We start from the raw sequence: 57,671 nt of genomic DNA on the forward strand, positions 1-57,671 counted from the left end.
TGTCGAGAATGCCCTCGTCCACCAGGGCGTCGACAGCCGACGTCACCACGCGCAGGGTGTCGCGGCGGCGCGACCACTCGTTCATGCCGCTGTTCTTGATAATCTCGTCGGCGCTGATCGACACCGGCTTCGCCTCGTCGTCGGCGGTGTCGTACTCGATGGACAGGCGGTTGTAGAGCCAGCGCGACACCGGCGACTTCAGCTTCATCAGCCAGGCATAGGAGACCGGCTTGAACTCCAGGTCGCGAATGGCGGCGGAGACCAGCGGGTTGAACTCCAGATAAGTCTCCTCGACCCCGCCGTCCTCATCGACCAGATCGGGGCGCGAGCGGATCGCCAGCACCGGGAAGGCGGTCGATTCCAGCAGGTTCTGTCCGCGGCTCTTCTTGCCCGGCTCTGCGCTGCCGCCGGTGGAGATGATGATACGCGAGCGGGCCAGGATGGTCAGGGATTCACGGATGTCCTGGATCGACAGGGTGTGGTTGACCGCCCGCAGTTCCCGCTGGATCTCGTAGAGGCTGAAGCGCATCTGCACCTTGTCGCGGTTCTCGCCGGTCAGCGACAGGCGCGAGCGGTCCATGGCGAGGCGGCGCACGACCTGTTCCACGACCTGTTCGCGTTCCGACGGGAAGATCTCGACTTCGACCAGATCCGGACCGGCGCCAGGGGCGCGGTCGTCCTTCTTTGCCGTGCTGAGCCGGTCGATACGGGCGGGCTGGACGGTCAGGCGGTAATTGCGGCCGCGGAAGGCAAACTCGCGCCGCACCGACTTGATGAAGTTGTCCTTGGTGACCAGCTCGCCCTTGTCCTTGGCAGTCTTTTCCTTGTCGTTGTCGCGGGAGACGAACACGAAGCGCGGCGCCAGATCGTAGAGCGCGATCAGATGCGATTGCGAACGGTCTTCCAGCTCGAACAGGATGAGCTGTGCGGCGCTGGTCGGGGCCATCTTGGTCATGAACGTCTCCGGATGTCGGGAGTAACCATGGCGCGGCGGACCCGCCGGTGCAACAGAACGCAGTGAGTTTACCGCATCCGGGATGGAGCGACAGCCCGCGGATATGGTGCCGCACCCCGCGATGATGGAGCAACGGCCCGCGGTCATGGAGCGATAGCCCGCGATTGCTGCCCGGACGCGGCATCGTCGGGGCCAAACTCCGCGAGCCCTTGAAGAATCGGGGAGAATCGGCCCGCCGGTCGGGAATCGCGGCGAGGCGAACCGCGGGCTGCCGCTCCATAGGGGGCGGAGGCGGATCGCTTCGGCGCCGGATTGCCCGCGATTCGCACCATCGTCACGGCATCGGCGGCCAATCGCGGGCTGTTGCTCTAGCATCGCGGGCCGCGGACCGCCGGCAATCGCGGGCAATGGCTCCACATCCGCGGCCAAAGGCGCCAGGATCCCGATTCGGCGCGCCATCGCCGGCCAATCGCGGGCCGATGCTCCATGGTCGCGGGCAGGGGCTTTACGGTCGCGGGCTGTCGCTGACCATCCGCGGGCTGCGGCTCCATGGAGTGCGAGCCCGCGATTCGACTCTTCCGCCGACCGCTTCGAATCCTCTGCGCCAATCGCGACGGCCGATCATGCGGCCAATCTTGCGCCCATGGCGCGGAGGAGTATCGCCACAGATGACAAACCGGACTGCAAGCCCGAACCGCTCCGGGCAAAACCGCTGGGGCCGGATCCCGGCCTGGTGGCTCGACCATCCCGATCTCGATGCCGACGGTCTCGCCGTGCTGGCGGCGCTGAGCACCTACGCCGACGAGGCAGGGGTGTGCTGGCCGTCGCAGGCAACGCTGGCGGACAAGCTGAAACGCAGCCGGCCGACCGTCAACCGGATCCTGGGCCGGCTGGAGGCGCTCGGGCTGGTCGGCATCGAACACCGCCGCTCGGCCAATGGCGGGCGTCTCAGCTGCCGCTACCGGCTGGCGCTGATCTCCTCGAACGGAACGCAGGACGGTGCAGGGGCGGACATCCCCGCTGACTCATCCGCGGACTCCCCCTGTTCAGCGGCGAGTCATAAACAGCCTGAACCAGAACAGATTCCTGACACGCTCCACCGGCGTGCGGACGAGGGGGCGTCGTTCAGCTCCGCCGGTGGCGCCGAACCGGTTGCTTCCGATTGGGCGCCACCCCCGGCCGACCGGCAATGGGCGGCAGAGCGCTTTCCCGACATCGACATCGACAGCCATGCCGAGCGTTTCGTCCAGCAATGCCGGGCCCATGGCTACCGCTACCGCGACCCGGCCGCGGCGTGGCGGTCCTGGCTGTTGCAGGATGTCGGCCGTATGGCGCAACAGCCCGCGGCAACCGTCCGCGGACCGAACAGCCGCGGACCAAAAGAACGAGCAGCGCGAACGACTTCCCGCACCGCCGCTTCCGGGTCGAATTCCGCAGCCGCCAACGCCGAACAGCGCCTGTCGGCCTGGGCCAGCGTTGCCGCCCGTCTGAACAACACGCCGTCCAACGCACCAGCCAACCCCTGGGGGATCGCATGAGCAACCTGCACCAGTTCCCCACCTCCTCCTCTGCCGCCGCCGCACCGCCCGGCCTGCCGCTGCCCTTCGACCCGGCCATGACGCCGGCCCTGCGCAGCCGCATGCTGCGCGAAGCCCTGCCGGAACCATTGCAGCGCCTCCTCGACCGTGGACAGGTCGGGCGCCACAGCCGCTTCACCGAAGACGGCTTTGCCGATGTCGTGGAGGACTGGACACCACCGGACGGGGTGACGCCGCGCCATGCCGCACTGGCCCGCCGCGCTCTGTCGGAGATCACCGACACCATCCTGGCGCCGGCATCGGCCAACCATCTGCTGGGACGGGTGCTGGCTTTGCTGAGCCATTTTCCGGCGAAGGCGACCAGCCCGGAGGTGGAGCAATTGCTCGCGATGGACTGGGCCGACGATCTGGGCGAGTTCCCGGCCTGGGCCATCGACCAAGCGGCTCGCCGGTGGCGGCGCACCCGCAAATGGCGGCCGAGCATCGCCGAGATCCGCGCCCTGTGCGAGGAGGCCTGCGCCGAGGAAAATGCCCTTGCCGACCGGTTGCGCGCCATCGCCATGGCAGGCGAGCGGGCCGGGGAAACCGGCAACCCGACCGCTGCGGTGCGCCCGGTGCTGGCGTCGGCGATGCGCCGTATGCGATGATGAGGGGATTTTCTGTCTTAGATCGCCAATCTGTGGCAGGGGCGACACCCTGTCCGGCCGCTGCGAAGCTAAGACATGTCTTAGATTTGCGCCACGGCCGGGCTTTGGTAAAAGGGGCCGACAGCCGATGGCGATAAGGGGCATGGGAATGAGCAACGACACGGGACACGTGCCGGTGAAACGCTTGCTGGTCAATGGCCCGAAGGGCGGGATCGGCAAGACGACCCTCAGCCGCAACATCGCGGTGGCGGCGGCGCTCGATGGCTGCGCGGTGGCGACGCTCGACCTCGATCCGCAGCGCAGCCTGACCAAGTGGTTCGCCAAGCGCCCGGACGGCATGGCGTCCATCACCCATTTCGAGGCGGGCATGACGCCGCTCGACATCCGGGCGGCCCTGGACGGCATCGCGGGCTTCGACCTGCTGGTGATCGACACGCCGCCGTCCATCGAGGACCATCCGGAAGAGTTCAAGCTGCTGGCGCTGTCGTCCGACCTGATCGTCGTGCCGACCGGCCAGAGCGACGACGACCTGGACTCCGTCCGACCCTGGATGCGCTTTGTCCGCCGCTACGGCAAGAACGCCGCCTTCGTGATGAATCGCGTCAAGCCGCGCACCCGCGGTTTCACCGAGGCGCAGCGCAAGCTGCTGGGCGACGGCCGGATCTGCCCGGTCGAGGTTCCCGACTACGAGGACATCCAGTTCACCGCCGGCCGCGGGCTCGGCCTGCTGGAACTGAAGGGGGGCAAGGGGGCAGAGCATGTCGCCGGCGTCTGGGCCTTCGTCCGCCACGAACTGGAGCTGGCGCAATGAGCGGGTTCAAGCAGGTTTCCAAGGCCCAGGCCCGCCGCCACATCGCGGTGGACGAGCGGATCGAGCGCATGGCGGAGGCGACGGTCGACCTCGTTCGGCGTGAGGAGTTCGTCCAGGAGATCTCCACCCTCTGGCGCAGCGCGCAGGAGAAGTTTTTGCTGATCGGCCGCTATCTGGTCCAAGCGCGGGCGCGCCTGCCGCATGGCGAGTTCCAGGCGATGGTCGAGAACGAGCTGCCCTTCGGCTATCAGGTCGCCTACCAGCTGCGCATGGTGGCGGAGGCGGTGGACAGCGGCCGCCTGCCGGGAGCGAAGCTGCCGCCGAGCTACGCCACCGTCTACCAGCTCGCCACCCTGACCGGTGAACAGCTGCGTTTGGCCGACCAGAGCAACCTGATCCGGCCCGACGTGACCCGGCCGGAGATCGTCCGGTTCAAGCGCGACCTGCGCAACCGCGCCCTCGACCATGTCAGCCGCCGCGAGGCGCTGGAGGCCGAGCGCGACCGGCTGCGGGAACGGCTGGCGGTGATCGAGGTTGAACTGGCGGCGCTGGACGACCGGGGCTGACAGGGCGGTGGCGACGGTCCGGCGTGCGATGATCCGAAACGGGGATGAGTGAGGCATGCTGGACCTGAAGTCGCTGGAGACCTTCATCTGGACGATGCGGCTCGGCGGGTTCCGCCGGGCGGCGGAGCGGCTGAACACCACCCAGCCCGCCATCTCCGCCCGCATCGCCCAGCTTCAGGACGAGCTGGGCGTCGTCCTGTTCGACCGCGTCGGCCGGCGGGTGGCGCCGACGCCGCAGGCGATGGTGCTGCTGACCTATGCCGAGAAGATGATGGCGCTGCGGTCGGAGCTGCTGACCGCGGTGGCGGACCGCAGCGCCATCCGCGGCGTCATCCGGCTGGGCGTGGCGGAGACGGTGGTCCACACCTGGCTCAGCCAGCTGATCGAACGGCTGAACGCCCTCTACCCCGCCGTGTCGCTGGAGATCGAGGTCGAAACCTCGCCCAGCCTGCGCGATGCGCTCGCCCGGCACGAGCTGGACGTGGCGGTGATGCTGGCCTCCTACACCGACGTGCGGTTCCGGGCGATCCCGGTCGGCAACTATCCGCTGGGCTGGGTGGCGAGCCCGACGCTGCCCCTGCCCGAGGAGCCGGTGTCGCTGCGCGATCTGGCGGCCTGGCCGATCATCACCTTCTCCCGCACCACCCAGCCCTATGGCGTGATCCGCGAGATGTTCTCCTCGGTCGGATTGCAGGTGCGGATGTTCGGCAACAGCTCGCTCGCCAGCGTCGTCCGCATGGCGGTGGACGCGGTCGGCGTCAGCGTGATCCCGACAGTGATCGTCCAGCGTGAATTGGCGGAAGGCCGGCTTCGCCTGATCCGCTCGCAGGCGCCCTTGCCGGGGATGACCTTCTGCGCGGCCCATTCCGCCACGGCGGAGAACCACATGGCGTCGGTCGTCGCCGATCTGGCCGCCGCGGTGGCCGCCGACTACGAAGCGACGACCGGCAACGAGGCGCCGCACGCCACAGGGGCGAGCCGGAGCGCATTAGAAAGCGATTGATTGCCGCAGCTTATCAATCCAGATCAAAACTTACGATTGGACGCACCCAAGACTGTTCGTGTCATCATCCTGTCAGAAGCGCAACCGAACAGCCGTAAAGGCCCGCGCTGCAAGCCACCAAGGCACTGAACAGAGGAGATTTCACGATGCGGTTCGCGGCAGCGATCACCGACCCCACCCGCATGCCCACCCGCCGCCAGACGATCAAGCGCATGCTTGCCGCGGCGGCCCTGCTGACCACGACCGCACTGACCGGCATCGGCTTCGGCGCCGCTCCGGCCCGGGCCCAGGATGAAATCCGCATCGGCGTGATCTATCCGCTGACCGGTGCCGCCGCCTCGACCGGCGTCGAACTGAAGGCCGCCGCCGAACTGGCCGCCGCCATCGTCAACAAGGAAATCCCCGCCCCGCCGGGGCTGGTCGCCGGCATCGGCCTGCCGAACCTGAAGGGGGCCAAAATCAAGCTGATCTTCGGCGACCACCAGGGCAACCCGCAGGTCGGCGCCACCGAGGCCGAGCGGCTGATCACCAGCGAGAAGGTCGTGGCGCTGACCGGAGCCTATTTCTCCAACGTCACCGCCACCGCCAGCCAGGTCGCCGAACGCTACGGCGTGCCGTTCCTGAACGGCGAGTCCTCCTCGGCCTCGCTGACCCAGCGCAAGTTCAAATGGTTCTTCCGCACCACGCCCCATGACGACCTGTTCGTCGGCAACTTCTTCACCTTCCTCGGCGACATGGAGAAGAAGACCGGCGACAAGCTGCGCAACATCGCGCTGTTCAACGAGAACACGCTGTGGGGCAACGAGACGACCAAGCTTCAGGTGAAGCTGTCGGAGGAGCAGAAGTTCACCATCGCCGAGAAGATCCTCTACCCGGCGAAGACGACGCAGATGACGTCGGAGGTGCAGCGCATCAAGGCCGCCGGCCCGGCGGTCATCATGCAGTCCAGCTACCTCGGCGACGCCATCCTGTCGATGAAGACCTACAAGGAGCTGGGCTTCCTGCCGAAGATGCTGCTGGCCAACGACGCCGGCTTCAACGACAGCGAGTTCCTGAAGACCATGGGCAAGGATGGCGAGTTCGTCATCAGCCGCGAGGTCTGGGCGCTCGATCAGGCCGAACGCAACCCGCTGATCAAACAGGTCAACGACCTGATGCAGAAGCGGTCGGGCGTGAACTTCAACGGCAATTCGGCCCGCGCCTTCACCGGCATCGCCGTGCTGGCCGACGCGCTGGACCGTGCCGGCTCGACCAAGCCCGACGCGATCCGCGAAGCGCTCCAGAAGACCGACATCCCGGCCAGCGGCCTGATCATGCCGTGGAAGGGCGTCAGGTTCGACGCCAGCGGCCAGAACGAGCTGGGCACCGGCATCATCGTCCAGGTCCAGGGCGGCCAGTATGTGACGGTGTGGCCGTTCGACGTGGCGACCAAGCCGGTCGTCTACCCGATGCCCGCCTGGGACGGCCGCTGACCACCGCTTCTTTCATCGGGCTGCTGCTTACCCTTTCCTTTCCCGGAAAAGGGGGAGCCCGTCGCGTCGCGACGGGTAGGGCTACGGAGATGTTCAGTCGGTTCCGCGCTTCGATCCACGATGCATCTCCCGCCCGGCGCCATCGGCGCCACCCTTTCCGGGATGGGAAAGGGGCTTTTCCCGCACAGTTCCTCCGGCCCACCCTGACCGCAAAAGGGGTGCTGCAATGACCGCAGACATTCTTTTCCAAGTGCTCGTCTCGGGCCTGCTGATCGGGCTGATCTACGCCCTGGTCGCGGTCGGTCTGACGCTGATCTTCGGCGTGATGGACATCGTCAATTTCGCCCATGGCGAATTCCTGATGCTGGGCATGTATGCCAGCTTCTGGGCCTTCGCCCTCTTCGCCATCGACCCCATCGTGGCGCTTCCCCTGACGGCGTTGCTGCTGTTCGCGGTCGGCGTCATCGTCTACCAGACGGTGATCCGCCGCATCCTGAAAGCGCCGATGCTGTCGCAGATCTTCGCGACCTTCGGCCTGATGATCCTGCTGCGCGGCCTGGCGCAGTTCTTCTGGAAGCCGGACCACCGGCTGATCCCGCACAGCCTCGTCAGCGGCAACGTTGCTTTCGGTCCCGTGCAGTTCGGCCTGCCGCAGTTCGTCGCCGCGCTCGGTGCCGTCGGCGTGACCGGTGCCCTGTGGATGTTCCTGCACCGCACCCGGCTCGGCACCGCGCTGGAAGCCACCGCCATCGACCGTGAGGCCGCCACCCTGATGGGCATCGACGGCCAGAAGATGTTCGCGCTCGCCTGGGGCATCGGCGCCGCCTGCGCCGGTCTGGCCGGCGGGCTGATCGCCACCTTCTTCCCGATCTTCCCGGAGGTGGGGTCGAACTTCATCCTGATCGCCTTCGTGGTGGTCGTGCTCGGCGGCTTCGGCAGTGTCACCGGCGCCTTCCTGGCCGGCATCATCGTCGGGCTGATCGAGGTGCTGGGCGGCTTCCTGGTCGGCCCGGAATACAAGACCGCCATCGTGCTGTCGCTGCTGCTGATCGTGCTGCTGGTGCGTCCGCGCGGCCTGCTGGGGAAAGCCTGATGACGACCGGAACCAACTCCTCACGTAAGATGGCCGGCACCGCCGCCCTGCTGGCGCTCGCCGCCGTCCTGCCGCTGGCGGTCACCGAACCGTCGCAGCAGAATTTCCTGATCCTGATCCTGATGGGCGCCCAGATGGGCGTCGCCTGGAACATCGTCGGCGGCTATGCCGGGCAGGTCTCGCTCGGCCATGCGGTGTTCTACGGCATCGGTGCCTACACCTCGACCATGCTGCTGCTGACCCTGGGTCTGACGCCCTGGATCGGTGCCTTGGCCGGCGGGCTGGTGGCGGCGGCCTTCGCGCTCGCCATGGGCTGGCCCTGCTTCCGGCTGAAGGGGCATTATTTCGCCATGGCGACCATCGCGGTGGCGGAGATCATGCAGATCCTGGTCACCAACAGCGACGCCCTCGAAGGGGCCGTCGGCCTCTACCTGCCGATGGACCAGAGCGGCTGGGGCGTGCTGATCTTCCTGTCGAAGCTGCCCTACTACTACGTCATCCTCGGCCTGCTGGTGCTGACGGTGCTGGTGTCCTGGGCAATCGAGCGCAGCCACATCGGCTATTATTTCCGCGCCATCAAGGACGAGCCGGAAGCGGCCCGCGCGCTGGGCGTCAGCCTGACCCGCTACAAGCTGATCGCCCTGACGGTGTCGGCCTTCCTGACGGCGATGGGCGGTAGCTTCTACGCCCAGAAGGAGATGTTCATCGATCCGGGTTCGGTGTTCGCCACGACGATCTCGATCAAGATCGCGCTGATCGCCATCCTGGGCGGCGTCGGCCGGCTGATGGGACCGGTGCTGGGCGCCGTCATCCTCATCACCATCGAGGAATACAGCCGCACCCTGTTCGGCAGCACCGGGTCCGGCACCGACATGATCATCTACGCCGCCATGATCATCCTGGTCGCCGTGTTCAGCCCGTCCGGCGTGCTGGGCCTGCTGGGTGACCTGCGGCGCCATCTGCCCGGCGCCAAGCCGGCCGAGGCCAAGACCAGCGCCAAGGAGATCCGCCCGTGAACACCGCCCCCCTGCTTGCCGTTGACGGCCTGGGCAAGGCCTTCGACGGGTTGGTCGCCAACCGCGACATCAGCTTCATCGTCCATCACGGCGAGATCATCGGGCTGATCGGCCCGAACGGCGCCGGCAAGACCACCCTTTTCAACTGCCTCGCCGGCTTCCACACCCCCACCACCGGCCGCATCGCCTTCGAAGGGCAGGACATCACCGGCTCGACGCCGGAGGCGGCGGCAGCACTCGGCATCGCCCGCACCTTCCAGATCGTCCGCGTCTTCCAGTCGATGACGGCACTGGAGAACGTCATGGTCGGCGCCATGCTGCGCAACAAGCGGGTGGCCGAGGCGCGCGAGCGGGCGGAGGACGAGCTGGCCTTCGTCGGCCTGTCGCACCGGGCGGACACCCCGGCGTCGGACCTGACGGTGTCGGAACAGAAGCGGCTGGAGGTCGCCCGCGCCCTCGCCACCGAACCCAAGCTGATCCTGCTGGACGAGGTGATGGCCGGCCTTAACCCGACCGAGGTACGCGAGGCCTCTGCCCTGGTCCACCGCATCCACCAGCGCGGGATCGCCAGCATCATCGTCGAACATGTGATGGAGGGCATCATGCCCATCGCCCACCGGATGCTCGTGCTGGATTACGGCGCCAAGATCGCCGACGGCACCCCGGCCGAGATCGCCGAGAACCCGGCGGTCATCGCCGCCTATCTGGGGGAGTGAGACGATGCTCCAACCGACGCTGTCCGAACCCGTCCGCCCCGTCGCCCCCGCTCCGGCTCCCGCGGGCGAGACGATGCTGCAGGTCCGCAACATCCAGTCCAGCTACCGCCGCGTCCCGGCGATCCGCGACATCAGCCTGACCCTGAAGCGGGGCGAGATCGTCGCGCTGGTCGGCGGCAACGGCAACGGCAAGTCGACCACGCTGCGTGCCGTCGCCGGACTGAATGCGCTCGACGGCGGGTCGATCCTGCTGAAGGGCCAGGACATCTCGTCCGTTCCCGCCCACGAGCGGGTGAAGCGCGGGCTGGTGCTGGTGCCGGAAGGCCGCCGCCTGTTCCCGCGCCTGACGGTGGAACAGAACCTGATGCTGGGCGGCTTCACCACCAGCGATGCGGCCAAACGCGAGCAAACGCTCCAATTCGCCTACGACACCTTCACCGTGCTCGGCGAACGCCGCCGCCAGCAGGCCGGCACCCTGTCGGGCGGCGAACAGCAGATGCTGGCGATGTGCCGCGGCCTGATGAGCCAGCCCGACCTCCTGATGCTGGACGAACCGTCCTGGGGCGTCGCGCCCAAGCTGGTCACCCGCATCTTCGAGACCATCCAGCTGATCCGCCAGCGCGGCATCACCGTGCTGCTGGTCGAACAGAACGTCCACCGCGCGCTGGAGATCGCCGACCGCGGCTATGTCATCCAGACCGGCCGCGTCGTGATGGAAGGCAGCGGCCAGGACCTGCTGGGCAACGACGAGGTGCGGCAGGCGTACTTGGGCATGTGAGATCTTTTCCGTCGACGAACGCCATCTTTCCGAATCCATTTCCGGACGATCCCCATGACGACCACTCCCCTCTCCGCCGCTGCCGAACGCCTGCGCATCCGCAGCGGCGCCAACAGCGGCCAGACCGCCGGCCTCGCCCCCGGCCATGTCCAGGCCAACCTCGCCATCCTGCCGGCGGACTGGGCCGGCGACTTCCTGCGCTTCTGCCAGGCCAACCCGCGGCCCTGTCCGCTGCTGGCGGTGTCGGAGGTCGGCGACCCGCGCCTGCCGACGCTGGGCCACGACATCGACATCCGCACCGACGTGCCGCGCTACCGCGTCTATCGCGACGGCGTGCTCTCCGCCGAGCCGACCGACATCGGCGACCTGTGGCAGGACGATTTCGTCGCCTTCCTGATCGGCTGCTCCTTCTCCTTCGAAGAGGCCCTGCTGGCCGACGGGCTGCCGGTGCGCCACATCGCGATGAACCGCAATGTCCCGATGTACGAGACCAGCATCCCCTGCACCCCGGCCGGCCGCTTCGGCGGCACCATGGTGGTGTCGATGCGGCCGATGGTGCCGAAGGACGCCATCCGCGCCATCCAGATCACCTCGCGCTTCCCGTCGGTGCACGGTGCGCCGGTGCATTTCGGCGATCCGGCCGCCATCGGCATCCGTAACATCGCCCAGCCGGAACATGGCGAGGCGGTTCCCATCGAGCCCGGCGAGGTGCCGGTCTTCTGGGCCTGCGGGGTGACGCCACAGGTCGCGATCCGCAACGCCCGTCCGCCCATCGCCATCAGCCACAGCCCCGGCGCGATGCTGATCACCGACCTGCTGAACACGCACCTGTCAGTGCTCTGACCGCCCCTCTCCCCCGCTTCATCCCCTGCGATACCGGCCGCCGCGCGGGCATTCCGCCTCGCGCGGACACGGTGGAGGCTTGCCCGATGCCAACCCCGTCTTCCATTCGCCTGCTCTCTTCCACCGTTCTCCTGCTGACGGCCGTCGCGGCGCCGGCTTCGGCCGACCAGCTGCGCATGGTGGCGCTCAGCTTCCCGCCGCTGATCTATGACGACGGCGGCAAGCCGGCCGGCATCGCCTACGACATCGTGACCGAGGCGATGAAGGCCGCCGGGCATGCCGTGACGGTGGAGATCATGCCGTGGGCCCGCGCGCTCGACACCGTGCGCGAGGGCGGGGCGGACGCCGTCTTCACCGCCTACAAGACGCCGGAGCGCGAGCAGTTCCTGAACTACTCCAATCAGGTGCTGGTGCCGCAGGTGGTCTCGCTGTTCGTGGCGAAGGACAGCCCGGTCAGCTTCGACGGCGATCTGTCCAAGCTGGCCGACCGCAAGTTCGGCGTGGTCAACCAGATCAGCTACGGCTCCATCGTCGACGACGCGATCAAGACCGGCGTGCTGCCGGCGGTGGAGAAGTCGAACGACAGCGATAGCAACGTCAAGAAGCTGGTCTCCGGCCGTTTCGAGGTCATGCCCAGCAACCGCTATGTCGCGCAGTATTTCCTGAAGCAGGCCGGCGCCCTGGACAAGGTCAAGGAACTGACCCCGGCGGTGCAGGACATCCCCAGCTACATCGCCTTCACCAAGGCGCGCGACACCGCAAAGCTGCGCGACGAGTTCGATGCCGGGGTCGCGGCGATGAAGGCCAGCGGCGCCTACCAGCAGATCCTGGACAAATACGCCCGCTGACCGGCGAGCCTTCCCCCTCCGACCAGCTTTCGAGAAGCCGCCATGAGCGTGACCACCCCGGTCCCGGCCCCCGTTCTGCGGGCGGCCGGGGACAGTGCCCTGATCGTCGAGTTGGGCGACGGCATCGCCCCGGATCTGAATGCCGCCGTCCACCGGCTCGACCGCCGCATCGCCGACGCCCAGCTGCCGGGCATCGTCGAGACGGTGCCGACATACCGCTCGATCCTCGTGCAGTTCGACCCGGCGGTGACGGCTGCCGAACCGCTGGGCCAAGCCCTGTTAGGGCTGGCAACCGAGCTGACGCAGGCGGTGGCGGAGCCGCAGCTGCGCTGGATCGTGCCGGTCTGTTTTGGCGGCGCCCATGGCGAGGATCTGGACGAGGTGGCCCGCCGCTCCGGCCTCGGCACGGAGGAGGTGGTGCGGCTGCACTGCACCGCCGACTACCGGGTCTACATGCTGGGCTTCTCTCCCGGCTTCGCCTATCTCGGCGGCCTGCCGGAGATGCTGCACCAGCCCCGGCGCGAGAACCCGCGCATGGTCACCCCAGCCGGCAGCGTCATGCAGGGCGGGGCGCAGGCGGCGATCTCTCCCATCGCCATGCCCAGCGGCTGGCACCTGCTGGGCCGCACCCCGGCCCGGACGTTCGATCTCAAGAGGGAGCCGCCCTTCCTGCTGGCCCCCGGCGACCGCATCCGCTTCACCGCGATCAGTGCTGCCGAATACGACCGCCTGGACGGTATCAGCGGCTATCTGCCGGACTGCGAAACAGTAACGTCCTCCGTCGCCCTGATGCAGGGAGCCGCCGCATGACCACCCATCTGCGCGTGGCGGCAGCCGGTCCCAGCTCCACCATTCAGGACCACGGCCGGGTCGGCTATCAGCGCTATGGCGTCTCGGTCGCCGGGGCGGCCGACCCGCTGCTGCATGCCGCCGCCAACGCCCTGGTCGGCAACCGGCCGGGGGAGGGGGCGGTGGAGTTCGCCCTGGCCGGCGACAGCGTGACGGTCGAGGGCGGGCCGGTGCGCATCGCCGTCGCCGCCGATGCCGACCTCACGGTGGATGGCGATCCGGTGCCGGGCTGGACCAGCCTGCGCCTGACCGACGGCCAGACCCTGCGCATCGGGACCTTGCGCAGCGGCATGCGCGGCTATTGGGCGGTGGAGGGCGGCTTCGCGCTTCAGCCGGTGCTGGGCAGCGTCGCCACCCACATACGCAGCCGTATGGGCGGGCTGGACGGCGGAGCGCTGAAGGCCGGCGACCGGCTGCCGCTCGCCCTCGACCAGGCGGCGGACCGGGGCGAGCGCTGTCTCGACCCCTCCCTGTTGCCGGCGCGCGGCGGGCGGCTGCGCGTGATGCTCGGACCGCAGCAGGACTATTTCACCGCCGCCGGGATCGAAGCCTTCCTGGAGGAGGACTACGCCCTCAGCCACGAGGCCGACCGCATGGGCTGCCGGCTGGACGGCCCGGTGATCGAACATTCCCGCGGTTTCAACATCACGTCGGACGGCATCCCGCTGGGGGCCGTGCAGGTGCCGGGCACCGGGCGGCCCATCGTGCTGCTGGCCGACCGCCAGACCACCGGCGGCTATCCCAAGATCGCCTGTGTCGTCGGGCCGGACGTAGCGGCGCTGGCGCAGATGCGGCCCGGCGAGCGGTTGCGCTTCGCTGCCGTCGACGCGGCGGAGGCCGGACGCATCCAGGCCCGCCATCGCGAGCTGGTGGACGGCCTGCCGGCGCTGCTGCAATCGGCCGGCGGCTTCGCCCTCTACGACAGCGGCCGGCTGCTCGGCTTCAACCTGATCGGCGGCGCCGTCACCGGCTGGGACTGACCTTTCGCTTTCCAACGCCCCAACACCCACAATGGAGTGGACCTGATGCTGCAGCGTGTGGGCCGTACCCTTGCCATGCGTGTCGTCGTTCCCATCGCCCTGATGGTCACGGTCATCAGCGCGACCGGCATAGCCGCCGTCGTCACCGTCAACCGCGAGGATGCCCGCACCGCGTTGGAGGACCGGGCCGCCGTCACCGTCCGCGTCATCGCCGGCGGGTTGGCCGAGCCGCTGTGGAACGTCGATGCCGACTCCGCCGCGGCACAGCTCGCCGCGCTGACCAACGATCCCGACTATCTCGGCAGCCGGGTGCTCGATCCCAAGGGACAGGTCTTCGCCAAGAGCGGCGATGTGTCGGACGGCGACCCGTCGGTGCTGGTCCGCCATGCTGACATCCTGCGCAAGGCCGGCACCCGGATGGAGAAGCTCGGCACCGTGGAAATCCACCTGTCGCCCCGCCGGGCCGAACGGCAGGCGGCGGAGCGGGGGTGGCTGCTGGCCGGCGGCGGGCTGGCGGCGCTGGTGGCGCTGTGCGGCGTGCTGTTCCTGATGGTGCGCGGCGCCACCCGGCCCATCGTCCGCCTGACCGGGGTGATGACCCGGCTGGCCGCCGGCGAGCGCGCGGTGGATGTGCCGTCGCTCGACCGCCGCGACGAGATCGGCCGCATGGCCGAAGCCGTGCAGGTCTTCAAGGAGCAGGGCGCCGCCAAGCAGCGGCTGGAGGCCGAACAGGTCGAACTGCGCCGGCAGTCCGAGGCGGAGCGCCATGCCGCCATCGCCGCGGTTGCCGACGATTTCGAACGGCGCGTCGGCAGCACGCTGGGAGAAGTGATGCGCACCACCGACGGCATGGGGCTCGCCACCCGCAGCCTTGCCGGGGTGGCCGAACACAACGGTCAGGTCAGCCGGCAGGCCGCCGGCAATGCCGCGACGGTCAACGCCTCGGTCGACGGCATGGCCGCCGCGGTGGACGAGCTCGTCGCCTCCATCCGCGAGATCTCGGCCCAGGCCCAGCATTCGCAATCCATCGCCGACGAGGCGTCGCGCCGCGCCGGCCGCGCCACCGATCAGGTGGCCGGGCTGGTCCAGGCGTCGGACCGGGTTTCGGCGGTGGTGACGCTGATCCACGCCATCGCCAAGCAGACCAATTTGCTGGCCCTGAATGCCACCATCGAGGCGGCCCGCGCCGGCGAGGCGGGAAAAGGCTTCGCCGTGGTGGCCGGCGAGGTGAAGGCGCTGGCGACCCAGACCGCCAAGGCGACCGAGGATATCGAGACGCAGATCCGCGCCATCCAGGGCTCCACCGGCTCCGCCGCCGAGGAGATCGTCGAGATCGCCCGCGTGGTGGAAAGTCTCAGCCAGATCAGCGCCTCCATCGCCGCGGCGGTCGAGGAGCAGAACGCTGCGACGGCGGAGATCGGCCGCGGCGTCAGCGAAGCCGCCCAGGGGGTGCGCGCCCTGCTGGGCGACGTCAACGCCACCTCCGAAGTGGCCGGACAGACCGGCGATGCCTCGGCGCAGCTCGACACCGCCGCCGGCATGTTGACCGACCAGATGGGGGCGATGCGCAGCGAGGTTGCCGGCTTCATCCATTCCCTGCGACAGTCGGATGCGGCGTGAAAACGCCGGGGCCTTCTGACGATTGAACGAGCGAGAAACGCCATGCCGAGCATCGATCTGAACTGCGACATGGGGGAAGGGTACGGCGCCTGGACCATGGGCGACGACCGGGCGATGCTGGACATCGTCACCTCCGCCAACATCGCCTGCGGTTTTCATGCCGGCGATCCCACCATCATGGCCGATACAGCCAAGCTGGCGGGAGAGAAGGGGGTCCGCATCGGCGCCCATCCCGGCTTCGAGGACCGCTCCGGCTTCGGGCGCCGCGTCATGCGCGGCATCGCGACGACGGAGGTCGAGCGGCTGGTCGCCTATCAGGTCGGCGCGCTCCAGGCCTGCGCCGCCCTGTCGGGCCGGCGGGTGACCCATGTAAAGCCGCACGGCGCCCTCTACAACATGGCGGCGGTGGAACCGGATCTGGCCGGTGCCATCGCCCGCGCCGTCAGGGCGGTCGACCCCGCCCTGCTGTTCGTCGTCCCGCCGCTGAGCGCCATGGAGCGCGCCGGCCAGGATCTGGGCCTGCGCGTGGCGCGCGAAGCCTTCGCCGACCGCACCTATGAGGATGACGGCACCCTGACGCCGCGCAACGTTGCCGGGTCGGTGATCCACGATCCGGATCTGGCCGCCGCCCGTGTGGTACGGATGGTGCTGGACGGGGCGGTGGAGAGCCGGCACGGCACCCGGCTGCCCATCGTGGCGGACACCATCTGCGTCCATGGCGACACGCCGACCGCTGTCGCCATGGCGGCAACCGTCCGCCGTGCATTGGAAGCGGCGGGCGTCGTGGTGGCGGCGGTGGTCTAGCAGTCGAGCGCGGTGTCGGGCTCTCATATGAGGCGGTTCGGTGCTGGTTCCGGGCGACGTCCAGCCCGATCCTGGCCGCTTCGATGGCGGTCTGCTGCGACAGGAAATCGGGCCGGAAGCTCAGCGGATGTCGGGCCGCTTCCGGCGTAGGACTGCATTCATGTCCGCTCGATCAGGCCCTGATGTCGAGCGGCCTGTCCGCACCGGCCGCGACCGGCGGCACGCCGTTGCGGAACAGCGGCATGTCCTTCAGATCCTTGACATAGCCGCCCGTGGCGACGGCGCCGGGCACCTTGTCCTTGAGGCCGTCCAGGGCGCCTTTGATCATGCGGACCAGCGGGCTGTCGCTGTCGAGGGCATCGGGTTCCTGGCCGCTGTCGCGCATCGACTGCTCATAGCCGAACTGGGCGGCGGCACGTTGGACGGCCCAGTTGTCGGACGTCTTCTCCTCGTCGCTGGCGCCGTCCAGCAAGGATGCTCCGGCGCGATAGCGGGCTGCGGGATTGTTGCCCGTCGGGTCGGCGGCCATCATGGCCTGCCCCTGTTGCTGGGACATGATCGACTGGGCGGTATCCTGTTCGTCCTTCGAAAAGCTGCCGTCGCTGTTGCTGGCGATGGCGTAGAGGGAGCGGCGGTCCAGTCCGCCGAAGACGGTGTCCCAACTCTCCTGCGTCGCGTGCATATAGTCCATCGGCTTGCCCTTGGCGGCCAGCTCGGCGTATTTGGCATCGATGGTCGTGCGGGCGTCCTTGGCGACGGTCGCGAAATCCTTTTTCCCGGCGGATTGGGCGGCAGCCTGACCGGACAGGGAGGTCTGGGCCGTCTTCGACAGCGTGACGACCGCGGCGGTGTCGCGCGCACCGCCGGTGGGGCCGCCGCTTTCACCCGCCGCCTCCGCCATGCCCTTGGAGGTGGGCGGCGTGCTGGCGAACTGAACGGGCGGCTGCCGACTTGTGCCCGTGGGAGTCAGTACGTTCATCGGTCACTCTCCCGCTGCCGGCGGCTTGCCGGCGGCTTGATGCGCCGGCAAGCCATGACACTTTTTAGTAACGATACAGCGTATTCACTGTACCGAAGGCTGTGTTGCGGGTCGATCAATAAATTCGGAAGTTGACGGTCCAGTCGCCATTGCTGTTGACGTTGCTCGCGATGCCGGAGCAGTTCACGCCCGTGGCGCTTGGGGGTGGCGTTGGTCGTCGGCCGGTTCCAGACGGCGTCGGACATGGTGCGCGACGGCACGAAGAAGCACCGCTTCAGAGTGTCCCGGCAGCGATAATGGAAGCCGCCGCCCGTGGAGGTCGGATAGGGGCTGGTCACGCTGATGCGGCGGCCGTCGGTGTTCATCGCCACCGCGGTGGATATCCGCCCGCACCGACCTCACGCATAACGCGAGTGACCCCAAATTTTTGCATCGCAGCATGCAAAGAGCGGGTCACAGTTTTGTCAGAATTTTAGACGAACATCTCTCAAACCGGAAAGGATACACAAGGCCGTATCGACCAAACGGACAGTCGACCATCGGCCGAACAGCACAGGGCTTGCCAAATGAAACGAAGCATTTCCATGCCTATTCTGGCGGCAATGACGATTTTATCGGCAACCGGTGCGTCTGCGGATATCCTATACCAAAAGGGTAGTTTTTCAGATCAGCGGCATTTCTTGGCCGTCGATGTCTCATGGGGGGAGCTTGAGATCGGGCAGGCCGACAGCGCCCGCAACCGGCTGGTCGGGGCGGCGGCCGTGCCGGCCTCCACCGGGGCCGGCAGCCGGACGGCGAAGCTCAGCTATTACACCCCGCCGCTGCGCGGTTTCGAACTGGGCGCCAGCTACACCCCGATGCCGCGCGGGGCCGGCGACATGCCCGACCCGCGCGAGGCCATGCATCTGGTGGAGGCGGCGGTGCGCAAGACCATCCTGATGGGCGGCATCAGCACCCGCTTTTCCGCCGGGACCAGCCGGGCGCGGGTGCGCAGCGACAGCCGCCGCCTGCCGCGCCAGTCCTGGATCGTCGGCACCCAGTTCGCCTGGCAGAGCGTGACGCTCGACGGCGACCTGCGCCAGCAGCAGGAGTCCGACGGCGTGTCGGTGCGCAGCCTGAACGCGGCGCTGGCCTATGGGAGCGGCGACATGACCCTGTCCTTCCGGGCGCGGCGGACACTGCCGGAGAATGGTGCCGCCAGCGGCCATTACCTCGCCGATCTGGCCTATCGCATCACGCCGCGCTGGCAGGTGATGGCCGACACCAACATCGACACCGGTGCCGAATCCATGGGCACGGTGGTCAAGGTCGGCGCGCGTCTGGTGTTCTGACCGCATCGGCTGCGGCGGGGCGATGGCATCACCATCCCCCCCGCCTCAGCCGGTGGCGAACCGCTCAGTTCGCCGCGAAGCAATAGAGCAGCCCGGCGCCGCCGGTGCTCTTCAGCGCGTCCTGGCTGCAGCCGCCGCGCGAGGCGTGCGACGAGTTCCAGGATTTCGCCGGCGGCTGCTCGTCCAGGCCCATGCGGTCATGGTGGCCGAGCATGGCCGCACCCTCGGTCCCGCTTCTGGTCCAGTTGCCGCAGGTCATGTCCTGGCCGGCGGGGAAGGCGGTGCCGTCGGGCTGCGACCCGGTCAGGATGTCGTGCGTGTTGGGCTGGTCGCCGCGGCCGTTGACCGCCTCGCCCTTCTCGTTCAGCGCGGTCTGCTTGGTCAGGGCGTTGGTGCCGTGCAGCTCTTCGACCGAGCGGGCGACCATTTCGCCCTTGGCGTTCTGCCAGGGCCCCTTGCCGATGCGGTCGCGCGCATTGACCGCCGGCTGGCCGTCGGCGGCCTGGGTGCTGAGATAGGCCCGCCATGTGCGGCTGCCGGCGCCGGCAGCCTGGGCCAGCTGCTGGCAATGCTGGTCGGCACCGGCCAGCCCGCCGAGATCGGCCCCCTTGCCGGTGCCGGCGCTGGTGACGAAGAAGGTCATGGCGGACGGGCCGGCCTGCTGCGCCGACGCAGCCGCCGGGATCGCCAACAGGAAGGCGGCCGCCGCCGCGGTCCGGATGCTCGCACCGATCATGGTTTCTCTCCCTTTGCCGTTGTTTTCCCCGCCAGATCAGCCCTTGCCGGCGGAGCCAGTTGAAGGAGGACGCTCCGGCGGGCCGATTCATTCCCCTGGATTTGCCGATCCCAGCGCGGCCGAACCCAACGCAGTGGTCAGCCGGTCAACCGCCTCGTCCACCTCCGCCGCCGTGGTGCCGCGGCCCAGCCCGAAGCGCAGGCTGGCATGGGCGTCCGCCGCGGACAGGCCGAGCGCCAGCAGGACATGCGACGGCTCGCCAGCCCCGCTGTGGCAGGCCGACCCGGTGGCGACGGCAAGCTCCGGCAGATCCAGCAGCAGGTCGGCGGCGTCGATGCCGGGAACGGTGACGTTCAGGCAGCCGGCCAGCCCGTCGACCGCTCCGTTGCGGCGGATGCCCGGCAGCCGCTGGTGCAGGCGCTGCCAAAGCCGGTCACGCAGCGCGCCGATGCGGCTGGCATCCTCCTCCCGTCTCTGCCGCGCCAGCCGGCAGGCGGCGCCCAGCCCGACGCAGAGCGGCGTCGGCAGCGTTCCCGCCCGCAAGCCGCGCTGCTGCCCGCCGCCGGCCGAGGCCGGCACCGGCCGGAAGGGCGGCCGGACGATCAGCGCGCCGATGCCCATCGGCCCATACAGCTTGTGCCCCGACAGGCTGAGGCCGTGCAGCCCGAGCGCCGCCATGTCGAGCGTGCGCGTGCCCAGCGCCTGCACCGCGTCGCTGTGCATCGTCGCGCCATGTCGTGCGGCGACCGCGGCCAGCTCTGCCAGGGGCTGGACCGTCCCGACCTCGTTGTTCGCGGCCATCACCGAGACCAGGGACGGTTTCGGCAGGCCGGCCAGGGCGCGGTCCAATCCGGCCGGATCGACCAAGCCGCTGCCGTCGACCGGCAGCACGGCCACCGGATGGCCGCGCCGCCGCAGCTCGGGCAGGCAGCCGAGGATGCTGGCATGCTCCACCGCCGAAACGACGCAGCCGCCGCCCGCCGGCACCCCGCCCAGCAACGCCAGCGCGTTGGCCTCGGTGGCGCCGGAGGTGAAGACGACCTCGCCCGGCTGCGCGCCGACCAGGGCGGCGACTTCGCCCCTTGCCTGTTCGATGGCATCGGCGGCGCGCCAGCCGGCCGGATGGGCGGCGTGCGGGTTGCCGGCCGCGTCAATCCGCATCCAGGGCAGCATCGCCTCCAGCACCTGCGGGTCGAGCGGCGTCGAGGCCAGATGGTCGAGATAGATCATGGCACAGTATCGCGCCATCGCACGGGGAAGGGGAGGGGAGATGCCCGCCTCCCCTCCCTGCCTTCACTTCGCCGGCTGGTCCGGCCGTTCCGCCGACTGTGCGGTGGCGGTGCCGCCGACGCGCCAGATCGCGTTGCCGACATCGTCGGCGACCAGCAGGGCGCCCTTGTTGTCCAGGATCACACCGACCGGGCGGCCCTGAGCCTTGCCGTCCTTGTCGAGGAAGCCGGTCAGCACGTCCACCGGCTCGCCGGACGGCTTGCCGTTGCGGAACGGCACGAAGATCACCTTGTAGCCGCTGGCCGGGTCGCGGTTCCACGAGCCGTGCTGGCCGATGAAGGCGCCCTCCTGCAGGTTCGGCGGCAGGTCGCCCTGGCGGGAGAAGGTCAGGCCGAGCGAGGCGGTGTGCGGACCCAGCGCATAGTCGGGCGGGATCGCCTTGGCGACGAGGTCAGGGCGCTGCGGCTCCACCCGCTGGTCGACATGCTGGCCGTAATAGCTGTAGGGCCAGCCATAGAAGCCGCCGTCCTTCACCGAGGTCATATAGTCGGGGACGAGGTCGCTGCCGATCTCGTCGCGCTCGTTGACGGCGGTCCACAGGACGCCGGAGGTCGGCTCCCAGTCCATGCCGTTCGGGTTGCGCAGGCCCGACGCGAAGATGCGGTGCGCCCCGGTCTTCAGGTCGATTTCCCAGATGGCGGCGCGGCCCTGCTCCGCCTCCATCCCGTTCTCCCCGACATTGCTGTTGGAGCCGACGGTGGCATAGAGCTTGGTGCCGTCGCGGCTGGCGATGATGTTCTTGGTCCAATGGTGGTTGATCGGCCCGCCCGGCAGGTCGACGACCTTCACCGGCTTGGCGGCGATCCGGGTGTCGCCCGGCTTGTAGGGCACCTTCACCACGGCGTCGCTGTTGGCGATGTAGAGGTCGCCGCCGACCAGCGCCATGCCGAAGGGCGAGTTCAGCCCTTCGATGAAGGGTTCGCGGACATCGGCCTTGCCGTCGCCGTCGCTGTCGCGCAGCAGGGTGATGCGGTTGGCGCTGGGCGTCTTGGCGCCGGCCTTGCCCATCACCAGCCCCATGACCCAGCCCTTGATGCCCTTGCCGTCCTCCGGCTTCGGCGGGGCGTTGGTCTCCGCCACCAATATGTCGCCGTTCGGCAGGGCCAGCATCCAGCGCGGATGGTCCAGGCCGGTGGCGAAGGCGGTGAGGCTCAACCCCTTGGCCGCCACCGGCTGCGCGCCCTGCGGCCAGCCGATGGCGTCGGCGATGTTGACCGTCGGGATCAGCGTGGATTTCGGCGCCGGCAGCGTCGGGTTGGGGCCGGTGCCGGCCGACACCGGCAGGGACGCCTGATCGCCGCAGCCGGCGAGCGACAGGACGGCGACCGTCGCCGAAAGCATGAAGGCGAGCCGTGTGGTGCTGTGCATGCGCCGAATTCCCGCGTCTGTAAGCGTGGAGGGAGTACCCACGTTCAACGCCGGCGCATTCGGGTTGGTTCCGCCGTCAGTGCGGCAGGGCCAGGGCCCGCAGTTCCCCCGCCAGGGCGGCGGCCAGCTTTCCGCCGTCGCACAGCGGCCCGGCGGCCATGCGGGTCCGCAAGGTGCGGCGCAGATCGGCCAGCCCCTGCCGGTCCGCGGCCCAGGCGACGGCGCGCTCGACGTAATCGGCCGGATCGGCGGCGATGCAGCCCTCCACGCCGGCCACCGTCAGGAAGGCGAGCGAATGGCGGCTGGAGAAGGTCTCGCCCGGCAGGGTGACGACCGGCACCCCCATCCACAGCGTTTCCAGGGTCGTGGTGCTGCCGGAGAAGGGGAAGGGGTCGAGCGCCACATCGACCGACGCGCACCAGCGCATATGGTCCAGGCTGCCGGTGGCGCCCACCATCGTCACCCGGCCGGGATCGATGCCGGCGGCGGCCAGCCGGCCGCGCCACAGGGCGGCGGTGTCGGGGCAGGACAGCGCCTTGGTCTTCATCAGCAGGCGCGATCCCGGCGCCCGGCCCAGGATCGCCGCCCAGGCCGCCAGCACGCCGTCGTTCAACTTGGTCAGGATGTTGAAGCTGCCGAAGGTGACCGGCCCGCCCGACAGGCAGGGAGGCGGCGTCAGCGGCAGTTCCTCGACGTCCGGCGGATCGTAGGCGATGAAGGCGTCGGGCATGCGCAGCACACGCTCGGCATAGAAGGCCTCCATCCCGTCCGGCACATGGTGGCGGTCGGCGACCAGCGCATCCATCGCCGCCAGCCCGGTCGTCGCCATATAGCCCGACCACGCCACCTGGACCGGGGCCGGCTTGCGGGCGAAGACGCCGGGACGGCCGCGGGCATTGTGGCCGGCAAGGTCGATCAGCACGTCGGGCCGGTCGTGGCGGATCCGCGCCGCCAGCTCCGCATCGGTCAGGCCGGCGACCGCGGTCCATTGCGCCGCCGCCTTGCGGAAGCGGCCGGTCACGTCGTCGGATTCGCTCTGGTTGGCGTAGAGCAGCAGGCGGATGTCGTGGCCGGGCAGCGCCTCCACCGTGCGGAGGGCGAACAGGCCGGCGGGGTGGCGGCGGAAATCGCCGGACAGGATGGCGACGGTCAGCGGCCCCTTCCGGGCGCCTGCCTTCCCCGGCTTCACCCAGCGCCCGCGGTGCGGCGCGCCATGGACCCGGTCCCAGTCGCGATGCGCCTCCAGCACCGCCGCCGCCGTCACCCCTGGCCGGAACAGCAGCAGATAGGCGAGGTTGGAGCGCACGTCGGCCAGCGTCGGATCGAGCGCCAGCGCCCGCCGGTTGCCGGCCTCCGCCGCGTCGAGCAGCCCCTGGCCCTGGCGGACCAGGGCGAGGTTGGCCTGCGCCTCCGCCAGCGCCGGGTTCCAGGCCAGCGCCGTCCGGTAGGCGTCGGCCGCGGCGCCCAGCCGGTCGGCGCGCTGGCGCACCTCGCCCAGCCGCAGCAGGCAGTCGGCCAGATCCGGGCGGGCGGCCACGGCATGGCGGGCCGCAAGCTCGGCGCCGTCGCGGTCGCCCAGCGCCAGCCGGGCCGCGGCGAGGTTGGACAGGGCCGGAGCATGGTCGGGGCGCAGTGCCAGGGCGCGGCTCAGATCCGCCGCCGCCTCCCGCGGTCGCTCCAGCGCCAGCAGCAGGGCGCCGCGGTTGGCATGCGCCTCGACGAAGGTCGGATCGTCGGCCAGGGCGGCGCGGTAGGCGTCGTCCGCGTCCGCCCGCCGGTCCAGTGCGGCCAGCACATTGCCCAGGTTGAAGCGGGCGCGCGCATAGCCGGGACGGCGCGCCGCCGCCTGCCGGAAGGCGGTCGCCGCCTCCTCCAGCCGGCCCTGCGCCTCCAGCGCGTTGCCGAGATTGTAGAGCGCCTGGGCGAACTCCGGCCGCAGGCGGACCGCCTGCCGGTGGGCGGCCACCGCCTCCTCCAGCCGGCCCAGCGCTTTCAGCGCGCTGCCGAGATTGTCGTGATAATCGGCGACGCGGTGGTTGTGCTGGATGGCGCCGCGGATCAGGCTGACGGCGCGGTCGGGCTGGCCGGATTGCAGGTGGACGACGCCCAGCAGATGGGCGGCGTCGGCATGGCCGGGCAGGGCATCCAGGACGGCATGATAGAGCGCCGCCGCCTCGCCGAGCCGGCCGGCCTGATGATGCGCCACCGCGGCAGCCATCGCTTCCTGGATCGTCGCCATGACGACCGTCATACCGGCTGGCGCGGGCGGGCGCCAGCGCTTTCCCAGTCCGAGGGGGCGCCCAAGCGGGCACCCGTGTGGGCGCGCGCGGTTTTCAACACTTGACCCGGCGGGCCGGGACGGTCAGCTTGCCGGCCGTATACAGCCCCCGGCCGATCCCCGATGAACCGACTGCAACGGTACCTGTTCCGCAACCTGCTGATCGCCACGCTCTATTCGACGGCCGGCCTGACGCTGACCATCTGGCTCAGCCAGTCGTTGCGCCTGATCGAGATCGTGGTCAGCGCCGGCGCGCCGATGGGCATGTTCCTGTGGCTGCTGCTGCTGACCGTGCCGACCTTCCTCGGCATCGTGCTGCCGCTGGCGCTGGTCGGGGCCATCCTGTTCACCTACAACAAGATGGCGACCGACAGCGAGCTGGTGGTGATGCGCGCGGCCGGCGTCGGCCCCTTCTCGCTCTCGACCCCGGCGCTGGCGCTGGCGGTGGGGGTGATGGCCGTCGTCTTCACCCTGAACATCTGGATCACCCCGGCGGCCCACCGCGAGCTGGTGCGGATGGAATACACCGTGCGCAGCGACTATTCGCAGCTGTTCCTGCGCGAGGGCGTGTTCAACGAGGTCGGCGACCGCTTCAGCGTCTTCCTGCGCGACCGCGATTCCGACGGCAACCTGCACAAGGTGCTGATCCATGACGGGCGCCAGCCGGACAAGCCGGTGACGATCATGGGCGACCGCGCGGTGATGCAGACCGGCCCCGACGGCACGCGCTTCGTCGTCTATGACGGCAACCGGCAGGAGCTGGACCGCAAGACCAACCGGCTGTCGCAGCTGTTCTTCGACCGCTATGCCGTCGACCTGAAGGCGGTGGCGCCCCAGGCGGCGGACCGCTGGCCCGACGCCCGCGAACGCACGACGGCGGAGCTGATGGACGGCAACGTCCCGGCCCAGGACGACCGCATGCGCCGCGGCCTGATCGCCGAGCTGCACCACCGCTTCTCCTCGCCGCTGCTGGCCCTGACCTATGCGCTGGTGGCGCTGTCGGCGCTGCTGTCGGGCGAGTTCAACCGGCGCGGCCAGTCCTCCCGCGTCACCATCGCCGTGCTGGCGGTGATGGGGTTGCAGGCGGGCGCGCTGGGCCTGACCAGCCTCGCCGGCAAGGCCACCGTCTTCGTGCCGCTGATGTACGCCATGCCGCTGGCGATGCTGCTGCCGCCGCTCTGGGTGATGTCGCGCGGCCTCAGCCTGCGTCCGGGGCGCCGGAAGGGGGCGCCCGATGCCGACCTCGATGCCCACCCCGATGCCGGCCCGGCCGGGTCGGCGTCATGAGCCGCATTCTCTTCATCACCTCCAACCGGCTGGGCGACGCGGTGCTGTCGACCGGTCTGCTCGGCCACCTGACCGACGCCTATCCGGGCGCGCGGCTGACCGTCGCCTGCGGGCCGCTGCCGGCGCCGCTGTTCCGGTCGGTGCCGGGGCTGGAGCGGCTGATCCCGCTGGCGAAGCGGTCCTATGCGCGGCACTGGCTGCGGCTGTGGCTGGACTGCGTCGGCACGCGCTGGGATCTCGTGGTGGATTTGCGCAATTCGGCGGTCGGGCGGCTGGTGCCGGCGCGGCGCCGCGCCTTCCACGCCAAGGCGGCGAGGCCGATGCACAAGGTGGAGGAGAATGCCGCCGTGCTGGGCCTGTCGCCGCCGCCGGCCCCGCGCCTGTGGATCGACGCGGAGGCGAGGCGGCAGGCCGACGCCCTGATCCCCGCCGGGACCGGGCCGTTCCTCGCCATCGGGCCGACGGCGAACTGGCTGGGCAAGGAATGGCCGGCGGAGCGCTTCGCCCGGCTGGCCCTGCGCCTGACCGGGGAGGGCGGGCCGCTGGCCGGCGCCCGGGTGGCGGTGCTGGCCGCCGGGCCGGAGCGGGAGCGGGCGCAGCCGGTGCTGGCGGCGCTGGGTCCGCGGGCCATCGACCTGACCGGCCGCACCGACCCGATGGCCGCCGCCGCCTGCCTGGAGCGGGCGGCGCTCTATGTCGGCAACGACAGCGGGCTGATGCACATCGCGGCGGCGGCGGGCGTGCCGACGGTCGGACTGTTCGGTCCCGGCTATCCCGCAATCTACGGTCCCTGGGGGCCGCGCGGGCGGGTGGTGGTCAGCAGCGTTCCGCAGCCGGAGCTGCTGGCCCGCGTCACCGCCGACCCCAACGCCCGCGGGCTGATGGACGGCATCGACGAGGACCGGGTGGCGGAAACGGCGGCGGCACTCCTCGCCGAAACGCATAGAACTTGTGACCAGTTTGCGTCAGGGTCTTCCGCACCGGCCGAACTACCCCCGTTGCGTTGACAAAGCCGGTCGGATAACCGACACTTCCGGGACGAAGCAAAGGGGCAGGTCCGCCCCCACCGGATGGGTTTTCCCCCGAGGGTTTGGAATGAAGCCGACTCCCACCTACGCCAACAAGCCGACCTCGGACAATCCGCGCGATGTCGAGGCTTGGGCCCTGGCGGAAGCGGCGCGCCGTATCATCGCCGCCAGCCATGCCAAGGACGAAAAGGCCTACCGCGAGGCCCTTCAGCTGAATCAGCGCCTGTGGACGATCTTCCAGGCGGCGATCACGGAGGAGGATTGCGGCCATCCGCCGGAAGTCCGCACGAACATCGCAGCATTGTCGCTGCTGGTCGACCGCGAGACGACCAACCGTCTGATCGACCTGGATTTCGGCAAGATCGACACGCTGGTCAACATCAACCGCAACGTCGCCAGCGGCCTGACCGCCCAGGGCCAGTTCATCGCCGCCCAGCAGGCGACCCAGCCGCATCCGGGCACGCCGCAGACGGCCGCTCCGCAAGCGCCCCAGGCCCCGCAGGCCGCTCCGGCGCCGGGCCAGCCGCCGGCCGGCATGCGCCCCGCCGTGCCGCCGCGCCCGATGACCGCCCCGGACGCCGCCCCGGTTAACCGCGAGTCCCTGCGCATTTCGATCTGATCGCTGTCGCGACCGACAAGGAAAAGGCCGGCGCTCCGATGGGGCGCCGGCCTTTTTTGTCCTCTCACTCCGCCGGAACCTCGCGGTCCAGCTCTTCCAGCCAGATGCGGGCGTTGCCGTCCGACGGGGCGCGCCAGTCGCCGCGGGGCGAGAGGGAGCCGCCGGCGCTCACCTTCGGGCCGTTCGGCATGGCCGAGCGCTTGAACTGGCTGAACCCGAAGAAGCGGCGCAGGAACACCCGCAACCAGTCGCGGATCTCGGCCGGGCTGTAGGCGCGGCGCTTCTCCAGCGGATAGCCCTCCGGCCAGTCGCCCTTCGTGGCGTCGGACCAGGCATGGCGGGCCAGGAAGGCGATCTTCGACGGGCGGAAGCCGTAGCGCAGCACGTAGAACAGGGTAAAATCCTGCAGATCATACGGCCCGACCACGGATTCGGAGCTTTGCAGCGCCTTGTCGGAGCCGGCCGGCACCAGTTCCGGCGAGATCTCCGTCTTCAGGATGGCGTCCAGCGTCGCCGATACCTCCTGCTGGAACTGGCCGGTGCGGCCGACCCAGCGGATCAGATGCTGGATCAGCGTCTTCGGCACGCCGGCATTGACGTTGTAATGGGACATCTGGTCGCCGACGCCATAGGTGCACCAGCCCAGCGCCAGCTCCGACAGGTCGCCGGTGCCGAGCACGATGCCGTTGTGCTGGTTGGCGAGGCGGAACAGGTAATCGGTGCGCAGGCCGGCCTGCACATTCTCGAAGGTGATGTCGTATACCGCCTCGCCGCGGGCGTAGGGGTGGTCCATGTCGCGCAGCATCTGGTTGGCCGCCGGCCGGATGTCGAGTTCCCTGGCCGTCACCCCCAGCGCCGTCATCAGTTTCCAGGCGTTGGACTTGGTGCCCTCGCTGGTGCCGAATCCCGGCATGGTGTAGCCGAGGATGCCGGTCCGCGGCAGGCCGAGCCGGTCCATAGCGCGGGCGGCGACGATCAGCGCGTGGGTGCTGTCCAGGCCGCCCGACACGCCGATCACCACCGTCTTGATCCCGGTGGCGCGCAGCCGCTGCACCAATCCCGCGACCTGGATGTTGTAGGCCTCGTAACAGTCCTGCTCCAGCCGTTCGGCGGCGGCCGGGACGAAGGGCAGGCGCGGCACCACGCGCATCAGCCCGACATCCGTCTCCGGCGCGTCGAGCCGGAAGGCGACGGTGCGGAAGCCGCCGGTGGCGTCGGGGAACAGGCGGCGGTTGTCGTCGAAGGTGCCCTGGCGCAGCCGCTCCTGGCGCAGCAGGTCGAGATCGACGTCGGCTACCGCCATCTGGGCGCCGTCGGGGAAGCGGTCGGTCTCCGCCAGCTTCTCGCCATTCTCGAAGATCGAGGTCTGGCCGTCCCAGGCGAGGTCGGTGGTCGATTCCCCCGCCCCGGCCGACGAATAGAGATAGGCGGCGAGGCAGCGCGCCGACTGCGATTTCGCCAGCAGCCGGCGGGTGTCCGACTTGCCGATGGTGATGTTGCTGGCCGACAGGTTGGCGAGGATGGTCGCGCCGGCCAGCGCCGCCATGGTGCTGGGCGGGGCCGGAACCCACAGATCCTCGCAGATCTCGGCATGGACGACCAGACCGGGCTGGTCCTCGGCGGAGAACAGCAGGTCGGGGCCGAAGGGCGCGGTCAGGTCGCCGATGCGGATCGTCCCGCCTTCGGTGCCGGCGCCCGACGCGAACTGGCGCCGCTCATAGAATTCCCGGTAGTTCGGCAGATGCTGCTTCGGCACCACGCCCAGCAATTCGCCGCGATGGATCGCCACCGCCGTGTTGTAGAGCCGCCCGTCATACAGCAGCGGCGCCCCCACCAGCAGCAGCGGCATCAGACCGGCCGATGCCTGCACCAGATCGAGGATCGCCTGCTCCACCGCGTCGATTAGCGGGTCCTGCATCAGCAGATCGTCGATGGCGTAGCCGGACAGCGCCAGTTCGGGGAACAGCGCCACCGCCACCGACGTGTCGTGACAGGTGCGCGCCGCCTCCAGCACCGCCGCGGCATTGGCCACCGGGTCGGCGGGGGTGCTGCGCGTGGTGCAGGCGGCCACCCGCGCGAAGCCGTGGCGATAGATCGAGGTGAAGCTCATGACCCGTTCCCGCTGCCTTGCATGCCATTGACGCCCCAGGATGCGACGCCCGGGGGCAGCAAACATAGCAGGAATTTCGCGCACGTCAGGTCCCCCGTCCCGCCCCATCCCCGGCAGTCCGGCATGCGGTACGGACTGATGAGCGGGGGCGCCGGGGCGATGCTTTAGACACGATACATTGGTTATAAAACCAAAGTCAAATCGATGGGAAGATGGGGACATTCCAGTTAAATTGATGATGATGAAGAACGTCGCCCTGCGACAGTCAAGTTGACCAAATCAAATGCGACGGATATAGGCAGGGACTCGCTTGCGCAGAGACCCGGCAGGCCGACGCCAGAAGGACCAGTTTATCACCGTGCCAACGGATACGCCCGCCACGCATCCTGACCCAATGCCCGCCACATCGCCCAATGCGGACGCTGCGGGCGTTCCGGCGGAAAGCGGCGCGCCGCCGGAGCAGGCCTGCTGCATCGTCGGCATCGGTGCCTCGGCCGGCGGGCTGGAGGCGTTGCAGCGCTTCTTCGACGCGGTGCCCGGCGACAGCGACCTCGCCTATGTCGTGGTCCAGCACCTGTCGCCGGTGCACAAGAGCCTGATGGTCGATCTGCTGGCGAAGCACACGGCCATGGGTGTGGTGCAGGCGACCGAGGGCGTGCCGGTCCAGCGCAACACCGTCTATCTGCTGCCGCCGGGCAAGCATCTGAGCATCGAGGACAGCCGGCTGCGGCTGACCGCCAAGGATGCCGCGGGCGGCATGAGCCTGCCGATCGACATCTTCCTGACCGCGCTCGCCCGCGACCAGGGGCCTTTCGCCATCGGCCTGATCCTGTCGGGCACCGGGTCGGACGGCACGCGCGGCCTGATGGCGATCAAGTCGGCCGGCGGCTTCACCGCGGTCCAGCAGCCGGAAACCGCGCAGTTCGACGGCATGCCGCGCAGCGCGCTGGCCACCGGGCAGATCGACGCCACCCTGGCGCCGGAGGATCTGCCGGCCCGCCTGATCGAGCATGCGCGCAAGGCCCTGGTCCGCGCCCGGCCGATGCCGGCGCGCCAGCGGCGCGAGGATGGCGACGACCCGCTGGCCCAGATCATCGCGGTCATCCGCTCCGTCACCGGCGTCGATTTCTCGCATTACAAGCTGGCGACCCTGCTGCGGCGGATCGAGCGGCGGATGCAGGGCGCCGGCCTGGACTCGATGGACGAGTATGCCGCCCTGCTGCGGCGGAACAGCGCCGAGACGGTCAACCTCTACAAAGAGATGCTGATCGGCGTCACCCGCTTCTTCCGGGACGAGGCGGCCTTCCGCGTCCTGGCCGACCGGGTGATCCCCAGCCTGCTCGCCAACCGCAGCCCGACCGACATGGTCCGCGTCTGGGTCTGCGGCTGCGCCAGCGGGGAGGAGGCCTATTCCCTCGCCATCCTGTTCGCCGAGGCGCAGGAAAGGCTGGGGCGCAGCTTCGACGTCAAGATCTTCGCCACCGACATCGACCAGGACAGCATCGAGATCGCAAGCCTCGGCGAGTATCCGGGCGCGATTGCCGAGGATGTGTCGCAGGACCGGCTGAGCCGCTTCTTCGTCGCGCGCGGCGACAGCTATGCGGTGTCGCGCGACATCCGCCGCATGGTGGTGTTCGCCGCCCACAACATCATGCGCGACCCGCCCTTCACCAAGATCGACCTGCTGAGCTGCCGCAACCTGCTGATCTACATGGACCAGCCGTTGCAGCGGAAGGTCCTGAGCCTGTTCCAGTACGCCCTGCGCCAGAGCGGCTTCCTGTTCCTCGGTACCAGCGAGACGCTGGGCGACCTCCAGTCCGATTTCCACACCGTCGACAGCCGCAACAAGGTGTTCCAGAGCCTGCGCGCCGGCTCCTTCCGGCTGTCGCGCCTGCTGGTGCCGACGGTGGCGGCCCCGCTGACCCGCCATGGCGAGGATGCCGTAAGCCATGGCATGGAGGAGGGGGCGGTCATCGACGAGGCCATCGGCGCGTTGATGAAGGCCTATGTGCCGCCCTGCCTGCTGGTCAACGAACAGATGACCATCATGCATGTGTTCGGCGACGCCTCGTCCCTGCTGAAGGTGCCGGCGGGCGAGGCGACGCTGAACGTGCTGAAGCTGCTGCCCTCCTCGGTCGCCATGGTGACGGGCACCGCGCTGAACCGTGCCTTCCGCTCCGGCGAGGAGTTCGCGCTGTCCAACATCCCGGTGAAGGACCGCGAGGGGGTGGCGGCGATCAGCCTGCGGGTCCAGCCCTATGTCGCGCGCAAGACCGGGCGCCGCTTCGCCCTGGTGGTGCTGGACCGCGCCAACATGCTGCCGCTGTCGGTTCCGGATTCCGACTTCGACCTGAACGCCGACGCCGCCGAGCGCATCCGCGGGCTGGAGCAGGAGCTGCTGTCGCGCGGCGAGAACCTCCAGGCGACCATCGAGGAGCTGGAAACCGCCAACGAGGAACTGCAGGCCACCAACGAGGAGCTGCTGGCCTCGAACGAAGAGTTGCAGAGCACCAACGAGGAGCTTCAGTCGGTCAACGAGGAGCTTTACTCCGTCAACGCCGAATATCAGGCGAAGGTGGAGGAACTGACCGAGATCACCAACGACCTCGACAATCTGCTGCGCTCGACCGAGATCGGCACGGTGTTCCTGGACGGCGACTTCGTCATCCGCCGCTTCACTCCGGCGGCGGCCCGGTTCATCAACATCATCCCGCGCGACCTTGGCCGGTCCATCGCGCATCTGTCGACCAACATCGACTATCCCGACTTCCTCGCCGACATCCGCAAGGTGTTCGACGGGCAGGAGGCGGTCGAACGCCATGTCCGGGTGCATGGCGGCCGCTGGGTGCTGACCCGCATCCTGCCCTACCTGACCGACAAGAGCCAGATCGGCGGCGTGGTGGTCACCTTCGTCGACGTGACGGAGACCAAGCAGGCGCAGGAGCGCTTGCAGAAGGTGCTGGACAGCCTGCCGGAGCACATCGCCGTGACCGACCGGGACGGCCGGATCGTCATGGTGAACGCCGCCTGGCGCGGCTTCGCCCAGCGCAACGGCGCCCCGGCGACCGAGCGCTGCGGCGTCGGCACCAACTATCTCGACGTCTGCCTCAACCCGGAGGCGGCGCAGAAGGACGCCATCGCCCGGGCGGTGCATGACGGGCTGCGCCGCATCCTGAACGGCGAAGCCGATGATTTCTCCATCGAATATCCCTGTCATTCGCCCGATGAACAGCGCTGGTTCCTGATGCACGCCACCCGCCTGAACGACCATGACGGCGGCATCGTCGTCAGCCACATCAACATAACCAACCGCAAGCTGATGGAATTGCAGGTCGACGGATCCGGCAAGGGCGACCGGGGCGACGGAGGCGGGGAATGACCGAGGATTCCTCAGGCCGACTGCGGCGCCGTGCCGAAACCATCCTCAACGGTGGGAATTTCGAGGCGACGGACGTCACCGCCGCCTCGATGAAGGAACTGCTGCACGAGCTGTATGTCCATCAGGCCGAGCTTGAGATCCAGAACGAGGAACTGCGCGGCGCCCAGCAGGCGCTGGAGGCGTCCCGGCTGCAATATCTCCAGCTTTTCCAGTCGGTGCCGCTGGCCTGTCTGGCGGTGAACGCCGCCGGCATCGTCGGCGAGGCCAACGCCGCCGCCGAACGGCAGTTCGGCCTGCCGATGCTGCGGCTGAAGGGCCGCCCGCTGACCCTGCTGCTCGACAGCGTCGATCATGGCCGGCTGTTCACCGCGCTCGGCCGGCTGCGCGACCATGGCGACTGGGTCCGGCAGGAGTTCCGCTATCTCGGACCCCACGGCACGATCATCGACGGGCTGACCGATGCCCGCCGGGTGACGCTGGACGACAGCGACCGCGGCGACGTGCTGCTGACCATCACCGACCTGACCGAACGCAACGCCTGGCTTCGCGAGGTGCAGCAGGCCCGCGACGACGCCGAGCGGGCGCGCGCCGACTATCACCACATCCTTCAATCGGTCGGCGACGGCATCCTCGGGGTGGACGCCGACGGCCGCATCCGCTTCGTCAACGCCGCGGCGACGGCGATGACCGGGCATCTCGACCTCGACCTGATCGGCCGCCCGCCCTCCGACCTGTTTGCCGGCCTGGCGGAGGCCGGGCTGCCGGTCGGCGAAACGGATCCGGCGGCATTCCAGGCGGGCGGGGCGGCCCGGGCGCTGGCCCTGTCGCTGACCGACGGCCGGCCGCGCAGCGTCGCCTGCGAGAAGCTCCGCCGCGAGGATGGCGGGACGCTGCTGGTGGAGATCACCATCTCCCCCATGCTGGCGTCCGGCATGCGCCTCGCCCCGATGCAGGACCGCATTCAGGGTGCCGTCGTCGCCTTCCGCGACGTCACCGCGCGGCGGACCGCGGAAGCGGCGCTGAACCTCAGCGAGCGGCGGCACCGGGTGCTGGTGCAGTCGCTGCACGATGCGCTGGCGATGACCGCGGTCGATGGCCGCTGCCTGCTGGCCAATGCCATGGCCGAGCGGCTGCTGGACGGCCCCGCCGGCGCCCTGCTCGACCCGATGGCGTCGGCCTTCGATGCAGATGGCAAGGCAGAGAGCCGGGCGGACGGGCAGCTGGTTCCGGCCACCGCGCCGTCCACCATGGTGCCGACCACCGCCGGCCGCCGTTTCATCGACGCCAACGGCAACCGGCTGCATGGGCTTCCCCCCGCGGCGGAAGCGGTGCGCAGCGGCAAGCCGGTGGTCGAGCGCATCATCGGCGTGGTCGAGGGGGAGGAGGCCACCGCCCCCACCCGCTGGCTGCGGGTGTCGAGCCGCCCGGTCGCCGATCCCGCCGGCCGGGTCGAGGCGGTGGTGTCCAGCGTCGCCGACATCACCGCGGTGAAGGCGCTGGAACGCGAGCTGAACGTGGCGCTGGACGCGCGCGAGCGCTTCCTGGCGGCGGCGAGCCACGATCTGCGCCAGCCGGTGCAGGCCCTGCTGCTGCTCTCCGACCTGCTGATGAAGGAAACGCTTGCCCCCGGCGCCCAGCGGATGGCGGAGCAGATCCAGTCCTCGCTCGGCGGGCTGGGCGGCATGCTGGACGGGATGCTCGACATCTCCAAGCTGGAGGCCGGGCTGGTCGCCCCCAATCCGGAGTCGGTCGACATCGCCGCCCTGCTGGCCCGGCTGCATGGGGAATTCGCGCCTGCGGCCGAGAAGGCGGGGCAGGCCCTGCGTCTGGTGGCGCCGCCTCTGACGACGCGCACCGATCCGCGGCTGCTGGAGCGGGTGCTGCGCGCTCTGCTGGCCAATGCGCTGCATTTCGCCCCCGGCGGGCGGGTGCTGATCGGGGCGCGGCAGCGCGGCGACCATGTGCAGATCGAGGTGTGGGATACCGGCATCGGCATCGCCGACCAGCACATCGACCGCATCTTCCAGGACTTCTATCAGGTCGGCAACGCCGCCCGCGACCGGCGCGAGGGGCTGGGGCTGGGTCTCAGCATCGCCAAGCGGCTGGTCACCATGCTGGACGGCACCATCGACGTGACCTCCTCGCTGGGCCGCGGCAGCCGCTTCACCGTCAGCCTGCCCCTGACCGAAACCAGGCCGGACATGACCGACCGGTCCGGCAGCGCCGGACGCAGCGGGGCCGACGACGAGGCCGGGCGGCTGGTCATGCTGGTGGAGGACGACGCCGTCATCCGCATGGCGCTGGTCCTGATGCTGGAGGACTGGAACTATCGCGTGGCGGAGGCCGGCAGCGGGGCGGAGGCGGAGCAGCTGCTGGGCGAGCTGATCGAGTCCGGGGAGGAGCCCGACCTGATCCTGGCCGACTACCGCCTGCCGGAAGGGACGACGGGGTTGATGGTGATGGACATGGTCCGCCGCCGCCTGTCGCGCGACATTCCCGGCGTGCTGCTGACCGGCGACACCTCGGCGGACCGGCTGCGGGAGGCGGCCGGCGCCCAGTGCGCGTTGCTGCACAAGCCGATCCAGCCCGGCCGCCTGCACGACACGCTGGCGGCGGCGCTGGGTGGCTGACTGCGGCATGGGTTGCCACCGCAATCCTCCGTCAACGCAGCTTTTCTTGATTCACGTCAATGCTCCGGACAGATGAAGATCCAGACTGTCCGAACTGTTTAGAGAGGTGAATGACGGCATAAAGCGGGGACGACCCATGCCCAACAAAACGGATGCCAGCCTTGCGCGCCGGATGGTGCGCGCCCGTGCCGCCAGAGTATCGGCGCTGCTGCTAGGCGGCCTGTTCGTCGGGTTCCTGCTGCTCGTCGTCGTCTTCATCGAATACCGCCGCGCCATCGACTGGATCGACCACACGCACACGGTCATCTCCGCGGTCGAAGAACTGCAATCCACCCTATCCGATGCCGAAGCCGGCCAGCGCGGCTATCTGCTGTCGCTGGACCCCCGGCAGCTCGTCCCCTACGAGGAGGGGAGGGAGCGCAGCCGTGTGGTGCTGGACCGCCTGCGCGCGCTGACCGCCGACAATCCGCTGCAGCAGGACAAGGTGACGGCGTTGCGGAGCCTGACCGCCGACAGGCTGGACCGGATGGCCGAGCTTCTGCGGCAGGCGGACGAGGCGGGGGTGGCGTGGGCGCCGGCACCTGTCCGCGACGGCTTCGGCACCGGCGCCGGCATGATGGCCGAAATCCGGCGGATGACCGCCACCATGCGGGCGGAGGAGGATCTGCTGCTCGCCGGGCGCAGCCGGCATGCCACCCTTCTCGAACTGCTGATGATCGCCTATGGGATCGTCTTCGTCACCGTCACCGGCTGGCTCTGCTTCTCCACCGTCCGGCGGCTGGAGCGGGATTACCAGGCCGAGCGGGCCGAAGGGGAGGTTCTGGCGGCGACGTTGCAGGAAAACAGGATCCTGCTGGACGAGGTCAACCACCGGGTCAAGAACTCCTTGCAGATCGTCGCCAACCTGTTGCGGACCCAGGCGATGCGGCATCGCAGCGCCGAGGTGCGGCAGGAACTGCTGGACAGCAGCAGCCGGGTGCTGGCGATTGCCGAGGTCCATCGCCGCCTCTATGGCGAAGGGGCGGTGTACGACACCGTCGAACTGACCGACCTGATCCGCAGCATCGCCGAGAACGCCGTCCCGCCCACCGGCGGGGCCGAACCGGCGATGACCCTGGCGACGGGCGCGCTGTTGTCGGCCCCGGTCGACACGGCGGTGCCGGTGGCGCTGATCGTCAACGAGCTGCTGACCAACAGCTACAAGCACGCCTTTCCCGACGGACGGCGCGGCAGGGTCACGGTGGATATGGCGGTGGCGGGGAACGAGGTCCGCATCGATGTCGCCGACGACGGCATCGGCCTGCCGGAGGAGGTCGCGGGCAACAGCGGCGGCGGCTTCGGCCTGAACACGGCCCGCAATCTTACGCGGCAATTAAGGGGGCGTCTGGAGATCGAACGTTTGACACCGGGGACGCGCTTCCTTTTAACTTTCCCTATGAAGCCGCCTGCTCCAACCCAGGCGTGATCCTCCTGGCCGAATCACTGAATTTACAAGAAAAACAATGAAGATACTGATCATAGAGGATGAATTCCTGATCGCCGAGGGCGTGTCGCTGACTTTGCAGTCGGCCGGCCACGCGGTGACGGGCATCGCCGAGGATCTGTCGACCGCCCTTGCCCTGGCCGGGCAGGAGAAGCCCGACATGGCCTTCGTCGACATCAAGCTGGCCAACGGCTCGAACGGGCTCGACGTCGCCCGCGCATTGAAGGCGATGGGGATCGCTTGCGTCTTCGCCACCGGCAACCCGCCCAACAGGGCGCAGGCCGGCGGGGTTGGGCTGGGCTATATCGCCAAGCCCTTCTCGCCGCGCGTGCTGGTCCAGACCGCCGCCTTCGTCGCCGGGACGCTGTCGCCCTGCGGGCCGGCTTCGGTGGCGCCCCACGGGTTCGTGACGCTCTAAGGACGCATTCCTCAGAATCCGGTGAAGCGGGTGAAGCGTTCGGCCGGCTCGCGCTCCGTCGGGAAGTTGTTTTCCGGTGCCGACCAGTCGGCGAAGCCCAGCGCCATGCCGCTGGCGATGATCTCGCCGTCGGGCAGGCCCAGATGCCGCGCGGTGATGGCGTGGCGGTAGCAGAAGGCGGCCTGCGGGCAGGTCTCCAGCCCGAAGCCGCGGGCGACGATCATGAGATTCTGCATGAACATGCCGAGGTCGAGCCACGCCCCCTTGCCCATGTCGCGGTCGATGGTGAAGAACAGCCCGACCGGCGCCCCGAAGAACAGCCAGTTGCGGCCATGCTGGCGCGCCATCCGCTCGCGGTCGCCCTTGCCGATGCCGATGGAGCCGTAAAGCGCCCAGCCCACCGCCCGCCGGCGGCCCAGATAGGGCTCCCGCCAGCTTTCGGGGTAATAGGGATATTCCGGCACCTCCGGCTCCCCGGCCTCATGGGCGGCCAGCAGCTCCGCCGACAGGGCGGCGCGCGCCTCCCCGGCGATGGCATGGACCTTCCAGGGCTGGATGTTGGAGCCGCTCGGCGCGCGGGCGGCGAGGTCGAGGATGTGCCGCACCGTTTCCCGCTCGACCGGCGTGGCTAAGAAGGCGCGGACGCTGCGCCGTCCGGCGACGGCGTCCAGCACGGGCAGGGCGTTTTGCAAGGGCAGGGAGTCAGCGCTCATCGCCGGCCGCCTCTCCCTCGACCTCCACCGCCGGTTCGTGCCGGACCGGGAAATTGACGGACCGGGCGATGAAGCATTTCTCCGCCGCCTCGCGGTGCAGGGCCAGCGCCTTGCCGGCGTCGGACCCCGGCGCCAGCGTCACCCGCGGGCGCAGAACGACGGCGGTGAACTGGCCGCCGCCGTCGGTCTCCTCCTCCATCATCCCGTCCGCGTCGTCGCTGTAGCCGGTGACGACGATCCCGGCGGCCGAGCAGAGATGCAGGTACCAGAGCTGATGGCAGGAGGACAGGGCGCCGACCAGCATCTCCTCCGGGTTCCAGCGCGCCGGATCGCCGCGGAAAGCCGCGTCGGAGGTGGCGGGGATCGCCGGCTTGGTCCCGGCGCTCAGCGTGTGGTCGCGGCTGTAGGCCCGGTAGGACGAGGTGCCGGTGCCGAGATTGCCGGTCCAGTCGAGACGGACGGCATAGCGGTGTTCCCTGTGCGCCATGAAGCTCCTCCCTATCTACTGCATCACGAACATCAATAGCGCCGGCAGGCCGACGAAGGCCATGGCGGTGGACCCCAGGACCATGCCGGCGACATCCTCCGGCGCGTTGCCGTAGCGCAGCGCCCAGAGATAGTTGAAGACGGCCACCGGCATCGAGCTTTGCACCAGCACCACGCCGCGCGCCGCCCCGGTCAGCCCCATTGCCCAGGCCACCAGCAGCCCCATGGCGAAGCCGACGGCCAGCCGGAAGGCCGACATCGACAGGGCACGCACCGCGCCGGAGAGGCGCAGCTTCGACAGCGCCACCCCCAGCGAGAACAGCATCAGCGGCACGGCGCAGTTGCCCAGCAGCGTGGTGGTGTTGCCGATCCACACCGGCAGCGGCAGCCCGGACAACTGGATCGCCACCGCCGCCGCCACCGCGTAGATCGTCGGGGTGCGCGCCATCTGCCCCAGGTCGAAGCGCCCGGCGGCCAGCGCCGGCCCCAGCGTGAACTGCCCCACCGACATCACCGCATAGAACAGCACGGCAAGGCTGAGGCCGTTCTCGCCGAAGGCGAACAGGCAGACCGGCAGGCCCAGGTTGCCGGCATTGGGGAAGGCCATCGCCGGGACATAGACCCGCAGCGACAGCCCCGACGCCAGCAGCACCGGGACCGACGCCAGCGCCGTCAGCGCCATGCACAGCGTCGCCGCCAGCGCCATCTCCCCCATCACGTCGGCGGACAGGTGCAGCCGGGTCAGGGCGGAGAAGACCAGGCAGGGCGACGACACGTTGATCGCGAAGGTGGTGATGAAGGCGCTGTCGTAGGGCAGCTTCCCCCGGGTCCAGCCATAACCGAGTGCAGCCACCACGAAAACCGGGGCCAGCACGGCGAAGGCATCGGACAGAAGGGCGGAGATCGGCATGGAGGCTGGCGGAACCCTGTGCTGCAACCGGGGGGTGGGCAGACTGTCAGTCACCATGGCGGCAATCCCGCCCGCCGTCATCCCCCCAAGCCCAAGCCGGGACGCAGGGCAGCCGCGCGACAGGGATCGGCAAGGCTCGGATCGCCGCGGCGTTCCCGGACCCTTGCGGCACTCCTTCCCCCCCGAGTCGCACCCATTTGCATGCGGCGGCGGTGAAAATGCTGACGGACCGACCGTTATTGGAACGACACAGGTCCGCCGGAATACGGCTTTTGAGCGGGCATTATCTCAAGTCAGTAACGATTTGTAACGAAGCTTGAGCCATAAGGGGCCACCCACTAGGGTGCAATGGCCCCATTCTGCGGATCCGCATGACAACCTCGCCCGGCGCCAAGACCGTTGTTCGGCCCCTGAACAATAAGGCGCAGCAATCCAAACGACAGCCGAACCTGAACAGTCGCCGATTCTCCCTGCGCTCGGTTCTGCTCTGGATTCTATTGTTGCTGTCGGCGGGTTTGTTTCTTGCGCTGGCCGCCTTGCCCGTTGGAAGATTTGCAAGCGCCGCCATCTCGGCCGGCGTGGTGGCCGCCGCCTTCGTGCTCGGGCGTTTCGCCCAGCGCTTCTGGCATGCCCGCACGCTGACCGTCCTGCTGCTGGCCTTCGTCACCTTCCGCTATTTCTTCTGGCGCCTGACCGGCACGCTGCCGCCGGTGGACGATCTGGTGAATTTCATTCCCGGCGTCACCCTGTTCGCGGCCGAGGCGCTGTCCTTCGTCCTGTTCCTGACCTCGCTGTTCGTCATCATCGACCCGCTCGCCCGCGAACCGTCGGAACCGACGGGCGATCCCGCCTTCTGGCCCAGCGTCGACGTCTACATCCCCTCCTACAACGAGGAGCCGGAGCTGCTGGAGACGACGCTGGCCGCCGCGGTCTGCATCGACTACCCGCGCGACAAGCTGCACGTCTATCTGCTGGACGACGGCGGCACCGACCAGAAGCTGGCCCACAGCAATCCCGAACAGGCCGCGGCGGCGAAGGCCCGGCGCGAGACGCTGACCGCGCTGTGCGAACGGTTGCAGGTCACCTACATGACCCGGCCGCGCAACGAGCATGCCAAGGCCGGCAACATCAACCACGCCTTTCATAAAACGTCCGGCGATCTGTTGCTGATCCTGGACGCCGACCATGTGCCCACCGTGGGCATCCTGAAGGCGACGGTCGGCTTCTTCCAGCAGGACCCCGGCCTGTTCCTGGTCCAGACGCCGCATTTCTTCGTCAATCCCGACCCGGTCGAATACAACCTCGGCACCTTCGAGCGGATGCCGAGCGAGAACGAGATGTTCTATTACTCGATCCAGCCCGGACTGGACCGCTGGAACGGCTCCTTCTTCTGCGGATCCGCCGCCATCCTGCGCCGCGCGGCGCTGGAGGAGGTCGGCGGCTTCAGCGGCGACACGGTGACCGAGGATTGCGAGACCGCGCTGGAGCTGCATTCGCGCGGCTGGCGCAGCGTCTACCTGCCGCGCCCGCTGATCGCCGGCTTGCAGCCGGAGACCTTCGACAGCTTCATCGCCCAGCGGTCGCGCTGGACCCAGGGCATGATCCAGCTGTTCCTGCTGAAGAATCCGCTGCTGAAGCGCGGCCTGACGTTCTCGCAGCGGCTGTGCTACCTCAGCACCATGCTCTACTGGTTCTTCTGGTTCTGGCGGCCGATCTTCCTGCTGTCGCCGCTGTGCTATGCCCTGTTCGGGCTGGAGATCTACCGCATCAACCTGCCGGACTTCGGCTGCTTCGTCATTCCGCACGTCTTCGCCGCCGCCTTCCTGTCGCAGTTCCTGCACGGGCGGATGCGCTGGCCGCTGTTCTCGGAGCTGTACGAGTATCTGCAATCCTTCCACGTCTCCCGCGCGGCGCTGGCGACGCTGATCCGGCCGCGCGACCCGGTGTTCAAGGTGACCGCCAAGGGCCAGTCGGTGGAGGAGGACGGCTTCTCGCCGCTCGCCACCCCCTTCATCGTCACCACGCTGCTGCTGGCGGCCGGGCTGGCGGCCTGCGCGTGGCGCTATTCCATCTTCCCCGAACACCGGGCGGCCATCGTTCCGGTGGCGGTCTGGTGTTCGCTGAGCCTGCTGCTGGCTCTGGGCGGCCTCGCCGTCGTCTATGAGCGCAAGCGCGTCCGCCGGCAGGAACGCTTCACCGTCGACCGCCCCGCGGCGCTGAAGTTCGAGGACGGCACCAGCATCGACCTGACGGTCGCCGACGTGTCGGCCGGCGGCGTCGGGCTGATCGTCGATCCGAAATGGCGCGAGCTGCTGAGCCGGCCCGACCAGACGCCGGTGCTGACCATCGCCGCGACCGAGACGGAGGCCGCGACCACCACCGGCGTCCGTTTCTTCCGCATCGAGATGCGCAACGGCGAACTGGCGGTCGGCGCCGGCTTCGCCCCGCGCGACCGCCAGGACATCGTGGAGATGGCGCGCTTCGTCTTCGGCAACAGCGTCGGCTGGGACATCTTCCTCGACCGCAAGCGGGTGGCCGCACCGACCTTCTTCGGCGGGCTGCTGTTCTTCGCCACCCGCGTGGTTCCGCGGCTGGGCCATGTCCTGCTGGCCCTGCCGGGCGCGCTGCGCCGCATCCTGACCTTCCAGGCTCCGTAACGGCGATGGCGGGTATGGGAAACCAAACCGGCGGGGGCCGGATGCTGCGGGCGTCGCCACGGACGCTGTTGATGGCCCTGAGCGCGCTGCTGTCGCTGTGGATCGGCCTATGCGCCGGCTGGGCGGCGCCGGCGCTGGCCGCCGACCGCCGGGTGATCCCGCTGTCGAACCTGCGCGACGGCCAGCCGGAGGTCACGCTGCATGGCGAGACGGAGACGGTGGTGCTGCGCGCCGTCCTGCCGCCGGTGATCGGGCTGACCAGCGCCATGCTGACGCTGACCTACGAGAACGGCATCGACATCCTGCCCGAAAAGGGGTCGATGTCGGTCTTCATCAACGGCTCTCCGGTGGCGGACCTGCCGCTCGCCGCCTTCCGCGGGCCGGTCAACGCCTCCATCACCCTGCCCGGCAGCCTGATCCGCCCCGGCGAGAACCAGATCGTCTTCCAGACCAGCGCCCAGCACCGCGCCATCTGCACGGTCCGCGGCACCTACGATCTGTGGGCACGGGTCAACCTCGCCGCCTCGTCGCTGACGCTGATGTCCGACGGCGGCGTGCCGGAGCCGGACCTCGCCATGGTGCGCCAGCTTCTGGCCTCCGCCGACCGCGCGCGGGAGCCGCTGGCCATCGTCCAGCCCGGCAGCGAGATCGACGCCGATCATCTCGGCTGGGGCTCCATGGTGGCGCAGTCCTATGGCCTGCTGCTGGGCGACCAGACCCCGCGGGTGGTGGCGGTGCCGGTGAAGCCGGCCGGCAATGCCCAGGGCAACGCCGCGGGCACTCCGCCCGGCAACCCTCCCGGCACTCCCGCCCCGATGCTGGAAAACCTGCCGCTGCCGGGCGGCAAGAACATCCTGATCGGCACCCGCGACCGTCTCGCTCCCCTGCTGGGCGAGGCGCGGGCCGCCGCCATCGGCGGACCGTTCCTCGGCGTTTATCCGTATGCCGTCAACAAGGGCGGTCCGGAGGGAAGCGGCGCCGGCGGCGGTGGCTTCGTCGCCGTCGCCTCGGGACGGACCCAGCAGGAGGTCGATCAGGCGGTGATGCGGCTGGCCGACGTGACCCGGCCGCTGCCGACCCAGACCGCGATGATCGTCACCGACGCGGCGGTCCCGGCCGCGCCGCCGGCCCCGCCGGTGCAGGTGGAGGGACGCTACCGCCTGTCGGATCTCGGCTTCCAGACGGTGCAGCACAGCGGCTACCGCTACACCGGGCGCTTCGGCCTGACCCTGCCGGCCGGCTTCGCCCCGGTCAGCGACCGCTCCATCCTGTTCCACGTCAATGCCGCGTTCGAGGGCAACCTCGGCCCCGGCGCGGTTCTGAACGTCCGGGTCAACGGCAAGTCGGCCGGCGCCATGGAGATCGACAAGCGCTCTAGCGGCATCATCGAGAATGGCGAGATGCCGCTGCCGATGGCGCTGTTCCGTCCCGGCCCCAACCTGATCGAGCTGGAGGCGGAACTGCCGCCGGCCGGCGGCACCGACTGCGTCTTCGCGGTGCGGCGCCCGACCTTCACCCTGCTGGACAGCTCCAGCATCGAGATCCCCGGCTTCGCCCGTCTGGTCACGCTGCCGAGCCTGGGCGGCTTCGCCAACACCGCCTTTCCCTATGGTGGCACCGCCGGGGGAGAGCAGGCGCCGCCCTTCGATCTCGTCGTCGTCGGGCGCGACCCCGCCTGGTTCGGCGCCGCCTGGAGCCTGACCGCCAAGCTGGCGCAGCGGGCCGGCGACCTGATGGCGGTGGTGCCCTACACCGGCTGGGACGGGCTGCCGAACGACAACGCGCTGATCGTCGGCCCGGTCGCGGCGCTGCCGCAGGCCGTCTTCACCTCGGCCCCGCTGCCGGCCGACCGGCTGGCCGGTCTCCTGGAGGCCGGCGCCCTGATCGCCCAGGCCAAGGCCCGTGGCGAGCCGATGGCGGCGGCCGACCGCCGCGCCCTGGCCGATCGGCTGCGGCTGGGCTGGTCCGGCACTGCCGCCCGTCCGGGGCCGGCGCGGCCGGGGGGCGTGCCGCAGGGACTGGGGCAGCAGATGGGCATCGCGGGCTCGGCGCTGGCCGCCGACGGCGGCGCGGCCAACCGCTGGCAGCGGATGGCGGGCGACGCCAAGGATCCGGCCGCCACCGGGCGCGGCTGGGTGCCCGACTGGGCGCGGCGGGTGATGGCTGCGGCGGCGCGCTACATCAACAGCTGGACGGTGGAGGAGGCGCCGGTCGACGTCGTCGCGCTGACCGAGAATGCCGAAACCCTGCCGGAGGCGGCGCTGCTGCAATACCGCGCGCCGGGGGCCGAGCCGCTGACCTGGACGCTGCTGACCGCGGCGGATCCGCGCGCCGTCGACCGCGCCATGCGCAGCCTGGGCGAGGCCGGGCTGTGGGACAAGCTGCGCGGCGGCGGGGCGCTGTGGAGCAGTGCGGCGCCGGCCATCACCACGCTGGAGGTGTCGCGTCCCTACCAGATCATTCTCAATCCCTTTGACATCGGCAACCTGATCCTGATTCTGGCCCGCAACCTGTCGCAGCGGATCGAGCTTCTGTTCGCCCTGCTGCTGGGAACGGCGGTGGTGCTGACGGTCAGCATGCGCCTTCTGCTGAAGAGCGGGCATCGGGAACGGAGCGGGTCATGACGTCCCCTGTCGGAACATCGCGGCGCGGCATGCTGGTCGGGACGGCCGCCCTCGGGCTGGCCGCGGCAGTGCCGGCTGCCTTGCCGGGCGCCTTGCGCGCGGCCCCCTATGACGGGGCGGCGTGGCGCCGCTACGCCGAGCGCTTCCTGCTGCCGGAAGGCCGCATCGTCGACACCGGCAACAAGGGCATCAGCCATTCCGAAGGGCAAGGCTACGGCATGCTGCTGGCGGTGGCGGGGGGCGACCGCGCCGCCTTCGACCGGCTGTGGGGCTGGACCCAGCGCGTGCTGATGGTGCGCGGCGACGGGCTGGCGGCTTGGCGCTGGACGCCCGACGGCGGGGTTGCCGACCGCAACAACGCGTCGGACGGCGACATGCTGATCGCCTGGGCGCTGCTGCGCGCCGCCGAGACTTGGCAGGCGGAAGCCTACCGCACCGCTGCCGCCGCCATCGTCAAGGCGCTGGCCGCCGGGGTTCTGGTGGAGCAGGCCGGGCTGACCGTGCTGCTGCCCGGACGCGACGGCTTCCGCAAGGGCGAGACGCTGGTCCTCAACCCCAGCTACTGGATTTTTCCCGCCATCCGCGCCTTCGCCGCCCTTCCGGGGGGCGAGCGCTGGGGCAAGCTGTCGGACGCCGGGCTGGTGCTGCTGTCGAAGGCGCGCTTCGGCGGCTTCCAGCTGCCGCCGGACTGGATGACCCTGGACGCCGCCGGAACGGTGGGCATCGCCGACGGCTTCAAGAAGCAGTATGGCTACGACGCCGTGCGGGTGCCGCTCTATCTGGCGATGGACGGCTATCGCGATCCCTATTACTTCCGTCCCTTCGCGACGCTGGCGACGAAATTTGGCGGCGCGGCGGTTCCCGCCACCGTGTCGCTGCCGGGCGGCACCACCACCCAGGTGGCGGCGTCGGTCGGCATGCTGGCGGTCTACCGGCTGGCCTGCAAGCTTGCCGGGGCCGGCGACGCCGTGACGGTGCCGCCGCTGGCGCCCGACGAGGATTACTACTCCACCACCTTGGCCCATCTTTCCGCGCTGGCGGCGCAAAGCCTGGGGATCGATCCGTGACCCGTCCTCTCCTCCTTTCCGCCCTTCTCCTCGCCGGCATCGCCGCGGCTGGTGGGTCAGATGCCTGGGCGCAGTCGAACGGCGGCGCCCGCGCGCTGGCTCCCGGCGTGAAGGTGGAGGTGGCGCCGGCTCCCGGCAGCGGCTCCGCCCCCGCCGCCGGCAAGGTGGACGAGACGGCGCTGCGCTATTACGCCCGCATCGGCGACGGCGAGCGGATGGAGGCGGAGATCGCCCGCCTGCGCGCGCTCGATCCCGGCTGGGAACCGCCCAAGGACCTGTTCGCGCCGCAGCCGACCGCCACCGGCGTCGACGAGACGCCGTTCTGGACTCTGATGTCCGCCGGCAAGGTGGCGGAGGCGCGGGCCGCCATCGCCGAACAGCGGCGCAAGTCGCCGTCCTGGCAGCCGTCGGACAAGCTTTTGCAGGAACTCGAACTGGCCGAGAGCGCCGGGCGCATCCGCTCCGCCAGCGACACCAAGCGCTGGCAGGAGGTGGTCGATGCCGCCGCCGCCCAGCCGGAGGCGGTGGCCTGCAACCGGCTCGACAATGCCTGGCGTCTGGCGGAGGCCTATGCCGAGCTGAAGCAGACCGACCGCGCCTTCGACACCTACAAGACCATCGTCACCACCTGCCCCAAGGCGAAGGAGCGGCGCGACACCATCTTCAAGGCGTCGCGCCATCTTAGCCCGGAGCGGCTGCGCGAGCTGTCGGCGCTCGGCGCCACCGCCAACCCGGCGACGGGGGAGGATTACTCCGCCGTCCGCAGCGCCGAGGCGGAGCTGGAGACCGGCCGCCTGCTGGAGCGCCTCGGGAACGCCAAGCCCGGCGCCCTGTCGGCGGGCGACCTGTCGCGCGTCCAGGGCATCGTCCGCGACAAGCAGGACGCCGACGGCGCCATCGCGCTCGGCTGGTATTTCCAGAAGCAGAAGAATTTCGCCGAGGCGCAGAGCTGGTTCACCCAGGCCAACGAGTGGACGCCGTCGGACAAGGCGGCGGAAGGGCTGGTGCTGGCCTACAACGGGTTGGGCGACAAGGCGCAGGCCCGTGCCGCCGCCGCGCCCTGGAAGGGCAAGTCGAGCCGCATCGACCAGGCGCTGAAGGCGGTGGATCCGCCGCGCGGCCCCTCCGGCCCCGGCGGCGGACGCAGCGCGCCGCAGGGCCCGAGCGAGCTCGACCGCGCGCTGGCCCGCCACGATTTCGCTGCGTGCATCAGCATCATCCGCGGCACCATCGCCAGAAGCGGCCCGACCGCCTCCCTGTTGCAGCAGCGCGGCTGGTGCCTGCTGGAGCTGAAGCGCCCGTCGGAGGCCGAGGCCGCCTTCGCCGAGGCGCAGACCCTGGCCGCCCGCGAACCGGCCCGCGAACCCGCAAAAGGCGGGGCTTCGGCGGCCGGAGCAGCGGCCGGAAAGGCGGGCAGCCGCAGCCCCGCCGCATCGGGCCTGCCGCAGACGGCGACGCCGGCCCAGGAGAACGCCTATGGGCAGGCCATCGCGCGGCTGGCGACCGGCGACGTGACCGGCCTGACCCGCGACCTGCCGCGCGCCAACCTGACCGCGACGCAGCGGGCGGAAATCCGCGCCTCGCTGATGGCGACGGAGGCCGGCCGGGCGCTGGAGGACAAGCGCTACAACGACGTGCTGCGCCTGCTCGACGCCCGCAAGGAACTGGAGCCGGAACCGCGGAACCTCGGCATCGTGCGCGGCTGGGCGCTGTACAACCTGATGCGCTATGACGAGGCCTATGTGCAGTTCAAGTCCATCGACGACCGGCTCAGCACCGAGGAATCGCGCGAAGGCCTCTCCACTGCCTGGAAGACGATCTACCATGACTGGTAAGGAAGCCCCGATGGCCGTGATGCGGATGGCCGCGACCCTCATGCCCCGGACCGCAGGGCGCGCCATGCTGTGGGCGGCGCTGGCGGCCACGCTGCTGACCTCCGGCTGCGCCGGCTGGGTCCGCGACAACCTGACCCAGTCGGCCACCCCCTGGCGCCGCATCCAGCCGGCGGCGCTGCCGGTGACCCTGCCGGACAGCCGCGACTTCCCCATCGTCGCCGCCCGCATGCGCGACACCGGCACGGTCTACAAGACCTACAACGTGGCGCTCGGCAACCCGACCTCGCTGGCCGGGGAGAACCGCCTGACCGTCGACGTGCAGACCCTGCCGGACAGCCTGTTCGGCGCCCTGGTCCAGCCGCCGCGCGTCTTCCCGGTGCCGCTCTACACCATGGAAACGCTGACGGTGACGACCCGCCGTGAATTTCCCGACATGAAGGTGAAGGTCGCCGACATCGCCCGCCGCAACCGCTACGGCGACTACGACTATGCGACCGCTCAGGACCAGGAAAACAGCTGCGTGCTGGCCTGGCAGCTGATCACCGACCACAAGCGGATGCTGCCGGAACGGATCGAGGCGGTGCGGCTGGAATACCGGGTCTGCGGCGTCGGCTCCAACATCCGCGCCCTGCTGGCCCCCTTCGACGGCCTGACCCTGACCCTGCCGGAGACGATCCTGGAAGCGCAGGATCTGGGGGGACTTTAGGAGCGCGCCCGCGATGGCCACCGTATCGGAAGCGTTGCGCATCGCCGTCGGCCTGCATCAGGGCAACCGGCTGGCCGAGGCGGCGGACATCTACCGGAAGATCATCCAGGCGGCACCCGAGGTGGCCGATGCGTGGCACCTGCTTGGCGTGCTGCATCACCAGTCGGGCGAGCATGCCGAAGCGGTTCGGCTGATCGGCGAGGCAATCGGCCGGGATCCCCTCTGCGCCGCCTACCGCGACAATCTGGGATCGGCGCTGCGCGCAACGGCGCAGGCGGACCGGGCGGCCGGCCAGCATCGGGCGGCGATGGTACTCGACCCCGCCTGGGTCAAGCCGTTCGGCAATCTCGCCGGCGCTTTGACCGACCTCGGCGACGGGGCCGCGGCGGCGGACGCGCTGGGCCGGGCCCTGCGGCTGGCGCCGGACAATGACGGCTACCTGCTGCGGCTCGGCGACTGTCTCTATGCCCAGGATCGCACCGCGGAGGCCGAGGCGCAGTACCAGCGGCTGGACGCGCTCCAGCCCGGCCGGCCCGACTGCCTGTACCGTCTCGGCCTGTGCCGGCTGGCGGCGAGCCGGGTGATGGGCGTCGCGCTCGCCGCTGCCGGCCGGCTGGTCGACCGGGCGGCCCTGGCCGAGGCCATCGCCGCCTTCGGCCGTGCCGCCGACGGTGGCCATGGCGATGCCGGCCGGAACCTGTTCGGGACGGCGGTCGTCGCGGTCCAGACCGGCGTGATGGACGACGCAACGCTGGAGCGGGTCGCCGCCGCCGCCCGTCGCCGGCTGATGGCGGAGCCGCGCGACAGCGTCGCCCTGTCGGTGGTCTGCTACGCCCTCTACCGGCGGCAGCGGCTCGCCCTTGCGGAGCGCTATTTCCGCAAGTTCGCCCGCCATTGGACGGCGGCGGAGATCGCCGCCGATTTCGAGATGCTGCTGTGGTCGATGGTGCGCAGCGGGCCGGCCTTCTTCGAAGCGCTGGCCGCCGAGCCGCCGGACTGCTTCGCCCGCGCTGCCCGCCGCATGCCAGTGGCCGCGAAGTCCGATGGCCGGCCGATCCTGCTGGTCGGCTGCGACGGCGGTTATTGGCGCCGCTTCGGCGCCGGCTTCCTTGAGACATGGCAGGACAAGGCCGCGTCCTGCACCCTGCATGTCCATATCGTCAACCCGCCGGCCGATGTCGAGGCGGAGCTGATGCGGCTGGCGCGGGCGAAGCAGTGCGACGGCCTGCCGCTGTCCGTCTCCTTCGAGACAATCGATCTTGGCGCCCTGCCGGAGCCGGTGCGGCTGACCTATTACGCCTCCGCCCGTTTCGCGGTGACGCAGCAGCTTCTGCGGGCGGGGGCCGGGCCGGTGATCCAGATCGATGTCGATGCGCTGCTGCTCGCCGATCCCGGCCTCGCCATGGCGGCGTGGCCGTCCTGGGACGTGGCGGTGATGCAGGATCGGCGGGGCCGCGGGCCGACCCGCGATTTCCTCGCCGGCTTCCTCGCCTTCAACCGCACACCGGCGGCGCAGCGCTATCTCGACCTCGTCGTCGGCTATATCGGCCGGCATTTCGACGAGGGCCGGGCCTTCTGGGGGCTGGATCAGGCGGCCCCCTACTGCACCCACGACCACCTGGTCCGCAGCGGCGGGGCGCCGGCCCTGATCCACTTCGACTTCGAAGCCTTCCCCTTCCTGCATTTCCTCGAAAAGTGAGGCGTCCTCACGCCGCCTGCGCCGTCCGCTCCCGCAGCCGCTGCTCCAGCGCCTGCCAGCGCGGCTCCACCGCCTCCAGCGCGCGGTGCTTGACCGGACCGAAACCGCGGATCTCCTGCGGCAAGGCCGCCAGCTCCACCGCGGTGGCGAGCCGGTCGGCCGTCAGCCGCTTGGCGATCTCCGCCACCGTGGCCTCGTAGCGGGCGACCAGGGCGCGTTCCATCTTCCGTTCCGCTGTGTAGCCGAACGGGTCGAGCGCCGTGCCGCGCAACCGTTTCATCGCCGCCAGCCCGCGGAACACCGGCAGGATCCAGGCGCCGAGCGCCATCTTGCGCGGCTCGCCATAGCCGTTGGTGTCGCGCGACAGCAGCGGCGGAGCGAGGTGGAAGACCGGCTTCCACTCGCCGTCGAAACGGTCCTTCAGGCTTTTGGCAAAGGTCGGATCGCTGTGCAGGCGGGCGACCTCATACTCGTCCTTGTAGGCCATCAATTTGAAGGCGCTGCGCGCCACCGCTTCGGCCAGCGCGGTCGATGCGGGGGCGACGCGGGCCTCCGCCTGCCGCGCCCGTTCGACCAGCGCGCGGTAACGGTCGGCATAGGCGCGGTCCTGATAGTCGGCCAGGAACGCCGCCCGCCGCTCCACGATGCTGGCCAGATCGGTGGCGGGCGCCTCCTCCTCCGCGCCCAGCGTCGCCAGCAGCTCCGGCCGGTGCACGGCGAGGCGGCCGAAGGCGAAGGCGCGCAAATTGGCGGGCACGCCGGTGCCGTTCAGCTCGATGGCGCGGGTCAGCGCCTCCAGCCCGACCGGCAGCAGCCCCTTCTGGAAGGCGACGCCCATCAGGAAGACGTTGGCGAGGATGCTGTCGCCGAACAGTGCGGTGACCACCCGGTTGGCGTCCACCACCTCCACCCGCTCGGGTCCGGCGGCACGGCGCAAGCTGCGCAGCAGCGATCCGGCATCGGGCAGTTTGCTGCCGTCGCGGGTGAAGGCGCCGGTGGGGGCGACATGGGCGTTCGCCACCACCCGCGTGCGGCCGAGCCGCACCGTCTTCAGCGCGTCCGGCGAGGCCGCGACCACCGTGTCGCAGGCCAGCACCAGCTGTGCCTGCTTCGGGTCGATCCGCGCCTGATTCAGCCGCGCCGTGTCACCCGCCACCCGCAGGTAGCTGTAGACCGCACCGCCCTTCTGCGCGAAACCCATGAAATCGAGCACCGAGGACGCCTTGCCCTCCAGATGCGCCGCCATCGCCAGCACGGCACCGATGGTGACGACGCCGGTGCCGCCGACACCGACGATCAAGATTTCTGCTGGGTCGTCCGTGCTGGAAAAATGCGGCAGCGGCAGCGCCGCCAGATCGTCGGCGAAGCGCGCGGCGATGCTGTCGGGGTTTGGCTTGCGCAAGGTGCCGCCGACCACCGAGACGAAGCTGGGGCAGAAGCCGTCGGCGCAGGAATAATCCTTGTTGCAGCTGGACTGGTCGATCTGCCGCTTCACGCCGAATTCGGTCTGCTTGGGCTGCACCGACAGGCAGTTCGACTTCTTGCCACAATCGCCGCAGCCTTCGCAGACCAGATCGTTGATCACCATCCGGCGCGCCGGGTCGGCCATGGTGCCGCGCTTGCGCCGGCGGCGCTTCTCCGCGGCACAGGTCTGCTCATAGACGATGGCGGTGACGCCGGAAATCTCGCGCATCTCGCGCTGAACGGCGTCCAGCTCCTCGCGGTGATGCACGGTGGTGAAGGGGGCCAGAGCGGATCGGCTGTCGTATTTCTCCGGCGCGTCGCTGACCACGGCGATGCGGGTGATGCCCTCCGCCGCCAGCTGGCGGGTGATGGCGTCGACGGAGATCGGGCCGTCCACCGGCTGGCCGCCGGTCATGGCGACGGCGTCGTTGAACAGGATCTTGTAGGTGATGTTGATCCTGGAGGCCACCGCCTGCCGGATCGCCAGCAGGCCGGAATGGTAATAGGTGCCCTCGCCCAGATTCTGGAAGATGTGCGGGCGCTTGCTGAAGGGCGCCTGCCCGATCCAGCTGACGCCCTCGCCGCCCATCTGGCTCAGCCCCACCGTGTCGCGGTCCATCCACGACGCCATGAAATGGCAGCCGATGCCGGCCATCGCCTTGCTGCCCTCCGGCACCTTGGTCGAGCTGTTGTGCGGGCAGCCGGAGCAGAAATAGGGCGTGCGCGGCAGGGTGGGGGCGGCGGGCGCCTCGCCCGGCAGGAGATCCGCCAACCGGGCGGAGAAATCACGCTGCGGGAAGCGGTGGCGGATGCGCTCCACCAGCGCCTTGGCGACGATCCAGGGGCGAAGCTCCCCGGTGGCGGGCAGGAGATGCGCGCCGAACTCGTCAGTCTTGCCGACGACGGCGCGCGGGCGCTCGCCGGCCGGCAGGTGGAACAGCAGGTCCTTCAGCTGACCTTCGACGACCGGCGCCTTCTCCTCGACCACCAGGATTTCCTCCGCCCCCCGCGCGGCGGTCAGCGCGAAGTCGGGCTCCAGCGGCCAGGACAGGCCGATCTTGTGGACCGACAGCCCGATCTCCGCCGCCTCCGCCGGGCCGATGCCCAGCAGGCGCAACGCCTCCATCAGGTCGAGATGCGCCTTGCCGGTGGTGACGATGCGCAGCCAGCCACCGGTCCCCAACACGCTGCGGTCGATCCGGTTGACGCGGGCGAAGGCCTTCACCGCCGCGACCTTGGCCGCCAGCCGCTCCTCGATGGCGAGGCTGGGCAGGTCGGGCCAGCGGTAATGCAAGCCCCCCGGCGGCGGATCGAACGCCACCGGCAGGAAGCCGCGCTCCAGCGACGGCAGCTGGACGGTGGCGGAGCTTTCCACCGATTCCGAGATCGCCTTGAAGCCGACCCAGGCCCCGGAAAAGCGTGACAGGGCGTAACCGTAGAGACCGAAATCGAGATACTCGCGCACGCCCGACGGGTTCAGCACCGGCATCGACCACGCGATCATCGCAAGGTCGCTCTGGTGCGGCATGCTGGAGGACACGCAGCCATGGTCGTCGCCGGCCACCGCCAGAACCCCGCCACGCGGCGAGCTGCCATAGGCGTTGGCATGCTTCAGCACGTCGCCGGAGCGGTCCACCCCCGGCCCCTTGCCGTACCACATCCCGAACACGCCATCGACGGTGGCCTCGCCGGAGGATTCGACCTGCTGGGTGCCCATGACGGCGGTGGCGCCCAGATCCTCGTTCACGCCGGGGACGAAGGTGATGGCGTTGGCATCGAGATGCCGGCTGGCCTGCCACAGCGCCTGATCCAGCCCGCCCAGCGGCGAGCCGCGATAGCCGCTGACGAAGCCGGCGGTGTTCAGCCCGGCCCGCCGGTCGCTCTCCGCCTGGAGCAGCAGCAGACGGACCAGCGCCTGGGTGCCGGACAGATAGACCTGGCCCTCCGCCCGGCAATAGCGGTCGTCCAGGCGATAGGTCCGGTCGATCTCCGCCTGTTCCGGCCGCAGGCCTCCCCGCAATCCCGGCTGCATGCCGTCCATCTCTAGTCCCCTCGGATTTCTTTTCTGGGGACAAGTCTGCGCCTTTCGCAGGCAAATGATTTTGCGGGTTGGCCGGGGATCGGGGGCGTTCGGAAAATCCTGTTGCGGATTATTGGTCTGGCCAGCGAAATCTTTGCGCGGCACCGGCGCGTCCGGACGGGGTTACCCCCGCAGGGCGGCGCGGCGGTCGGCCCGCATCAGGGCGGCCCCGCGCTCGGCGATCATCACCGTCGGCGTGTTGGTGTTGCCGGAGGTCAGCGTCGGCATCACCGAGGCGTCGATCACCCGGAGGCCGCGCACCCCGCGCACCCGCATCTCCGCATCGGTGACGGCGGTGGCGTCGTCCGTGCCGCCCATCCGGCAGGTACCGACCGGGTGGAAGATGGTGGTGCCGATGTCGCCGGCGGCCTGCGCCAGCTCCTCCTCGGTCTGGAAGCTGGGGCCGGGCTTGTATTCCTGCGGATGGTAGGGGGCCAGCGCCGGCTGCGAGACGATGCGCCGGGTCAGCGCCAGCGCCTTGGCCGCCTTCGCCCGGTCGGCCGGATCGGACAGGTAGCAGGGGGCGATGGCCGGGTTGGCGCGGTGATCGGCCGTGGTGATGCGGGTCCAGCCGCGCGACGCCGGGCGCAGGTCGCAGACGCTGGCGGTGAAGGCGGGGAAGCCGTGCAGCGGATCGCCGAACTTCTCCAGCGACAGCGGCTGCACATGATACTCCAGGTCGGCGCTTTCGACTTCCGGCGACGATTTGGCGAAGACGCCGAGCTGGCTGGGCGCCATGGTCAGCGGCCCCTTGCGGAACAGCGCATATTCCAGCCCCATCATTGCCTTGCCGAACAGGTTGCCCGCCCGCTTGTTCAGCGTGACGATGCCGTCGACCTTGTAGATCATGCGCAGTTGCAGATGGTCCTGCAAATTGGCGCCGACGTCCGGCGCATCCAGCACCACCGGAATGCCGAGCGACTTCAGATGCGCCGCCGGGCCGATGCCGGAGCGCTGGAGGATCGCCGGGCTGCCGATGGACCCGGCGGCCAGCACCGTCTCGATCTTCGACGCCGCCCGTGCCGGCTGGCCATTCACGGTGAAGCGGATGCCGGTGGCACGGCCGTCGGCGATCTCCACCCGGTCGATGGCCGCATCGATGGCAAGCTTCAGGTTCGGGCGGTCGAGGGCAGGGCGCAGGAAGGCCTTGGCGGCGCTCCAGCGGATGCCGCCCTTCTGGTTCACCTCGAAACTGCCGACGCCCAGATTGTCGCCGCGGTTGAAATCGTCGTTGCGGGGAATGCCGACCTGCCGGGCCGCCTCGGCGAAGCGGTCGAGCAGGTCCCAGCGCAGCCGCTGCCGCTCCACCCGCCATTCGCCGCCGCTGCCATGCATCTCGTCGGCGCCGCGCCAGTAATCCTCGCTGCCCTTGAAGACCGGCAGAACCTCGTTCCAGCTCCAGCGGCTGTCGCCGGTGAGGGCGGCCCATTCGTCGTAATCGCGCGCCTGCCCGCGCATGGCGATCATGCCGTTGATCGACGAGCAGCCGCCCAGCACCTTGCCGCGGGCGTAATGGATGCTGCGGCCGTTCAGCCCCGGCTCGGCCTCCGTCTTGAAACACCAGTCGGTGCGCGGGTTGCCGATGCAGAACAGGTAGCCGGCGGGGATGTGCAGCCAGATCCAGCTGTCCTTGCCGCCGGCCTCCAGCAGCAGGACCGAGACGTCGGGATCGGCCGACAGCCGGTTGGCCAGCACGCAGCCGGCCGTGCCGCCCCCGGCGATGATGTAGTCGAAGCTGCCGAAGTCGAGCACGTCCGCCGTTCCGTCCGCCATCCGCGTCCCTCCCCAGGGATCTGTTGATTTGTCAGGCATATTAGATTGCTGACGGTGCGGACGATCCAGCGAAATTTCGCCGCAGCAGGATCCGTCGCTGCGGAATCCCCGTTCACCCCGCCATCCGCCGCCGCTCGCGCTCGGTCAGCAGATCGACGAAGGCCCGCACCTTGGTCGGGCGGAAGCGGGCGGCGGGAAAGACGGCATGGATGCCGCCCGGCGGCAGGCTCCAGCCCGGCAGGAGGCGGACCAACCGGCCGGACGCCAGATCGTCGGCCACGCAGTAATCCGGCAGGACCGACAGCCCGGCCCCCTCGCGCACCGCCTCGCGCACGGCGAAGGTGGCGTCCAGCGCGATGGATGCCCGCGGCGACACCGTGCGCACCTCTCCCGTCGCGGCGGTGAACTGCCAGCTCAGCGGGTTGCGCAGCACCGTGTTGGCGACGAAGGGCAGGGCGGCGATGTCGTCCGGCCCGGCGTCCTTGTCACCTCCCTCGCCCATCCGGGCGGCCAGGGCCGGGGTGCCGACCAGAAGCTGGCGGAAGCTGCCGAACTGGCGGGCCTGGAGGCTGGTGTCGGCCAGCCAGCCGACGCGGATGGCGAGATCGAAGGTGCCGCCGACGAGGTCGAGCGACTGGTCGGACAGGGCCATGTCGGCCTTGCAGGCGGGGTGGGCGGCGACGAAGGCGGCGATGGCCGGAACGACGACCGCGACCCCGTAATCGAAGGGGGCGGTCAGCCGCAGCAGCCCGGACGGCGCCGCCGCGGTCTCCGCCAGTTCGCCGAAGGCATCCTCGGCCTCGCGCAGGATCACGACGCAGCGGCGGTGGAAGGCCATGCCGGCCTCGGTCGGCCGCACCTTGCGGGTGGTGCGGACCAGCAGGCTGGCGCCGACCTCCTCCTCCAGCTTCGCCACCTGCTGGCTGACCACCGCCTTGGTGATGCCCAGCCGCGCCGCCGCCGCGGTGAAGGAACCGGTCTCCACCACCGCGGCGAAATAGGCGATGCGGTTCAGATGCCTGGGGTCGCTCATCGGGCGCCTGACGATTGTTTGCCAATGGCATACGATATGTCGGTTTTGTGCTGGCTACCCAGCACAATCGGCTGCGGTTAAGGTCATCCCCATCGCCCCACCGCCAGCCACGGATGCTGTTCATGAGCCGGACCAGGATCGTCACCTATCTGTTCGACCCGCTCTGCGGCTGGTGCTACGGCGCTTCGCCGGCAATCGCGACGCTGTCGGATGTCGAAGATCTCGTGCTGGAACTGCTGCCGACCGGCCTGTTTTCCGGCGCGGGCGCCCGGCCGCTGGACGACGGCTTTGCCGCCCATGCCTGGGCCTACGATCAGCGCATCCACGCCCTGACCGGGCAGGTCTTCAGCGAGCGCTACCGCACCGGCGTCCTGGGCGACCGGAGCCGGAGGATCGACAGCGGTCCGGCGACGCTGGCCCTGACGGCGGTCGCGCTGACCGCGCCCGACCGCGAGTTTGCGGCACTGGCCGCCATCCAGTCGGCGCGCTATGCCGACGGGCTCGACATCACCGCGGCGGCGACGCTGGCCGCCATCCTGACCGGCCTGGGGCTCGATGCCGCGGCGTCGCTCTTCGTCGAGGGGGCTGACGAGCTGACGGTCGCCGACGCCGCGCGGGTGGAGCGCGGCCGGCAGCTGATGGCCGCCTACCGCGCCAGCGGCGTGCCGACCCTGCTGTTCGACGACGGATCGCACCGGCGCAAGCTCGACTCCGAAATCCTCTTCTCCAAGCCCGGCCGGCTGGCCGCCATTCTCAGCGCCGGCTGACTGCGAACACCCAACCCGCACCGAACTCAAGGACATCGACGATGATCACACGCAGGGACCTCCTTGCCACCGCCGCGCATGCCCTGACGCTGGCGGGGGCGGCCACCCTCCTGGCCCCGGCCGGCGCGCTTGCTGCTGCGGCAACTCCGACGGCCGGTCCGCTCCGCTGGCAGGCGTTTCCCGCCGGGGAGGGCGGCTTCTTCCGGTCTCCGGTCCTGCTGTCCGGCGACAGCGAGGCGATCCTGATCGACGGCGGCTTCACCCTGTCCGACGGCAGGGCGCTGGCCGATGCCATAAAGGCGACCGGCAAGCGGCTGACCGCCATCTATGTCAGCCAGAGCGACCCCGACTATTATTTCGGCCTGGGTCCGGTGAAGGCGGC

General features: G+C 69.7%; 46 protein-coding genes (2 of these 46 running past the window's edge). 32 read left to right on the forward strand and 14 right to left on the reverse strand.

What is annotated here, in order from left to right:
- Positions 1 to 955, reverse strand: the 5' portion of a protein-coding gene (locus VH569_RS16795; protein ID WP_423316353.1) for a plasmid replication protein. It extends 278 nt beyond the left edge of the window; only the first 955 of its 1,233 coding nucleotides appear in the window; it begins with the start codon at positions 953 to 955; its stop codon lies off the left edge, out of view.
- Between the two features lie 668 nt (positions 956 to 1,623).
- Between VH569_RS16795 and VH569_RS16800 the strand changes: the two genes are divergently transcribed.
- From VH569_RS16800 to VH569_RS16875, 16 genes are all read left to right on the forward strand, one after another.
- Positions 1,624 to 2,493 carry a helix-turn-helix domain-containing protein gene (locus VH569_RS16800; RefSeq protein ID WP_423316354.1) on the forward strand — a complete coding sequence of 290 codons (870 nt, stop codon included), beginning with the start codon at positions 1,624 to 1,626 and terminating at the stop codon, positions 2,491 to 2,493.
- Positions 2,490 to 3,140: a hypothetical protein gene (locus VH569_RS16805; protein WP_423316355.1), complete on the forward strand. Its 651-nt coding sequence runs from the start codon at positions 2,490 to 2,492 to the stop codon at positions 3,138 to 3,140. Before VH569_RS16800 ends, VH569_RS16805 begins: the two co-directional genes overlap by 4 nt.
- 148 nt (positions 3,141 to 3,288) lie before the next feature.
- Positions 3,289 to 3,951, forward strand: coding sequence for a ParA family protein (locus tag VH569_RS16810; protein ID WP_098738091.1), 663 nt, complete (start codon positions 3,289 to 3,291; stop codon positions 3,949 to 3,951).
- Entirely contained in the window at positions 3,948 to 4,517 is a 570-nt protein-coding gene (locus VH569_RS16815; protein WP_423316356.1) for a hypothetical protein, read from the forward strand. Before VH569_RS16810 ends, VH569_RS16815 begins: the two co-directional genes overlap by 4 nt.
- A 55-nt stretch (positions 4,518 to 4,572) precedes the next feature.
- Complete coding sequence (locus VH569_RS16820; RefSeq protein WP_423316357.1) at positions 4,573 to 5,520, forward strand: LysR family transcriptional regulator; 948 nt, start codon at positions 4,573 to 4,575, stop codon at positions 5,518 to 5,520.
- A 146-nt stretch (positions 5,521 to 5,666) separates the two neighbouring features.
- The gene (locus VH569_RS16825) at positions 5,667 to 6,992 is read left to right on the forward strand and encodes an ABC transporter substrate-binding protein (protein ID WP_423316358.1); all 1,326 of its coding nucleotides are present in this window, start codon (positions 5,667 to 5,669) and stop codon (positions 6,990 to 6,992) included.
- A 226-nt stretch (positions 6,993 to 7,218) separates the two neighbouring features.
- Entirely contained in the window at positions 7,219 to 8,085 is an 867-nt protein-coding gene (locus VH569_RS16830; protein ID WP_109049546.1) for a branched-chain amino acid ABC transporter permease, read from the forward strand.
- A complete protein-coding gene (locus VH569_RS16835) occupies positions 8,085 to 9,101 on the forward strand; it encodes a branched-chain amino acid ABC transporter permease (protein WP_109049547.1) in 1,017 nt (338 codons plus the stop codon). The genes VH569_RS16830 and VH569_RS16835 overlap by 1 nt, the downstream gene beginning before the upstream one ends.
- Complete coding sequence (locus tag VH569_RS16840; RefSeq protein WP_193548444.1) at positions 9,098 to 9,817, forward strand: ABC transporter ATP-binding protein; 720 nt, start codon at positions 9,098 to 9,100, stop codon at positions 9,815 to 9,817. Before VH569_RS16835 ends, VH569_RS16840 begins: the two co-directional genes overlap by 4 nt.
- Positions 9,818 to 9,890: 73 nt before the next feature.
- Entirely contained in the window at positions 9,891 to 10,595 is a 705-nt protein-coding gene (locus tag VH569_RS16845; RefSeq protein ID WP_376962616.1) for an ABC transporter ATP-binding protein, read from the forward strand.
- 54 nt (positions 10,596 to 10,649) lie between these two features.
- Complete coding sequence (locus tag VH569_RS16850) at positions 10,650 to 11,438, forward strand: putative hydro-lyase (RefSeq protein ID WP_423316359.1); 789 nt, start codon at positions 10,650 to 10,652, stop codon at positions 11,436 to 11,438.
- A gap of 86 nt (positions 11,439 to 11,524) precedes the next feature.
- Entirely contained in the window at positions 11,525 to 12,286 is a 762-nt protein-coding gene (locus VH569_RS16855; RefSeq protein ID WP_423316360.1) for a substrate-binding periplasmic protein, read from the forward strand.
- Positions 12,287 to 12,328: 42 nt separating this feature from the next.
- On the forward strand, positions 12,329 to 13,096 hold the full coding sequence (gene pxpB / locus VH569_RS16860) for a 5-oxoprolinase subunit PxpB (protein ID WP_423316361.1): 768 nt from the start codon (positions 12,329 to 12,331) through the stop codon (positions 13,094 to 13,096).
- Entirely contained in the window at positions 13,093 to 14,115 is a 1,023-nt protein-coding gene (locus VH569_RS16865; RefSeq protein WP_423316362.1) for a biotin-dependent carboxyltransferase family protein, read from the forward strand. Before pxpB ends, VH569_RS16865 begins: the two co-directional genes overlap by 4 nt.
- 45 nt (positions 14,116 to 14,160) lie before the next feature.
- Positions 14,161 to 15,735, forward strand: a complete 1,575-nt coding sequence (locus tag VH569_RS16870) for a methyl-accepting chemotaxis protein (protein WP_423316363.1) — start codon at positions 14,161 to 14,163, stop codon at positions 15,733 to 15,735.
- A 42-nt stretch (positions 15,736 to 15,777) separates the two neighbouring features.
- A complete protein-coding gene (locus VH569_RS16875; protein WP_423316364.1) occupies positions 15,778 to 16,539 on the forward strand; it encodes a 5-oxoprolinase subunit PxpA in 762 nt (253 codons plus the stop codon).
- A gap of 172 nt (positions 16,540 to 16,711) precedes the next feature.
- Here the strand turns inward: VH569_RS16875 and VH569_RS16880 are convergent, their stop codons facing one another.
- Together VH569_RS16880 and VH569_RS16885 are read right to left on the reverse strand one after the other, a co-directional pair.
- Entirely contained in the window at positions 16,712 to 17,518 is an 807-nt protein-coding gene (locus VH569_RS16880) for a hypothetical protein (protein WP_423316365.1), read from the reverse strand.
- Positions 17,515 to 17,889 (reverse strand): hypothetical protein, encoded by a 375-nt coding sequence (locus VH569_RS16885; RefSeq protein ID WP_423316366.1) that lies wholly within the window; start codon positions 17,887 to 17,889, stop codon positions 17,515 to 17,517. Before VH569_RS16885 ends, VH569_RS16880 begins: the two co-directional genes overlap by 4 nt.
- A 231-nt stretch (positions 17,890 to 18,120) precedes the next feature.
- Between VH569_RS16885 and VH569_RS16890 the strand changes: the two genes are divergently transcribed.
- Positions 18,121 to 18,849 (forward strand): porin, encoded by a 729-nt coding sequence (locus VH569_RS16890; RefSeq protein ID WP_423316436.1) that lies wholly within the window; start codon positions 18,121 to 18,123, stop codon positions 18,847 to 18,849.
- A 64-nt stretch (positions 18,850 to 18,913) separates the two neighbouring features.
- Here the strand turns inward: VH569_RS16890 and VH569_RS16895 are convergent, their stop codons facing one another.
- The 4 genes from VH569_RS16895 to VH569_RS16910 all read right to left on the reverse strand — a co-directional run bounded on the left by VH569_RS16895 (position 18,914) and on the right by VH569_RS16910 (position 24,482).
- Positions 18,914 to 19,585 carry a hypothetical protein gene (locus VH569_RS16895; RefSeq protein WP_423316367.1) on the reverse strand — a complete coding sequence of 224 codons (672 nt, stop codon included), beginning with the start codon at positions 19,583 to 19,585 and terminating at the stop codon, positions 18,914 to 18,916.
- 87 nt (positions 19,586 to 19,672) lie between these two features.
- On the reverse strand, positions 19,673 to 20,815 hold the full coding sequence (locus VH569_RS16900; protein ID WP_423316368.1) for a cysteine desulfurase family protein: 1,143 nt from the start codon (positions 20,813 to 20,815) through the stop codon (positions 19,673 to 19,675).
- A 63-nt stretch (positions 20,816 to 20,878) separates the two neighbouring features.
- Complete coding sequence (locus VH569_RS16905; RefSeq protein ID WP_423316369.1) at positions 20,879 to 22,243, reverse strand: PQQ-dependent sugar dehydrogenase; 1,365 nt, start codon at positions 22,241 to 22,243, stop codon at positions 20,879 to 20,881.
- 76 nt (positions 22,244 to 22,319) lie between these two features.
- A complete protein-coding gene (locus tag VH569_RS16910; protein WP_423316370.1) occupies positions 22,320 to 24,482 on the reverse strand; it encodes a tetratricopeptide repeat protein in 2,163 nt (720 codons plus the stop codon).
- A gap of 162 nt (positions 24,483 to 24,644) precedes the next feature.
- Here VH569_RS16910 and lptF point away from each other — a divergent pair, with 162 nt between their 5' ends.
- From lptF to VH569_RS16925, 3 genes are all read left to right on the forward strand, one after another.
- Positions 24,645 to 25,808, forward strand: a complete 1,164-nt coding sequence (gene lptF, locus VH569_RS16915; RefSeq protein ID WP_423316371.1) for an LPS export ABC transporter permease LptF — start codon at positions 24,645 to 24,647, stop codon at positions 25,806 to 25,808.
- Positions 25,805 to 26,815: a glycosyltransferase family 9 protein gene (locus VH569_RS16920; protein WP_423316372.1), complete on the forward strand. Its 1,011-nt coding sequence runs from the start codon at positions 25,805 to 25,807 to the stop codon at positions 26,813 to 26,815. The genes lptF and VH569_RS16920 overlap by 4 nt, the downstream gene beginning before the upstream one ends.
- Positions 26,816 to 26,903: 88 nt before the next feature.
- Positions 26,904 to 27,455, forward strand: a complete 552-nt coding sequence (locus tag VH569_RS16925) for a flagellar biosynthesis regulator FlaF (RefSeq protein WP_109049562.1) — start codon at positions 26,904 to 26,906, stop codon at positions 27,453 to 27,455.
- Positions 27,456 to 27,519: 64 nt separating this feature from the next.
- On the opposite strand, the gene VH569_RS16930 is transcribed toward VH569_RS16925, so the two are convergent.
- The gene (locus tag VH569_RS16930) at positions 27,520 to 29,565 is read right to left on the reverse strand and encodes an NAD(+) synthase (protein WP_423316373.1); all 2,046 of its coding nucleotides are present in this window, start codon (positions 29,563 to 29,565) and stop codon (positions 27,520 to 27,522) included.
- Between the two features lie 394 nt (positions 29,566 to 29,959).
- Here VH569_RS16930 and VH569_RS16935 point away from each other — a divergent pair, with 394 nt between their 5' ends.
- The 4 genes from VH569_RS16935 (at position 29,960) to VH569_RS16950 (ending at position 37,475) form a co-directional block, all read left to right on the forward strand.
- Positions 29,960 to 32,944, forward strand: a complete 2,985-nt coding sequence (locus VH569_RS16935; RefSeq protein ID WP_423316374.1) for a chemotaxis protein CheB — start codon at positions 29,960 to 29,962, stop codon at positions 32,942 to 32,944.
- The gene (locus VH569_RS16940) at positions 32,941 to 35,574 is read left to right on the forward strand and encodes a PAS domain-containing hybrid sensor histidine kinase/response regulator (protein WP_423316375.1); all 2,634 of its coding nucleotides are present in this window, start codon (positions 32,941 to 32,943) and stop codon (positions 35,572 to 35,574) included. The genes VH569_RS16935 and VH569_RS16940 overlap by 4 nt, the downstream gene beginning before the upstream one ends.
- A 136-nt stretch (positions 35,575 to 35,710) precedes the next feature.
- A complete protein-coding gene (locus tag VH569_RS16945; RefSeq protein ID WP_423316376.1) occupies positions 35,711 to 37,039 on the forward strand; it encodes a sensor histidine kinase in 1,329 nt (442 codons plus the stop codon).
- 37 nt (positions 37,040 to 37,076) lie between these two features.
- Positions 37,077 to 37,475, forward strand: coding sequence for a response regulator (locus tag VH569_RS16950; RefSeq protein WP_423316377.1), 399 nt, complete (start codon positions 37,077 to 37,079; stop codon positions 37,473 to 37,475).
- 11 nt (positions 37,476 to 37,486) lie between these two features.
- Here the strand turns inward: VH569_RS16950 and VH569_RS16955 are convergent, their stop codons facing one another.
- The 3 genes from VH569_RS16955 to VH569_RS16965 are packed head-to-tail and all read right to left on the reverse strand — an operon-like array spanning position 37,487 to position 39,641.
- Positions 37,487 to 38,188 carry a nitroreductase gene (locus tag VH569_RS16955; protein ID WP_423316378.1) on the reverse strand — a complete coding sequence of 234 codons (702 nt, stop codon included), beginning with the start codon at positions 38,186 to 38,188 and terminating at the stop codon, positions 37,487 to 37,489.
- On the reverse strand, positions 38,178 to 38,675 hold the full coding sequence (locus VH569_RS16960; RefSeq protein WP_423316379.1) for an OsmC family protein: 498 nt from the start codon (positions 38,673 to 38,675) through the stop codon (positions 38,178 to 38,180). Before VH569_RS16960 ends, VH569_RS16955 begins: the two co-directional genes overlap by 11 nt.
- A 15-nt stretch (positions 38,676 to 38,690) precedes the next feature.
- Complete coding sequence (locus VH569_RS16965) at positions 38,691 to 39,641, reverse strand: AEC family transporter (protein ID WP_423316380.1); 951 nt, start codon at positions 39,639 to 39,641, stop codon at positions 38,691 to 38,693.
- A gap of 314 nt (positions 39,642 to 39,955) precedes the next feature.
- Here VH569_RS16965 and bcsA point away from each other — a divergent pair, with 314 nt between their 5' ends.
- The 6 genes from bcsA (at position 39,956) to VH569_RS16995 (ending at position 50,172) form a co-directional block, all read left to right on the forward strand.
- A complete protein-coding gene (bcsA, locus tag VH569_RS16970) occupies positions 39,956 to 42,241 on the forward strand; it encodes a UDP-forming cellulose synthase catalytic subunit (RefSeq protein ID WP_423316381.1) in 2,286 nt (761 codons plus the stop codon).
- A 71-nt stretch (positions 42,242 to 42,312) separates the two neighbouring features.
- Positions 42,313 to 44,865: a cellulose biosynthesis cyclic di-GMP-binding regulatory protein BcsB gene (locus VH569_RS16975; RefSeq protein WP_423316382.1), complete on the forward strand. Its 2,553-nt coding sequence runs from the start codon at positions 42,313 to 42,315 to the stop codon at positions 44,863 to 44,865.
- A complete protein-coding gene (locus VH569_RS16980; RefSeq protein ID WP_423316383.1) occupies positions 44,862 to 45,932 on the forward strand; it encodes a glycosyl hydrolase family 8 in 1,071 nt (356 codons plus the stop codon). The genes VH569_RS16975 and VH569_RS16980 overlap by 4 nt, the downstream gene beginning before the upstream one ends.
- Positions 45,929 to 47,767 carry a hypothetical protein gene (locus VH569_RS16985; protein WP_423316384.1) on the forward strand — a complete coding sequence of 613 codons (1,839 nt, stop codon included), beginning with the start codon at positions 45,929 to 45,931 and terminating at the stop codon, positions 47,765 to 47,767. Before VH569_RS16980 ends, VH569_RS16985 begins: the two co-directional genes overlap by 4 nt.
- Complete coding sequence (gene bcsN, locus VH569_RS16990) at positions 47,757 to 48,473, forward strand: cellulose biosynthesis protein BcsN (RefSeq protein ID WP_423316385.1); 717 nt, start codon at positions 47,757 to 47,759, stop codon at positions 48,471 to 48,473. Before VH569_RS16985 ends, bcsN begins: the two co-directional genes overlap by 11 nt.
- Before the next feature lie 13 nt (positions 48,474 to 48,486).
- Positions 48,487 to 50,172 (forward strand): tetratricopeptide repeat protein, encoded by a 1,686-nt coding sequence (locus VH569_RS16995; protein WP_423316386.1) that lies wholly within the window; start codon positions 48,487 to 48,489, stop codon positions 50,170 to 50,172.
- A gap of 7 nt (positions 50,173 to 50,179) precedes the next feature.
- Here the strand turns inward: VH569_RS16995 and VH569_RS17000 are convergent, their stop codons facing one another.
- From VH569_RS17000 to VH569_RS17010, 3 genes are all read right to left on the reverse strand, one after another.
- A complete protein-coding gene (locus VH569_RS17000) occupies positions 50,180 to 53,677 on the reverse strand; it encodes an indolepyruvate ferredoxin oxidoreductase family protein (protein ID WP_423316387.1) in 3,498 nt (1,165 codons plus the stop codon).
- A gap of 162 nt (positions 53,678 to 53,839) precedes the next feature.
- Positions 53,840 to 55,489, reverse strand: a complete 1,650-nt coding sequence (locus VH569_RS17005; protein ID WP_423316388.1) for a GMC family oxidoreductase — start codon at positions 55,487 to 55,489, stop codon at positions 53,840 to 53,842.
- A 112-nt stretch (positions 55,490 to 55,601) separates the two neighbouring features.
- Positions 55,602 to 56,522: a LysR family transcriptional regulator gene (locus VH569_RS17010; protein ID WP_423316389.1), complete on the reverse strand. Its 921-nt coding sequence runs from the start codon at positions 56,520 to 56,522 to the stop codon at positions 55,602 to 55,604.
- 122 nt (positions 56,523 to 56,644) lie between these two features.
- On the opposite strand from VH569_RS17010, the gene VH569_RS17015 reads away from it, so the two are divergent.
- Together VH569_RS17015 and VH569_RS17020 are read left to right on the forward strand one after the other, a co-directional pair.
- On the forward strand, positions 56,645 to 57,289 hold the full coding sequence (locus tag VH569_RS17015) for a DsbA family protein (RefSeq protein ID WP_423316390.1): 645 nt from the start codon (positions 56,645 to 56,647) through the stop codon (positions 57,287 to 57,289).
- A 41-nt stretch (positions 57,290 to 57,330) separates the two neighbouring features.
- A protein-coding gene (locus tag VH569_RS17020) for an MBL fold metallo-hydrolase (protein ID WP_423316391.1) crosses the window boundary here: on the forward strand, positions 57,331 to 57,671 show its beginning. It continues 583 nt past the right edge of the window; only the first 341 of its 924 coding nucleotides appear in the window; the start codon lies at positions 57,331 to 57,333; the stop codon falls past the right edge of the window.

Source organism: Azospirillum sp. 11R-A (genome assembly GCF_049472615.1).
GTDB classification, from domain to species: Bacteria; Pseudomonadota; Alphaproteobacteria; order Azospirillales; family Azospirillaceae; genus Azospirillum; species Azospirillum palustre.

Coding starts and splice junctions, on each gene's coding strand:
- VH569_RS16800 (WP_423316354.1), top strand. CDS start 1,624: ATGACAAACCGGACTGCAAGCCCGAACCGCTCCGGGCAAAACCGCTGG.
- VH569_RS16805 (WP_423316355.1), top strand. CDS start 2,490: ATGAGCAACCTGCACCAGTTCCCCACCTCCTCCTCTGCCGCCGCCGCA.
- VH569_RS16810 (WP_098738091.1), top strand. CDS start 3,289: ATGAGCAACGACACGGGACACGTGCCGGTGAAACGCTTGCTGGTCAAT.
- VH569_RS16815 (WP_423316356.1), top strand. CDS start 3,948: ATGAGCGGGTTCAAGCAGGTTTCCAAGGCCCAGGCCCGCCGCCACATC.
- VH569_RS16820 (WP_423316357.1), top strand. CDS start 4,573: ATGCTGGACCTGAAGTCGCTGGAGACCTTCATCTGGACGATGCGGCTC.
- VH569_RS16825 (WP_423316358.1), top strand. CDS start 5,667: ATGCGGTTCGCGGCAGCGATCACCGACCCCACCCGCATGCCCACCCGC.
- VH569_RS16830 (WP_109049546.1), top strand. CDS start 7,219: ATGACCGCAGACATTCTTTTCCAAGTGCTCGTCTCGGGCCTGCTGATC.
- VH569_RS16835 (WP_109049547.1), top strand. CDS start 8,085: ATGACGACCGGAACCAACTCCTCACGTAAGATGGCCGGCACCGCCGCC.
- VH569_RS16845 (WP_376962616.1), top strand. CDS start 9,891: ATGCTGCAGGTCCGCAACATCCAGTCCAGCTACCGCCGCGTCCCGGCG.
- VH569_RS16850 (WP_423316359.1), top strand. CDS start 10,650: ATGACGACCACTCCCCTCTCCGCCGCTGCCGAACGCCTGCGCATCCGC.
- VH569_RS16855 (WP_423316360.1), top strand. CDS start 11,525: ATGCCAACCCCGTCTTCCATTCGCCTGCTCTCTTCCACCGTTCTCCTG.
- pxpB (WP_423316361.1), top strand. CDS start 12,329: ATGAGCGTGACCACCCCGGTCCCGGCCCCCGTTCTGCGGGCGGCCGGG.
- VH569_RS16865 (WP_423316362.1), top strand. CDS start 13,093: ATGACCACCCATCTGCGCGTGGCGGCAGCCGGTCCCAGCTCCACCATT.
- VH569_RS16870 (WP_423316363.1), top strand. CDS start 14,161: ATGCTGCAGCGTGTGGGCCGTACCCTTGCCATGCGTGTCGTCGTTCCC.
- VH569_RS16875 (WP_423316364.1), top strand. CDS start 15,778: ATGCCGAGCATCGATCTGAACTGCGACATGGGGGAAGGGTACGGCGCC.
- VH569_RS16880 (WP_423316365.1), bottom strand. CDS start 17,518: ATGAACGTACTGACTCCCACGGGCACAAGTCGGCAGCCGCCCGTTCAG.
- VH569_RS16890 (WP_423316436.1), top strand. CDS start 18,121: ATGACGATTTTATCGGCAACCGGTGCGTCTGCGGATATCCTATACCAA.
- VH569_RS16895 (WP_423316367.1), bottom strand. CDS start 19,585: ATGATCGGTGCGAGCATCCGGACCGCGGCGGCGGCCGCCTTCCTGTTG.
- VH569_RS16900 (WP_423316368.1), bottom strand. CDS start 20,815: ATGATCTATCTCGACCATCTGGCCTCGACGCCGCTCGACCCGCAGGTG.
- VH569_RS16905 (WP_423316369.1), bottom strand. CDS start 22,243: ATGCACAGCACCACACGGCTCGCCTTCATGCTTTCGGCGACGGTCGCC.
- VH569_RS16910 (WP_423316370.1), bottom strand. CDS start 24,482: ATGGCGACGATCCAGGAAGCGATGGCTGCCGCGGTGGCGCATCATCAG.
- lptF (WP_423316371.1), top strand. CDS start 24,645: ATGAACCGACTGCAACGGTACCTGTTCCGCAACCTGCTGATCGCCACG.
- VH569_RS16920 (WP_423316372.1), top strand. CDS start 25,805: ATGAGCCGCATTCTCTTCATCACCTCCAACCGGCTGGGCGACGCGGTG.
- VH569_RS16925 (WP_109049562.1), top strand. CDS start 26,904: ATGAAGCCGACTCCCACCTACGCCAACAAGCCGACCTCGGACAATCCG.
- VH569_RS16930 (WP_423316373.1), bottom strand. CDS start 29,565: ATGAGCTTCACCTCGATCTATCGCCACGGCTTCGCGCGGGTGGCCGCC.
- VH569_RS16935 (WP_423316374.1), top strand. CDS start 29,960: ATGCCCGCCACATCGCCCAATGCGGACGCTGCGGGCGTTCCGGCGGAA.
- VH569_RS16940 (WP_423316375.1), top strand. CDS start 32,941: ATGACCGAGGATTCCTCAGGCCGACTGCGGCGCCGTGCCGAAACCATC.
- VH569_RS16945 (WP_423316376.1), top strand. CDS start 35,711: ATGCCCAACAAAACGGATGCCAGCCTTGCGCGCCGGATGGTGCGCGCC.
- VH569_RS16950 (WP_423316377.1), top strand. CDS start 37,077: ATGAAGATACTGATCATAGAGGATGAATTCCTGATCGCCGAGGGCGTG.
- VH569_RS16955 (WP_423316378.1), bottom strand. CDS start 38,188: ATGAGCGCTGACTCCCTGCCCTTGCAAAACGCCCTGCCCGTGCTGGAC.
- VH569_RS16960 (WP_423316379.1), bottom strand. CDS start 38,675: ATGGCGCACAGGGAACACCGCTATGCCGTCCGTCTCGACTGGACCGGC.
- VH569_RS16965 (WP_423316380.1), bottom strand. CDS start 39,641: ATGGTGACTGACAGTCTGCCCACCCCCCGGTTGCAGCACAGGGTTCCG.
- bcsA (WP_423316381.1), top strand. CDS start 39,956: ATGACAACCTCGCCCGGCGCCAAGACCGTTGTTCGGCCCCTGAACAAT.
- VH569_RS16975 (WP_423316382.1), top strand. CDS start 42,313: ATGGCCCTGAGCGCGCTGCTGTCGCTGTGGATCGGCCTATGCGCCGGC.
- VH569_RS16980 (WP_423316383.1), top strand. CDS start 44,862: ATGACGTCCCCTGTCGGAACATCGCGGCGCGGCATGCTGGTCGGGACG.
- bcsN (WP_423316385.1), top strand. CDS start 47,757: ATGACTGGTAAGGAAGCCCCGATGGCCGTGATGCGGATGGCCGCGACC.
- VH569_RS16995 (WP_423316386.1), top strand. CDS start 48,487: ATGGCCACCGTATCGGAAGCGTTGCGCATCGCCGTCGGCCTGCATCAG.
- VH569_RS17000 (WP_423316387.1), bottom strand. CDS start 53,677: ATGGACGGCATGCAGCCGGGATTGCGGGGAGGCCTGCGGCCGGAACAG.
- VH569_RS17005 (WP_423316388.1), bottom strand. CDS start 55,489: ATGGCGGACGGAACGGCGGACGTGCTCGACTTCGGCAGCTTCGACTAC.
- VH569_RS17010 (WP_423316389.1), bottom strand. CDS start 56,522: ATGAGCGACCCCAGGCATCTGAACCGCATCGCCTATTTCGCCGCGGTG.
- VH569_RS17015 (WP_423316390.1), top strand. CDS start 56,645: ATGAGCCGGACCAGGATCGTCACCTATCTGTTCGACCCGCTCTGCGGC.